At 57.4% G+C, this 57671-nt stretch carries 42 protein-coding genes and 8 pseudogenes (1 of these 50 running past the window's edge); 21 read left to right on the forward strand and 29 right to left on the reverse strand.

All coding sequences use genetic code 11. From position 1 onward, the window contains the following. Positions 1-238 precede the first annotated feature (238 nt). The gene (locus tag DJ81_RS19390) at positions 239-430 is read right to left on the reverse strand and encodes a hypothetical protein (RefSeq protein WP_141212012.1); all 192 of its coding nucleotides are present in this window, start codon (positions 428-430) and stop codon (positions 239-241) included. A gap of 150 nt (positions 431-580) precedes the next feature. Here DJ81_RS19390 and DJ81_RS16555 point away from each other — a divergent pair, with 150 nt between their 5' ends. Continuing rightward, positions 581-871: a hypothetical protein gene (locus DJ81_RS16555; protein WP_094590649.1), complete on the forward strand. Its 291-nt coding sequence runs from the start codon at positions 581-583 to the stop codon at positions 869-871. A 519-nt stretch (positions 872-1390) separates the two neighbouring features. On the opposite strand, the gene DJ81_RS16560 is transcribed toward DJ81_RS16555, so the two are convergent. Then, entirely contained in the window at positions 1391-4588 is a 3198-nt protein-coding gene (locus tag DJ81_RS16560; protein ID WP_094590651.1) for a PAS domain S-box protein, read from the reverse strand. 679 nt (positions 4589-5267) lie between these two features. Between DJ81_RS16560 and DJ81_RS16565 the strand changes: the two genes are divergently transcribed. From DJ81_RS16565 to DJ81_RS16580, 4 genes are all read left to right on the forward strand, one after another. Then, a complete protein-coding gene (locus DJ81_RS16565; protein WP_094524422.1) occupies positions 5268-5537 on the forward strand; it encodes an AbrB/MazE/SpoVT family DNA-binding domain-containing protein in 270 nt (89 codons plus the stop codon). Between the two features lie 11 nt (positions 5538-5548). After that, the gene (locus DJ81_RS16570; protein ID WP_094590653.1) at positions 5549-6022 is read left to right on the forward strand and encodes a PIN domain-containing protein; all 474 of its coding nucleotides are present in this window, start codon (positions 5549-5551) and stop codon (positions 6020-6022) included. Between the two features lie 422 nt (positions 6023-6444). Next, entirely contained in the window at positions 6445-6741 is a 297-nt protein-coding gene (locus tag DJ81_RS16575; protein ID WP_094590655.1) for a ribbon-helix-helix domain-containing protein, read from the forward strand. Further along, on the forward strand, positions 6731-7018 hold the full coding sequence (locus tag DJ81_RS16580; RefSeq protein WP_094524419.1) for a type II toxin-antitoxin system RelE/ParE family toxin: 288 nt from the start codon (positions 6731-6733) through the stop codon (positions 7016-7018). The genes DJ81_RS16575 and DJ81_RS16580 overlap by 11 nt, the downstream gene beginning before the upstream one ends. A 728-nt stretch (positions 7019-7746) precedes the next feature. Here the strand turns inward: DJ81_RS16580 and DJ81_RS16585 are convergent. Next, entirely contained in the window at positions 7747-8520 is a 774-nt protein-coding gene (locus tag DJ81_RS16585; RefSeq protein ID WP_094524411.1) for a hypothetical protein, read from the reverse strand. A 232-nt stretch (positions 8521-8752) separates the two neighbouring features. Here DJ81_RS16585 and DJ81_RS18920 point away from each other — a divergent pair, with 232 nt between their 5' ends. Further along, positions 8753-9301 carry a DUF6498-containing protein gene (locus tag DJ81_RS18920; protein WP_141212604.1) on the forward strand — a complete coding sequence of 183 codons (549 nt, stop codon included), beginning with the start codon at positions 8753-8755 and terminating at the stop codon, positions 9299-9301. Here DJ81_RS18920 and DJ81_RS19720 read toward each other — a convergent pair. Continuing rightward, positions 9288-9502: pseudogene (locus tag DJ81_RS19720) on the reverse strand (hypothetical protein). The gene DJ81_RS18920 and the pseudogene DJ81_RS19720 overlap by 14 nt on opposite strands. Before the next feature lie 437 nt (positions 9503-9939). On the opposite strand from DJ81_RS19720, the gene DJ81_RS16595 reads away from it, so the two are divergent. Next, on the forward strand, positions 9940-12660 hold the full coding sequence (locus tag DJ81_RS16595) for a type IV pilin N-terminal domain-containing protein (protein ID WP_094590694.1): 2721 nt from the start codon (positions 9940-9942) through the stop codon (positions 12658-12660). Between the two features lie 419 nt (positions 12661-13079). Then, a pseudogene (locus DJ81_RS16600) lies at positions 13080-13343 on the forward strand (PadR family transcriptional regulator); the annotation flags it as partial. Positions 13344-13589: 246 nt separating this feature from the next. On the opposite strand, the pseudogene DJ81_RS16605 reads toward DJ81_RS16600, so the two are convergent. Beyond that, positions 13590-14590: pseudogene (locus tag DJ81_RS16605) on the reverse strand (IS630 family transposase). 148 nt (positions 14591-14738) lie between these two features. Here DJ81_RS16605 and DJ81_RS16610 point away from each other — a divergent pair. Continuing rightward, positions 14739-15902 carry an XdhC family protein gene (locus DJ81_RS16610; RefSeq protein WP_094590657.1) on the forward strand — a complete coding sequence of 388 codons (1164 nt, stop codon included), beginning with the start codon at positions 14739-14741 and terminating at the stop codon, positions 15900-15902. Positions 15903-16051: 149 nt separating this feature from the next. Here DJ81_RS16610 and DJ81_RS16615 read toward each other — a convergent pair whose 3' ends face one another. Together DJ81_RS16615 and DJ81_RS16620 are read right to left on the reverse strand one after the other, a co-directional pair. Beyond that, entirely contained in the window at positions 16052-16882 is an 831-nt protein-coding gene (locus DJ81_RS16615) for an IS5 family transposase (protein ID WP_094590658.1), read from the reverse strand. Positions 16883-17100: 218 nt separating this feature from the next. Next, positions 17101-18519 carry an amidohydrolase family protein gene (locus tag DJ81_RS16620; protein WP_094590660.1) on the reverse strand — a complete coding sequence of 473 codons (1419 nt, stop codon included), beginning with the start codon at positions 18517-18519 and terminating at the stop codon, positions 17101-17103. A 489-nt stretch (positions 18520-19008) separates the two neighbouring features. Here DJ81_RS16620 and DJ81_RS16625 point away from each other — a divergent pair, with 489 nt between their 5' ends. After that, on the forward strand, positions 19009-19557 hold the full coding sequence (locus DJ81_RS16625) for a (2Fe-2S)-binding protein (RefSeq protein WP_170938354.1): 549 nt from the start codon (positions 19009-19011) through the stop codon (positions 19555-19557). Further along, entirely contained in the window at positions 19554-21995 is a 2442-nt protein-coding gene (locus DJ81_RS16630) for a xanthine dehydrogenase family protein molybdopterin-binding subunit (protein WP_094590662.1), read from the forward strand. The genes DJ81_RS16625 and DJ81_RS16630 overlap by 4 nt, the downstream gene beginning before the upstream one ends. 145 nt (positions 21996-22140) lie before the next feature. Here the strand turns inward: DJ81_RS16630 and DJ81_RS16635 are convergent, their stop codons facing one another. The 8 genes from DJ81_RS16635 to uraD form a co-directional block, all read right to left on the reverse strand. Continuing rightward, positions 22141-23805, reverse strand: coding sequence for an adenine deaminase (locus DJ81_RS16635; protein ID WP_094590696.1), 1665 nt, complete (start codon positions 23803-23805; stop codon positions 22141-22143). Positions 23806-23977: 172 nt separating this feature from the next. Beyond that, positions 23978-25207: an MFS transporter gene (locus DJ81_RS16640; protein ID WP_094524402.1), complete on the reverse strand. Its 1230-nt coding sequence runs from the start codon at positions 25205-25207 to the stop codon at positions 23978-23980. A gap of 177 nt (positions 25208-25384) precedes the next feature. Then, entirely contained in the window at positions 25385-26776 is a 1392-nt protein-coding gene (locus tag DJ81_RS16645; RefSeq protein WP_094528051.1) for an NCS2 family permease, read from the reverse strand. A gap of 150 nt (positions 26777-26926) precedes the next feature. Then, complete coding sequence (locus tag DJ81_RS16650) at positions 26927-28261, reverse strand: 5'-deoxyadenosine deaminase (RefSeq protein ID WP_094524400.1); 1335 nt, start codon at positions 28259-28261, stop codon at positions 26927-26929. A gap of 200 nt (positions 28262-28461) precedes the next feature. Next, on the reverse strand, positions 28462-29832 hold the full coding sequence (locus tag DJ81_RS16655; protein ID WP_094590664.1) for a uracil-xanthine permease family protein: 1371 nt from the start codon (positions 29830-29832) through the stop codon (positions 28462-28464). A gap of 261 nt (positions 29833-30093) precedes the next feature. Further along, positions 30094-30441, reverse strand: a complete 348-nt coding sequence (gene uraH, locus DJ81_RS16660; protein WP_094528053.1) for a hydroxyisourate hydrolase — start codon at positions 30439-30441, stop codon at positions 30094-30096. Next, positions 30438-31373 (reverse strand): factor-independent urate hydroxylase, encoded by a 936-nt coding sequence (gene pucL, locus DJ81_RS16665; protein WP_094590698.1) that lies wholly within the window; start codon positions 31371-31373, stop codon positions 30438-30440. Before pucL ends, uraH (DJ81_RS16660) begins: the two co-directional genes overlap by 4 nt. Positions 31374-31586: 213 nt before the next feature. Then, positions 31587-32090, reverse strand: a complete 504-nt coding sequence (gene uraD, locus DJ81_RS16670; RefSeq protein WP_094524397.1) for a 2-oxo-4-hydroxy-4-carboxy-5-ureidoimidazoline decarboxylase — start codon at positions 32088-32090, stop codon at positions 31587-31589. 222 nt (positions 32091-32312) lie between these two features. Here uraD and DJ81_RS16675 point away from each other — a divergent pair, with 222 nt between their 5' ends. The 3 genes from DJ81_RS16675 to DJ81_RS16685 all read left to right on the forward strand — a co-directional run bounded on the left by DJ81_RS16675 (position 32313) and on the right by DJ81_RS16685 (position 35533). Next, the gene (locus DJ81_RS16675; RefSeq protein ID WP_094590700.1) at positions 32313-33683 is read left to right on the forward strand and encodes a dihydroorotase family protein; all 1371 of its coding nucleotides are present in this window, start codon (positions 32313-32315) and stop codon (positions 33681-33683) included. Between the two features lie 44 nt (positions 33684-33727). Further along, positions 33728-34144, forward strand: coding sequence for a DUF3830 family protein (locus DJ81_RS16680; protein ID WP_094524395.1), 417 nt, complete (start codon positions 33728-33730; stop codon positions 34142-34144). Positions 34145-34270: 126 nt separating this feature from the next. Continuing rightward, the gene (locus DJ81_RS16685) at positions 34271-35533 is read left to right on the forward strand and encodes a Zn-dependent hydrolase (protein ID WP_094527340.1); all 1263 of its coding nucleotides are present in this window, start codon (positions 34271-34273) and stop codon (positions 35531-35533) included. Between the two features lie 71 nt (positions 35534-35604). Here DJ81_RS16685 and DJ81_RS16690 read toward each other — a convergent pair. Next, positions 35605-36416, reverse strand: a pseudogene (locus DJ81_RS16690) (IclR family transcriptional regulator). 276 nt (positions 36417-36692) lie between these two features. After that, positions 36693-37250 (reverse strand): annotated as a pseudogene (locus DJ81_RS20025) (M20/M25/M40 family metallo-hydrolase); the annotation flags it as partial. Between the two features lie 796 nt (positions 37251-38046). Between DJ81_RS20025 and DJ81_RS16705 the strand changes: the two are divergent. The 4 genes and pseudogenes from DJ81_RS16705 to uraH (DJ81_RS16715) all read left to right on the forward strand — a co-directional run. Next, positions 38047-39378 carry a glycerate kinase gene (locus DJ81_RS16705; RefSeq protein ID WP_094590671.1) on the forward strand — a complete coding sequence of 444 codons (1332 nt, stop codon included), beginning with the start codon at positions 38047-38049 and terminating at the stop codon, positions 39376-39378. Between the two features lie 413 nt (positions 39379-39791). Continuing rightward, positions 39792-40859: an isocitrate/isopropylmalate dehydrogenase family protein gene (locus tag DJ81_RS16710; RefSeq protein WP_094526436.1), complete on the forward strand. Its 1068-nt coding sequence runs from the start codon at positions 39792-39794 to the stop codon at positions 40857-40859. 163 nt (positions 40860-41022) lie between these two features. After that, positions 41023-41130: pseudogene (locus DJ81_RS19725) on the forward strand (IS6 family transposase); the annotation flags it as partial. Then, positions 41127-41384, forward strand: a pseudogene (uraH, locus tag DJ81_RS16715) (hydroxyisourate hydrolase); the annotation flags it as partial. The pseudogenes DJ81_RS19725 and uraH (DJ81_RS16715), both read left to right, overlap by 4 nt. 159 nt (positions 41385-41543) lie before the next feature. On the opposite strand, the gene ddh reads toward uraH (DJ81_RS16715), so the two are convergent. After that, positions 41544-42482 carry a D-2-hydroxyacid dehydrogenase gene (gene ddh, locus DJ81_RS16720; RefSeq protein WP_094590675.1) on the reverse strand — a complete coding sequence of 313 codons (939 nt, stop codon included), beginning with the start codon at positions 42480-42482 and terminating at the stop codon, positions 41544-41546. Between the two features lie 165 nt (positions 42483-42647). Between ddh and DJ81_RS16725 the strand changes: the two genes are divergently transcribed. After that, the gene (locus tag DJ81_RS16725; RefSeq protein WP_094557105.1) at positions 42648-44258 is read left to right on the forward strand and encodes a thiamine pyrophosphate-requiring protein; all 1611 of its coding nucleotides are present in this window, start codon (positions 42648-42650) and stop codon (positions 44256-44258) included. A gap of 274 nt (positions 44259-44532) precedes the next feature. Here the strand turns inward: DJ81_RS16725 and DJ81_RS20030 are convergent, their stop codons facing one another. Both DJ81_RS20030 and DJ81_RS16735 read right to left on the reverse strand, forming a co-directional pair. Further along, the gene (locus DJ81_RS20030) at positions 44533-44709 is read right to left on the reverse strand and encodes a DUF3830 family protein (protein ID WP_094524387.1); all 177 of its coding nucleotides are present in this window, start codon (positions 44707-44709) and stop codon (positions 44533-44535) included. A gap of 762 nt (positions 44710-45471) precedes the next feature. After that, complete coding sequence (locus tag DJ81_RS16735; protein ID WP_094526438.1) at positions 45472-46284, reverse strand: IclR family transcriptional regulator; 813 nt, start codon at positions 46282-46284, stop codon at positions 45472-45474. A 335-nt stretch (positions 46285-46619) separates the two neighbouring features. Here DJ81_RS16735 and DJ81_RS16740 point away from each other — a divergent pair, with 335 nt between their 5' ends. Beyond that, positions 46620-48563, forward strand: a complete 1944-nt coding sequence (locus tag DJ81_RS16740; RefSeq protein ID WP_094590677.1) for an archaea-specific SMC-related protein — start codon at positions 46620-46622, stop codon at positions 48561-48563. Positions 48564-48580: 17 nt separating this feature from the next. On the opposite strand, the gene rdfA is transcribed toward DJ81_RS16740, so the two are convergent. Continuing rightward, entirely contained in the window at positions 48581-49210 is a 630-nt protein-coding gene (gene rdfA, locus DJ81_RS16745) for a rod-determining factor RdfA (RefSeq protein WP_094590679.1), read from the reverse strand. Positions 49211-49576: 366 nt separating this feature from the next. Between rdfA and DJ81_RS16750 the strand changes: the two genes are divergently transcribed. Continuing rightward, positions 49577-50308 carry an IS6 family transposase gene (locus DJ81_RS16750; protein WP_094590681.1) on the forward strand — a complete coding sequence of 244 codons (732 nt, stop codon included), beginning with the start codon at positions 49577-49579 and terminating at the stop codon, positions 50306-50308. An 11-nt stretch (positions 50309-50319) separates the two neighbouring features. Here the strand turns inward: DJ81_RS16750 and DJ81_RS16755 are convergent. The 8 genes and pseudogenes from DJ81_RS16755 to DJ81_RS16790 all read right to left on the reverse strand — a co-directional run. Then, positions 50320-51123 (reverse strand): annotated as a pseudogene (locus DJ81_RS16755) (DUF6036 family nucleotidyltransferase). Continuing rightward, on the reverse strand, positions 51120-52046 hold the full coding sequence (locus DJ81_RS16760) for a MarR family transcriptional regulator (RefSeq protein ID WP_094590683.1): 927 nt from the start codon (positions 52044-52046) through the stop codon (positions 51120-51122). Before DJ81_RS16760 ends, DJ81_RS16755 begins: the two are co-directional and overlap by 4 nt. 497 nt (positions 52047-52543) lie before the next feature. Continuing rightward, complete coding sequence (locus DJ81_RS16765; protein WP_094524383.1) at positions 52544-52963, reverse strand: metal-dependent transcriptional regulator; 420 nt, start codon at positions 52961-52963, stop codon at positions 52544-52546. Between the two features lie 155 nt (positions 52964-53118). Then, a complete protein-coding gene (locus tag DJ81_RS16770; protein WP_094590685.1) occupies positions 53119-53910 on the reverse strand; it encodes a hypothetical protein in 792 nt (263 codons plus the stop codon). Between the two features lies 1 nt (position 53911). After that, positions 53912-54829, reverse strand: a complete 918-nt coding sequence (locus DJ81_RS16775) for a hypothetical protein (protein WP_094590687.1) — start codon at positions 54827-54829, stop codon at positions 53912-53914. A gap of 93 nt (positions 54830-54922) precedes the next feature. Further along, the gene (locus tag DJ81_RS16780; protein ID WP_141212010.1) at positions 54923-55864 is read right to left on the reverse strand and encodes an FAD-dependent oxidoreductase; all 942 of its coding nucleotides are present in this window, start codon (positions 55862-55864) and stop codon (positions 54923-54925) included. Positions 55865-55867: 3 nt separating this feature from the next. Next, entirely contained in the window at positions 55868-57112 is a 1245-nt protein-coding gene (locus DJ81_RS16785; protein WP_094590689.1) for an ABC transporter substrate-binding protein, read from the reverse strand. 71 nt (positions 57113-57183) lie between these two features. Then, positions 57184-57671, reverse strand: partial view of an FAD-binding protein gene (locus tag DJ81_RS16790; RefSeq protein WP_094590691.1) — the 3' portion only. 271 nt of this gene lie beyond the right edge of the window; 488 of the gene's 759 nt are visible here — the last part of the coding sequence; its start codon lies beyond the right edge, outside the window; its stop codon occupies positions 57184-57186.

The raw sequence follows: 57671 nt of genomic DNA on the forward strand, positions 1-57671 counted from the left end.
CCGTACTACCTCGCTGGTTGAATAGCCGGCCGTCTTCGACGCCCGCAGATTGCGGGGAGGAAGGCCCCATTGACAGGGCTACACGCGCTGAAAAGCACACCGTTGGTCACAACTCGGTGGCGACCGTTGACGGTCCACGCGAAAGCGTACTTGAGGCCCGAGGAAACGCGCAACCTGAATATCCCCTTCGGGGAATCCTCGCGCTTTAGCGCGGGGAGGATGTCAATGTGCTTCGTGATCAGTCCTTTCTCTCCCGGTACGCGGCTGCATAGAGCCCAAGCGCGGAGAGAATCGTCACCATCGCTGCGACGAACATCACACCTGAAAACAGCCCTTCGGTCGTTCCTGCAGCAGCAAACATAATTGCAGCACTGCCTGCGACAACACCACCCTGCTGTGTCCTGTTCGAATTCTCTGTCTGGAGGGCCATACTCTCCATTATCTGAGGCTGCATAATAAATTTAGTAACCGTGTTCCACTGCTGGCAAATAGATCCCCGGAAGACGCAAATGAAAGAGAGAGTACAGGCCGGTTTTCAGTTATCCGCACGCTTTACACGGCCGAACTCTTGCTGGTACATATGGAGTTACTTCCACAGATGGTGTTCCGTGAGCCAGATGGACGAAGGAAGGGGCTCATCATGCTGTTCTTATCGTTCATCAGCCTCCTTATTTGGGTATACATTGGTGTCGTGCTCAACGCTTCTGACTTTTTCATCTTTTTTGCTATCGGGCTTGGATTCTCCGGAGTCGCCGAGTCGCTGCCACCGGACCGACGACGTTCAGCAGGAACACTTCGAATGCTAGCCGTCGGTACCTTCGTTGTCTTCCTCGGTGTCCTTGCATCGGTCCCTGAATTACTATTAGCGTAGGGGATGGCACCCGGTTCTGATATATCTCTGATATTTCTCGGTGGCAATCCGGAACGGTCGGTCGGTAACTACGCAAGCGTGTTCTATCGGCTGATTCAGGATTCAGATAAAAAGTAACTTACCCCCGTGCTGACTTGAGCCTCTGTATCGGTCATCCGCCATCTAACGTAATATTGATATATCGATTCAGAGATGCAAGATAGAGAGCGCGAACCGGGCACAAACAGGGGTCAGTTTGTAAAGAAAGAGTGATCGGTCAGTACAGGGTACACATATACCGCGACGAATAAAGATCTATCTGATATCCATTAGAAATCTGGTGAAATATGTGGGTTACAATCAGCACAAATAATTGAACATCGGCAGCGTCCCGATAAGATATCCCAGCCACCGTTTCACTCTCAACCGTGTTCTCGCATGAACCAACACTCATTCAATTTGACGCAGATTGTCTCTGACGATAACTACGCCGCCACAGAGTTCTCTTCACGGCGTACGCTGTTGGCTCACAGCAACAATTTATGAACTTCTCATAGCCGGCACCCGCAAATTAACCTCCGTCCCGTCGGTTGTCGCTACGGACACATCACCGCCGGCTTGCGTGACGATCATTCGAACCATCCACAGACCGAGCCCTCCGCCGTGATTGAGCGGCGTCTCTTCTCCCGTTTCGAGGATATCCGCCTCCATTTCCGGCATTCCGGGGCCGTCATCTCGCACGTGGACCTCAATCCACTCGTTTTCCAACTCGACGAGTTCGATCTCGACTGTAGCGTTATCGTTCAGCTTCACGGCATTTTCTACCAACTCACGGATAGCCTCTCCGAGCGTCGTCTGTAGCTGCACCGACCCATCGCCAGATATCTCAGTCAGGATCGTTGCGTCCTCGTGTTCCTCTCGGATTTCATTAACGACCTCTCCGATCAGTGGGCCAGCCTCTGTCGTGGCTGCCCCACCACCTTCCGGATTGAGGACTTGTTTTATCTGTTTCATTTTCTCTATCATCTGCCCCCACTTGTCAAGAATCGGTTTGACGGTCTCGAACTGTTCCGCCCGTTTTTCTGCGTCCGTCTCTCTGCTCATCAGCTCTGTCCAGCCTCGGACTTTTGTCAAATCGTTCCGCATGTTGTGTCGCATCACGCGCTGCATGACGTTCAAGTGGCGACCATACCGCTGCTGGGCTGTGATATCGCGCCCCTCAGCAACGAGTAGGGTAATCTCGTCGTCTTCATCTGTCACGGGTTTTATCGAGAAGTCGATTGTTGCGAAGCCGTTAGCGCCCCGCACTTCCGTTTCGTAGCGGACGAAATCCCCGCCTGAGGCTCGCTCAATTGCGTCCTGAACCCGATCGTAGACTGTCTCGGAGTGTGTCCACCACTGGGCTTCATAAAAGGGGTTCCCGACGACGTCGCTGCGCTCGAACCCGCCGAACTCGAGGGCGGCGTCGTTGACCTCGATGACCGTCCCGTCGGTGTCCAACAAGCCCGTGAACTGGAACGTCTGGTTGAAAATGCTCTCGAACCGCCGAGCACGGTCTTTGGCTTCGGTCACATCCCTGAGGTAGACGATCACTCCGTCGATGGCGTCGTCGTCAAGCATGTTCCGGTATCGACTTTCGATATTGAACCACCCGCCATCCGGAGATCTGAGTCGACACTCTGCGGTGACGCTTTCGGTTTCCTCAACCGAGCTAAAGAACGCCTCCATCGCGTGCTCGCGTCCGTCTGGATGAACGTAATCGAAGAGGTTCTCGCCAACGAGGGCGTCGGGGTCGTAGCCGAACACCCGCGTCACCGACCCGCTGGTGTAGGTGATTGTCCCGTCGGGATCGAGGACTGTAACGACGTCCTCGGACTCTTCGACGAATCGCTCGGTTCGGCGCCGTTGGCGACGGCGTTCGGTCATGTCGCGGACGATCACCGCATACCCGCGAAACACCCCATCGTCGGATTCGAGCGGCGCGTACCGGACGTCGGCGTAGAACTCCGACCCGTCGGCGCGAACTCGCCAGCCCTCGTGGGCGCTCTCGCCGGCGAGACGCGCCTGTTGTATCAACCGCTCTGGGAGGCCGGACTCGCGGTCGGACTCAGGATGGAGTTCAGCCATCGACATTCCGACCGCCGCGTCACCGTCGTACCCAAAGAGGTCCTCAGCACCGGTGTTCCACGTTTGAACGGTTCCGTCCTCGTCGACGATGAGAAAGGCGTACTCGTCGACGCTCTCGGTTAGCAGGCGGAACTGTTCGCGTTCCTCATACAACCGCTGTTTGCGGCGCACTTCATCGGTTACGTCTTGCTGGACACCGATGTGGTTGACCAATTCGCCGTCATCGTACACCGGCGTCACCGACAACCGATTCCAGAACTGCTCGCCGTTTTTGCGGTAGTTCCGCAGGTCGACAGTCACCGGTTCCTCGGCGGCAATCGCCTCACGGAGTTCGTCAAGCGCCTCCTGATCTCTATCGTCTTCTTGGAGAAATCGACAGTTCCGTCCGAGTGTTTCCTCTCTGGTGTAGCCGGTCTGTTCGACAAACCCGTCGTTAGCGTATATCAGCGGATTGTCCTCGCGGTCGGGATCGCTGATCGTGATCCCGACGATAGCCTCGTCCATCGCTCGCTCTTTCAGTTCGAGCTCTCTCTTCCGCTCCTCGAGTTCGCGCTTTCGCGCTCGCCGCTCGGTAATGTCCCGAACGGTTGCGACCGTCCCGACAAGTTCAGCTCCGGTAGCCATCCGGTTCGTTATTACCTCGAAGTATCGGGTGGAGCCATAAACTTCCACAGGGACAGGATCCGTATCCTCAAGCTCGGTATTCGGACTGAACGACCGCTCGAACGCCTCAATAGTCGTAAGGTCTTTGTCGGTCGCTGAGTGTAACTCCTGTCCCTGCGTGTTCGTTTCGACGAGTTCACCGTCAGTATCGTACACGAACGTCGCGTCGTCGGCTTCCTCGAAGAATCGTGAGCGGGCAGACTGCTCGATCTGTCGGAAGGGTTTCCCAACGAACACTAACACTCCCGCGAGAAACGCGGTCACACCGACCGGTTCGAAGCTCAATCCCAGCATAATAGGCGGTAGTAGCTCGGTCGGTAGCGTGCTGACAGCCAACCGCGGTATGATCGGTGACAGCGCGAGGACTCCGAGCGCCCCGAGACTCCCAGTTGGAAACGCCGATTCACGCAGCGTCGTGAGCAACCAATAGAAACTGAGTGCCACGAGTGCGTACGTGAGCGAGAACGAGACCCAGTAGAACAACTGCGGTTCAACCACGAGGTGTAGATACGGGCTTTGCTGTAGTTCCGTCGAGACGTACAGTCCGTACAGCGGGTTCGTGAGCTTAACGATGAGGAGCCCGAGATAGGTGCCGACAGCGAGTCCACGGTAACGTCGGTCGCGATGGTATGACCGACCGGTGTACGCGGAGATAAAATACATCCATGCACCCACGCCCGTGAGCCCCCAGATGAGTCCCCCAATGTAGAGCGCGTTGCTAAGCGACTCGCTGGTGGTAACCAGCCCAAGCGCTTGGAACCCCAGCCACAATCCGTTGGTAAGGAGGACCGCTCTGAGCCCGAGCTGCGTATCTCGTCGCCGCAGCCGTGAGCCGTACGCAGCACCCACGAAGCAACTGACCGCAATCCCGGTGAAAATGAGAAAAAGCCCCCAGCGACCCGTACTTGGGTCCCCTGAGATGGTTAAGAGTGTGTAAAAAGTTTGCATACTATCTAAAATAGATGAGTTGTTTTATCAATTGCGGAATGCGAGACCGTGAGCGCAAGATTCGCAAGCGCATTCTATCAGGTGGTTCAGGATTTAGATGGAGAAATAAGCAGTTCCATTGCTGACTACATCCTCTGTATCGGTCACGCCGACCGTGTCAGTTTCAATATACAACGGTGCTAGTGACCTCTGTGGTGCTTATAACTATCGCGCAAACCGACGGACAGCACAGGGATTAAACGGATTCTTTGAAGCAGCGTAACGGATTCCCGGCGAGTCCACTTCTACCTTATCCGCCATTTTCAGTCGATTCGACCCCTCTACTGTCTTCTGAGTATGTGGTTGCTGAACTCGGCGAGAATTCGTTACGAGTCCTGTCGGAATCCGTCTTGACCTCGTTTGGTGCTCCGGGGCTCGAAGACACGAGAGATAATCGATCGGTCGATGACGCTGTGACGGTGTGTTTGGTTCTTCCCGAAGGCAGTGACATAGTGGTGTGTATGAAATTTCGTAGGTAGAGTAGCGCAAGACTCAGAGCGTGTAGTCAGCACAGCGCCTTCATTTGCTCCAGATACCTCGATCTGAACCAACTGCTCACTGTGGATGCGGACGTATCGATACTCTGTGGGGCACAACAGTTTTATCTATCAGTATAGTAGTGGGTATTAGGTAAAGAAAAATGGGAAAGACGTCGATCGATGGAAACCACGAGGAAGAGCTGACACTCACCGTAGACGATAGGGGTCGAGTCACTCTCCCGAAAGAAGTCAGAGATCGGTTGGGAATCGAATCGAACGACGAGCTCCCGGCGACACTCGTCGGCTCCGTGCTTGAACTCAACCCGAAGCCGAGTTCGAAGCTTGAGCTAGCAACAGCCGGGCGGGATGACTGGGATGAGACGACACCAACCGATGCGGGAGACGCACTCTTTGGGCCGATGGATCAGTGATCGGAGAACCGATGACTGATTCACTCCCGACCGAGGTAACCGTCCTCACTGATGTGAATATTCTTGCCATCGGTCTGACTGACGATCATCCGGCGCATGACGATGTGTATCCGTGGATCCAGAACGCTCTTGATGGGCCAAATGTCTTGCTCGTCTTCGACTACTATCCGCTCCGGACACAGTATCTCATGACGAATAATTTCGGAGTTGACGAAATTGCTGCTCGAAACGCAATCCAATCGCTCGTTCGGAGTCCGGCACGAATCGTTGGTGCGACCGCGACCACGCTTCTGGAGGCATACGAGATCAGCGCCGAGAAAAATCACGATGTCTACGATTCGTTTATCCTGGCGCTCGCACGGGCATATGATGCTGACTACCTGATTACGACTGACGATGATTTCGAGGAACTGTGCGATGGTGAGGACGTTACATACACCAATCCCATTCCGCCCGACAAGCGTAGCAAATTAACATTCATCTAGGGTTAGCGGTCCGTGGACGCTCTTTCCTGACGAGTCTGCTGATTTGCCCTGATCACAGGGCATGCGAGATATGCGCTGTATGTCTTATACGGTAACCAGTGAAAATATCATTACATCGATAGCTATTCCACAAAGAGGCTTTTGAGAATCGTTCACACGCGGTGGTGAAACGCACGAATACACCAGAATCGCCGATCCGACCATTCGACGGACAGCGCCGGGACTAAACGGATTCTTTGAAGCAGTGCAACGAAACCCCCGCGAGTCTACTTCTATCTCAACTGCCGTTTTCAGACGTTTCAGTGGCTCTATTGTCCGCTAACAGAAGCAATACTGGATTCGGGCAGAATTCGTTACGAGTCGTGCCGACATCCACACGGCGACGATACAACTTAGTATATACGGACGCAAAGCATCTGTATATGTCTGATGCGGATACCGCAAATGGTGACGATGGGCCCGAGATGGTCCAGATCAATCTCCGACTCAGCAAAGCGTTCCTCGAAGACATCGATACGACGTGGCAGGAACAGGGGTTCAACTCCCGGAGCGAGTTCCTCCGTTACGCTGCCCGAGACGCGGTGAAACATCCAGAATTTTCCCGCGAGGGGTGGAAACAGATCGCGGCGAGCGAGCACGATCTCCGTTCGGGCGACGCCGAGCTGGTCTCTCGTGATGAAGTCGTCGAGATGATGGATCGAGACGAAAATGACGAGTGAGGACGACTGGACCTGGAAATTCACGCCGCGAGCTGCGGATCAGTTCGACTCACTCGACCCACACGTGCAGGACCGCATCGTCTCGAAACTCGACGAGGTGGTCGAGTCGGAGTGGCGCGACCCCGACGAGTACCTCGAACCGCTGACCGGCGGTCCGTTCGCGAAACTCCGCGTCGGTCAGTATCGGCTCGCCTGCATTCTCGACCGGGGTGAGTCGGTGCTGGAGGTCCATCGGATCGAACACCGAAGCGGTGCCTACACCGCTGACGACGACTGACGGAATCCGATCTGCAACCGAACGACAGACGGGGATTAAACGGATTCTTTGAAGCAGCGTAACGAAACCCCCGCGTTTTCATTTCGGTGGAAAAATCGACTCGCGTCACAGCTTCGATCTCCGCCAGGTCGGGCTTTAGATACGGCTGACCGACCGACGAAAGGTCCAGTTCGTCTGCAATAAGCGCGTACTCATCGAGGCTATGTGGACTCAAACAACCACTGTTGAGGTCGGAACTGCGGAAGCGCCGGGCAGTTAGAGGGCGCGGCGGCGGGCACAATACATGTCCGGGCAAAAATACAATCCTCTAAACAGATTCTTCGTGGTTGATGTCTACACCCCATCGACGGGCGGACATGGGAACTTCCTCGAGACGTTTGTCTCTGTCCACTGTGGGCATCTTATCGAAACGAGTTGGCATATATTTATCATATTTGAATGCAGAGCCCCGGAAATCAGCAGGACGGCCCTGTTCAGTACGGATTTCATTACCCACAGTGGAACAGCTTTCGAGTTCTGAACCTCCAGTGCGTACAAATTAGTGAGAGATTTAATATATCTCTCAGCTGGCGGTCATGTTGCGAAATGAGAGTGAACTGTTATTTTCGTGAAAGTCCTCGTTTGACTGCTGAGCGAATTATCCGGTATCACGTGAAGATACTGTGGTGACCGTACCCGCACAGGGATATATTGCGTACCGAGGGTTTCAGCAGGGGTGAGCGAACCGACTAGAGTTCAGGTACCTGTGACGCGTCGATGGGCTCTGTTGTCGACCGGTTGGAAACGTCTCGGTCGTCACGCAGTTGGAGGTACGCCGACGCGATGATCGCATAGTACGGCAGGAAAAATACTGTCGTGAGAACGACCGTTACGACATCAGCGGCGACCGGCACACCAGCGAGATCCAACAGCGGTGCGACACCACCGATAACCCCGCCGAACAGGGCGGACACAACGACAAGGACGCCGAGTTTAAGCCGGGAACCGCGAGCCAGCCCCCAACTCCGTTTGAGACTACTGATGATGCCGCGATCTTCGACGGCAACGGCGAAGATGAAAAACAGGAACGAGGCCGCAAAGAACAGCCCCGGGATGAACAGGAGGAAGAAGCCAATCATCACCGTGATGCTCACGATCAGTCCACCGACCAGCGCGATTGCCGTGGCTCGCCCGAGTCGCTGCGTCGCCGGCGCGGGAAACGTCGACATCTCGCTCAGTGGTTGAGCAAACGTTCGAGAGAGAATCACAAAGTACACCGAGCTCAGAATGATGAGCACACCAAACAAGGCAAGTCCGACATTTCCAGACATCGGAAGCGCGAGCCCAGCGTTGCGGCTAAACTGCGCCGCGGCTTGGGGCGGGAGATACCCGAGAACAGTACTGTTGACAGCTGTTTGAATCCCGAACTGAATCACGAGGAACCCAACGAAGAGGATTCCACCAGTTCGGGTGAGTGTACGCCGAATACCGTCGCTAACCGCATGGCTGAGTTGGAGGGCCATTCGAGTAGTATCTCTTAGTCCCCTCCAATAAAATGCCCGAAATAAGAGCGATATTCTCACTCTGAGGGGGTATCGGTACGGAATCGTCCCTGTTTCGCTGTCTCAAGAGCGCAGTGTACACACTCTCTTCTCTAATTCGGTGCTGTCGCGTCAGAAACTTTGCCATCGGTGATGTACGAACCATCTTATATATTCAAGAGTCGACTCAATCGGTCAATACCCGTACCGAAGTATGCACGCATCGCCCTCCACCTCGCCACTCCGCTCGCTCGAAAGCCTCGTCCTCATCGGTGCAAATCTCGTGCCGCTTATCGGGGTTATTGTTTTGGGATGGGACCCCTGGGCACTCCTCGTTATATATTGGATTGAAGCGTTCAGCACGGTGCTGTTGGGAGTCAGAAAAATACTCTTTGATGAGCGTGACTCCCCCGACGTTGTCGGTCAGATCGAACCGTTACACGAACTCCGCGAGAAACGAGGCGGGTGGTGTCCTCGACCCGGATGGCCGCCGATCTATCCGCGAAACGTCCCGTTTGGACTCTCAATGCTTGGCACATGGGCGCTCTCAGTCGTCCCACCAAGCGCGTTGTACTGGCTGTCAGTTGATCGCTCAATAGTGCTGTCTATCAACCTTCTACTCGGAATTGGCGCGTTGGTGTTCGCACACGGTGCCGAGTTCATGATCGGGTATCTCGGACGGCGAGAGTACACCAACGTCTCTGCGCGAGAACTACTCCGAACGCCCGCTCAGTTGACGCTCATTGTCATTATCGGTCTCTGAAATCTACCGTGTAGCCGTTGTTGCGGAGTGCTTCAACAAGCTCGCCTCCAGGTACAATTTTGAATTCGTGGAACGAGTTGATGTGGCATTCTGCCGAATACAGCTCTGAGTCGATATTGTCTGGTATCTCGTTCTGATGGGTACCTCCTGAACAACAACCGGTTGACTGGCAACGTGGTTGGAACTGCTATCTCCTGTCATTCGAACATCTCTCATTACAACTATTCAGCTCTGGTGAGCTATTATACTTCAGATACAACGCCGCATAAAAATGCTATTCGTTGAACTATCTGAACTGAGCGATCAGTCTCACACGCAAATAGCGAAGCTGGCGGTCAGCGATGGCATAACGGGAGCAGCCGATGCTTGAAGACTACAATAACGATTTGTATTATCGGCCGTTTTTATGTGCGGTGTCGGTATCTCTGCGTATGGTACGACCCTCCCGTCGGGGCTTCCTCGGAGGAAGCGCCCTGACGCTCGCAGCGCTGACAGGTGTTCTCGCCTCTGAAACCGACGTGAACGTTTCTGGCCGACCGGCCGGGACACCGACCGCCCTTGACATCGATATTTCGGCACCATTCGCCGACGCCTTCCTCCCTGTTCCGGCGGGCGACGCGCTGTCGACGACGTACGCGATAGTCATTGCGGAGCGCATCGACGCCGACGCGGCAGAGGAACTGAGCCACCGCGCCCGTTCCGCGACTGAGCGGCTCGACATTGACGCCGACGAGTTGTCTGCGACGGTCGCGGTCACTTCGGCCGAACGTGGGTTCCAGCTGGTGACGGCAGCTGGCGGCTTCGACCGACTCGACCGCGGTGAGACGATTGCGGTCGGCGAGGGAGGCGGTGATACCGGCGGTGAGTCGGACGACGAGGTCCCCGCGGAGGCCGAGACGACGGACGAACTCCCTGCCGACTGGCGACTCGCCGATGACGGTGAGACCGCGTTCCTCACCGGTGACGGCGTGGCGGCCACTGCGACCGGCAGTGGGGATTCGCCAAGTCCTCGCAGTCGTTCGGACTCGGCGGAAGACGACAGGAGCGATCGGCGGATCGAAGTCGCTCGCGCCGCCGGCCGTGCGGCCGCCGACGATGTCGATCGCCTTGCGGAATCGCCGCTGGGCGCGGCCGCCCTCCCTCGACTTGGTGGATTCGAGACGGTGCTTTTGATTCCGGACGCTGCCGATGGTCCGTTTCCGCCCGCGGTCCCCGAGGACGTAGACGCGTTCGCCGCCGGCTTCGAGACCGATCCTGACGACCTCAGAGACCTCGACGGAACGGCGGAGAACGCGTATGTGATCCGCCCGGCTGATGACGCCGACGGGCTCGACGACGAGACCATCGAGCGACTCGTGCGTACCGTCGACCCCGCCGTCCCGGTCGAGATGGACATCACCCGAACCGACGGACTCGTACTCGTCGACACCGTTGTCGAGGCCCCGCCGGAATTTGACCGTGAGGCGTCACCGGATGCCCACATCCGGTCGCAATACGACCGCGCTGCCGGCACCGTGACGTTCGAGCATGTTGAAGGCGAGGCGGTGCCGGCCGACGAGCTGGAAGTGTGGCACGACGGCGATGAGGTGAGCGACACGGTCTTCGACGGCGAGGAATTCACGGCCGGCGATGAGATCGCTGTCGAGACTGGACTGATCGCAACCGTGATGCTGCGGTGGTTCGACCCGGACGCGAATGTCTACGACACGTACGCTCGCGAACAGGTCGACCGCGAGGCGTTCGACGTCGAGTACGAGATGAATGCCGAAACGTTGAAACTCAGCTACGAGGCCGAGCGCCCCGCCGACGCAAGTAGCCTTCAGCTGGTCCACCGCGGCGAGGGAGGCGTCCAAACAGTCGGCGAGGAATTCACCGACGGAACCCTCGAACCTGGCGATACAGTCACCGTCACGGACGTGTCGATTGGCGACAGTGTACAGCTAGAGTTCGACGTTGAGAAACCGATGGGTGGCAGGTCGCTCATCCATTACCGTGCCCGCCCCCCGCGTGTTTGGATCCACTCACATGCCGAGGACGGGACCACAGTCAGGTACGACGGAGAGGAGTCTCGCCCTGCTGACGCGTTCGTGACGCTGGTCGACGGAGAGACAGCTGACACGCAGTTTGCTGACGAACACGATACACTCTCGGGCGACGAGGAGATGATTCTCGGCGAACTTCCCCTGAGAAGTACAGTCGCAGTCGAGTGGCAGGAGCCAGACGAACCGGTTGTCATTGCCGAACATGAGGTCGTTCCGAACACGCGCGCATCGATCGAATACGACCCGGACGCCGGCGAGATTACGGTCCAACACCGAGGCGGTCGGGCGCTTCCAGCGTCAGAGTTAGCGCTCCAGGTCGGTCGCACCCCGGCCGATGTCCAGCCCGCGGACAAACTCGACGAGTTTGGTCCGGATGACTCATTCACTGCTCCAGTACCCCCACTCCTGCGGGTCCGACTCGTGTGGACCGGCGGCGACCGCGAACACCATATTGGCGGCACAACCACGGCACGCGACGCACTCGCGGCGACCTACGATATTGACTCCGAGGAGATGACGATCGAGTACGTCGGCGAACAGCCTGCCGACCCCGAACGACTGCGCGTGTCGGTGAACAGTGCTGGTGACTTCCAGGGACGAGAAGACGATCAGGAGTCGGCGTTTGCGTCCGAGCACGACAAACTAACGACGGGAGACACGATCACGGTCGACGACGTCGGGCTCGACGACACCGTTGTCGTCAGCGTCCACACCGAGTTTGAGAACGGGTCGGCGACCAGCTCCGTCGCTCACTTCTCGGCGGCACCCCGCCGCGGATTCGTCGTTGACGAAGGAGACGGGGGCGACAACGAAGCGTCGGGGACGACGCTCCGCTACGTCGGCGAGGTTCGTCGCAACGCCGATGTCTTCCAGGTTCTGATCGATGGTGAGCCCACAACAGACCAGCCCGCCGATGAGACGGACCGACTGACCGGTGGGGAGACGCTGTCGCTTGGTGATCTGTCCGCCGGCACAACGATCACTGTCGAGTGGACTGCTGGCGAGGAGACCCGAACCGTAACCGAGCACGTGATCTCCCCGCAGGCGACGTTCGAGGTCGTGTATGAACCGGCTGAGGATGGCGACGGGGGCGTCGTGACGTTCACGCACGCCGGCGGTGACGCGCTAGACGCTGACCAGGTTGACGTGGTCGTGGAACCCGCGACCGACGGATTGCGCTCTTGGGATTCCGACGCCGACGAGGTGACCGCCGGCGACGAGACTAGCGTTACGATCGACTCGGAGCCTGAGATGGCCATTGTCGTCTTCAATGAGAGCGAGGTACTCCACCGCGAACCGCTTAACCAAGACAGGTAGAGGACTGTAACTCTCCATTCGAACACAACTCCAATACACTACAGATGCAGAAACAGAACGCATCTGTGTAAGTAACTAAAGTATCCGTATTTTCTAAACATCTATTTTATGCTCTCCCGTTCAAACCGCATACATGGACGGGAGAGCATATCTGTCTGCAACAAGCGTGACTGTAGCATCTGCCCCCGGGGAGTTGTTCGGCATTGAAAAGAGGCTCTGATGATGTCCGTGTCGATGACACGACACAACGAGATCAGACGTATGAATTAGACCTACATAAGGGTGATACGGTGAAAATTATCGCCGGAATACAGAATGGGTCCGGTGGAGAAGTTGCTCTCTCATGGACCCCGAGATGTTCTCTCAAAAGAGTTCGAAATTGAGCGTACAATCAGAGGTGACAGTGTTCACGAACTCTTAGTGTGAGCGATGCGACCGTCGACAAGCACATCCAGAAGCCGACCGATGAGGGCATCGTGAAGGAGGTCGCCCTGGACGACGACCAGCGCCGACAGGGCTACCCCTGGAAGTTCTACGGTCTCACCGAAGAGGGTCAGGAGTTCCTGGAGGCGCACAACCTGCTCGCCGCTGAAGAGACACTCCAACAGATCTACGACACCATCAGCGATAAATCCGAGAAGATGGTCAAGTACGAGAACGCGCCCCGTCCCGACGACATCTAATGGGGCGTTCTATTCCCGAATAGTTTGCTATTCATACTCTTCAACCCGTGAAGAGACGATATCTGATTAACCAACAAATCTATGCCGATACCCGCTCTGTTGGTTAACACGGGGCGACCGCTGATGTCCTACGAGTCACCGACCCCGCCGGCAGACCTCTCGGCAGAGATGGTCGACACCCTCAATGGGTACTCGCCTGAGCAGCTCCGCTACATCGCACGCTACGCTGAAGCATTATAGTAAATACTAGAAGTAATTACTCACGTCTGGTATCGAGAGTTGAAGGAGAGCGGTGTCGATTGCTGCTGTAAATTCGTCGAGCGAGTCGAAGAACTGATTGCTAAGGGTTGTTTGAAGATGTCTACAGCATTCCTCGACCGGGTTCAACTCCGACGAGTACGAGGGGAGCGTCACAAACGCGAGGTCGTCACGGGCCGCGAGGTCCGTGACGGCCGACGCCTGAAAGTATGGTGCTCCATCGAGAACGATGATTAGATCATCTTCAAATTCTTCACATAGTGTCAAAATGAAATGTTTCGCGTGATCGGCGGTGATGTACTCTGTGAATCGAGAGAAGAAGCGATCACCGTCCTCGGTGATCGCGCCCAGCAGACACGTCCAGTCTCATTGGCCTGAAAGTTCAACAGAAAGCCGCGTGCCCCGCGGAAACCACGCGGCACGCGGCTCAGCTTGGACAGATTTCTTGGTTTGATCGATACACACTACTGCGGCGTCCATTTCCCGCCGCTTTTTTTAATCTCGTCGTAGAACTCGTCTTGCTCGTCATCGTCGGATTCAGCGGCTGAACGACGTGGTTTTTGATAACTCAATCCAACCTCTTTCAATAACCGCCGACAGCTCGGGACTGAATACTCAACGCCGTACGTTTCTTGAAGATATTCTTGTACGAGCGCCGGCGTCCACGCCGGCGCGTCAAAGCCGATCTCTTGGGGTGATTCGTGGACCGTTTGCTCAAACTCTTGTTGCTGTTTTTCTGAAAGTTTTCGCTTTCGTCCAGATCGGTGAGCATCTGAAACAGCCTGTTCAAGTGGGTCGTCCGTATCGAGCCGCTTGAGCCAGTTATAGATCGTTTTTCGTTCTGTATCGTACCACTCGGCAAGTTCGGTTTGCGCGACATCATTTTTGTACGCGATCGCGGCTAACAACCGCTGTGTGGGTTTGTTTCCGTCAACTTTGTCAAGCGCCTCTTGGAGTTCTTCGACAGAGATCTCATTGAGGTGTTCCATTATAGACAACGTCACTTTCTGAGTAAAAAGCTCTACCGGCTACTATAGTGCGAACTCTCCTCATCCCGAGCGCTTAACGAAAGTAAGGCGGTCCATCCTGTACCGGTTCAAGGAGCAAGTAAATAAACAAGCACACGAATATGCGACTATGAGTAATCCCAGTGACCCAGATCCATGGAGCATCTCAGAACCGGAACTCTTCCGAGAGCTACGACGTAGCTTGAGAAACGACAAACCCGCAGTACTTGTGACCATTACCGATGTCGAGGGGTCTGCCTATCGCCGCCCGGGCGCAAAAATGCTCGTCCCTGCCGACGAGGAAAGCCTCGGCGCGGTGACGGCTGGCTGTCTTGAGGGGCCGGTCGTCGATTTGGCGGTGTCAATCAGAGATACTGGTCGTCCTCAGATCGAGACGTTCGATCTGATGGACGACGATGAGTGGGGGCTCGGGTTGGGGTGTAACGGGGTCATCGACCTCCTGTTGGAACCCGTAGACAACTCGGTGGAGCCCATGCTTTCGGTGCTGGAAAATAGGGAACCGATGACAGTCCTGACCTCCGTCGAATCCACCGACCCAGCGGTCTCGATAGGAGATCGCACGGTCGTCGACGCGAACGGTAACCCCACACCTTCCAGTGAACGTGAATCGCTTCCAGAGGTGGTCGTTGACGAAATCGTGTCTGTCACCAAGAAATTCCGTACTGAGGGGAAGTCCGCAACGGTCGAGGTCTCATCAAGGAATGGCGAGGTTAGGGTCTTCGTTGATAGCATCAAACCGGCGCCTCAACTGCTCCTGTTTGGAAACCAGAACGACGTTCAACCGGTCTCTCGCCTCGGTCGCACGGTTGGATTCGAAGTTGTGGTCGCATCTGCCCGCGGCGCTATGGCGGCTGACGAAGACTTTCCCCACGCCCATGAGGTTGTGGCGACGCGTCCCACCGATCTCGCAAAACTGGCCGACGAGACGACCTACGCAGTCCTGATGTCGCATAACTTTCTCGACGACCGCCTTGCCCTTGAGGCGCTTCTGGAGTCATCCGAAATCCCTTATATTGGACTTATGGGGCCGCGAAAGCGTTTTGAACAGATTCAAGACGAACTCGCCAAGGATGGGGCGACGTTCACAGAGGACCAGCTCGAACGGGTATCGACACCGGTTGGACTTGACCTTGGGGGCGGTGAACCAGTCCAAATTGCCCTCAGCATCGTGAGCGAGACACTCGCGATTCACAATGGCCGGTCGGGCGGTCGTTTGCGAGACGAGGAGGGACCAATCCACGATCGTGTCTCTGTTACCATCCAGAATTCCTAATCATACCCACGAGAGTGTCAAGGTTAGATGATGACATTGTGGAGAGCTGCGAAGGCTTTGACCCAGCGATCTACTGATCTCCAGGAGCTATGGTGGGGGAATCGGCTATAGAAGAGTCTGCTTTATTGAATCCGAGGACGGCGTGGGGATCACTGTTTGAGAGCCTGTTCGAGGTTGTAGACTGTGGCGGTCACCACGAACTCGCGGAACTCGCGGTACCACGCGCGAGGGTGGACAGCGGTGCCGAATCGACGCTTGATGGCCGAAAAGGCGGTCTCGGCCATCCAGCGCTGGCCGTATAATTCGCTGTCCAACCGTGCGTTGTGGGCGTAATCGTACGCAGCGAACAACGGGTGGCGCAGCAAGGGCCAGACGCCCTCTGAACGGAGGGCGTCCCGGAGAGATTGGTCGTCATAGCCTTTGTTGCCGGCGAGACTCTCGATTTTCTCGGTGTTACGCAGGGCGACTCGACGGCCAGTTTGCGTATCGTGAGGCCAGTGTGCCGAGCAGTGAAGATCGAGGATGGCACACGAGTTCGTATCGACTATGGCCGTCGTTTTCAGCGTGCGTATGTGGCGATCCGAGCGGTGTTGGTAGTGTCTCGATGCCGTTTCTCGATCGAAATAGGTGGCATCGATGGCTCCGTGCGAGCCCGGATCGCAGATGTTCGCGGACTCACGAAGGAAGCCGCGCCACACGGACATGGGCACCCTCTCAAACGACCGGTACATCGTTGAGGGTACGGGAAATGCCGTTCGAGCGAGCTGTAACAGCCCACGAACCCGATCCATTTCACTCGCCCAATCCACGATTTCGCGGTACGTCGCATCCATGTGAACCCGCAAAAAGTGGAGCGTGACATGCTTCCACCCGGGAAATCCGTTGCCAGTCGGATCACTCACCGCTGTTGGACTGGCGGCACAGCGCTTTTGAGCCAGCGACGCGGCTTGCTTAACGAAGCGGAAGAGTAGTTTAGCCACATTCGGCTCTTCCGCTTCGCTTCCACCTTCAGAGCGACGCTATCTCTCCGTCTTCTGTGGATTCAACAGAGCACTCTAAACATAATTCGCCTGTTCTCGGCGACGGTCGACTTTACCTCACCAAGCCTGCCGAATGCGATATCGAAGCTAGAGTTCCTCACGAACTCACGTACAACCGCGGGTCAATCTCCACTCCGGGGGCTATCGGTCGAAGTCGTTCATTCGATGTTAGCCCGTCGAACGATGTCGGCGGCCGTACGTTCGGCCGTTGAAAGAAGTTCGGAGAGAGGTTCTTTCAGCGTGAGCAGCTCTCGATTATCCATTACAACCTCGCCGGCACAGAGGACCGTCTCGACCTCTCCCCCTTGGAGGCCGTAGACGAGGGTGTGTATTGGATCCGGAGTTGGCGTGAGATGCGGTCGATCGAGGTCGATCACCACAAGGTCGGCCTGCGTGCCGGGTTCGAGTGATCCGAGTTCATCACCGCGTCCAATGGCCTGAGCAGCGTCCCGCGTCACCATATCAAACGCTGTCCCTGCGGGGACGACTCCGGAATCGCGATGGTACCCCTTGTGTGCAGTCGCAACGGCTCGAGCGTCGGAAAGGGGATTAACCGTGTCGTTCAGAATCGTGTTGTCGGTCCCGAGGCAGACGGTGACGCCGCGGCCGAGCATATCGACAATGGGCGCGAAACCGGTCGCAAGCTGCATGTTCGCCCGATAATTGTGCACGACCGGCGTATTCGACTTCGCGAGCAGGCGGACGTCTCGATCGTTCGTCTGGACACAGTGGCCGAGCAGTGCGCGCTCGCCTAAATAGCCGACATTGCGAAGATATTCGATACTCGATATCGCCCCTCGCTCTCTCACCTCCGCTTCTGCCTCCGCGACGTGGGCTGTCGTCATCACATCGTATTCTTCGGCGAGCCGATACGCTCCCCGGAGCATATCTGACGTTGTAGTCGCGAGCGTCGCTGGGGCCGGCCAGACCGACTGTCGCTCCTCAGGCTCGTGATACGCCTCAATGAGTGATTCGACATCCGCCAACCCATCCTCGGTTTCGACAATGAGTGCGTCGGGTCCCGGATGAACGGATCCACCCCCGGAGCCTGTAATCTCCTCGAACAGACGTCTGAAATCCTCGTCCGGGGAGCGGTCCCTGAGTCCAGCGCCGTAGACGTTTCGAATTCCGAGCTGTTCGTAGACGTCGAGTTTCCGTCGTGTCGGCTTGAGATCGGTCCAGTCGAGGGCCGTTGCGTTCTCGACGAACGTGGTCGTTCCCGACTGGATGGCTTCGACGCAATACAGTCGCGCCGCGAGAGCGTGCTCATCGGCGTCCATCACTGCGAGGGCAGGCTGTTTCACGTTGAACAGCCAATCGTACAACCCTCGATCGCCTTCGAATGCTCCGCGGAGGAAGATATCGGAGACGTGGGTATGTGCGTTTACCAATCCGGGAATTACCGCCCCGCCCTCGGCGTCGATGATCCGGTCCGGACTCGTCTCGTCTTCGAGACGCTCGGCCGGACCGACCGCTGATATCTTGTCATCCTCAACGGCGACGGCACCGTTGTCGATGATTTCACGGCTCCCGTTCTGCGTGACGACCGTTCCGTTGGTAACCAGTACGTCTGTCATTCTCCTCGCCTACCCTTACTCGCCCAGCAGTCAGCAGGGTCACTGTTACACGTCGGCATTCCGTCACTTCGTCGGCGTGGTTGTACGAGTCCCATGAGTAGCGGATTGAATCCGTCGTGTAATAAATGTCCACGACCCCCAAGCGTCTAACGCCGCACCTGCAGTACCGACCCTCGTGCAGTTCGAATCGGAGCCACCGGAGTGATGACGGTCGGTGCGAAGAGACCGCAGAGCCCTGGCGAATTCGAATCGAGTCGGCTACGGCCTGTCGAGAAAAGTACTCGTCGTAGGGGGATAGGTCACGTCTACCCGAAATCGAGGTACCCGATGAAAAATTTTAAGTATTATTCCCTGTGACAAGTTAGCATCCCGGGCATTGGGAATCAATACTCGACCCGTCGCCCGGACACCCCATCACGGGCGTTTGTAGCCCGGCATCTCGCCCGAGGATGTTTACTGCTCTCGGGATAACGATCAACAGTGATCCATATGGAAATAGATATTACACTGAACGGCGACGACGTAACGTTTGAGATCGCACGCTCTGACACACTGCTCGATGTCCTTCGAGACAACGGATATACGGGTGCGAAACGGGGCTGTGACACCGGAAACTGCGGGTTCTGTACGGTGATCGTCGACGGCGATCCAGTCAAGTCCTGTATCCGACCGGTGAGCCAACTCGCCGGCACAGAGGTCGAGACTATCGAGAACCTGGGAACGCAAGACGATCTGGGACCGGTACAGTCGGCGTTCGTCGATAACTCCGCACTCCAGTGTGGGTTCTGTATTCCGGGCATGATCATGCGTTCGAAGGCGTTACTGGAAGAGAACCCAGATCCCGACGAGGCTGACATCCGTGACGCCCTCTCGGAGAACCTCTGTCGGTGTACGGGCTACGAAAAGATCATCGATGCGGTCCAAGACGCGTCGACCCGGATGTCCGGCGAAGCAGACGTAGCGGCCGACGGCGGCCGTGTTTCCACCGACGCCACATGTCACGGTTGTGATTGTCTCGAAGGAGGGAGCGACAAATGAGCAGAACTGACGATCCAGATTCGGAAGACAAGACAACCGACACTGAAAAAATAGCGGAATCCAACCCGATCCACTGGGACGAGGCGCCGAATAACCGGAAGGCACCGAATGAGCGCCGAACGGTTTCACACAGTGAGGAGAAGGACGACGCAAAAAAGATCGTGACCGGTGAGGCGAAGTACACTGCCGACTACGCCCGGGAGTTCCCGGACCTGGCTGAGGCCGAGGTCGTTCGATCGGACATCGCACACGGCGTCGTGACGGACATCGACACGAGTGCAGCGGAGGCGATGGACGACGTCTACGCCGTCGTCACGCCTGACTCCCCCGAAGTTCCTGAGAAACCCTACACCTCTGCCGGGCAGTCCTATCCCGAGCCGTCCCCGTGGGACCTCCGGGTACTCCGGCGGACGGTCCGCTTCGTCGGTGACCCCATCGCCGCCGTCGTCGCCGAAGACAAGGACACCGCAAGCAAGGCCGCACGGAAACTCGACGTCACGTACGACGAGTACGACGCGGTCTTTGATACCGCCGAAGCGATGGAGCCTGACGCGCCCCAACTCCACAGCGCCGACGACGTGGAGAACCTCCAGCCGGGCGCGGATTACGAGCGGAACATCGAGGCGCAGATGTCGGGCGAAATCGGTGACGTGGACGCCGCCTTCTCAAAGGCAGAGGAGAGCGAGGATTTGACGGTGATCGAGACTGAGTGGGAGACACCGTACCAGTCCCACTGCGTGCCCGAACCCCACACCACGATTGCCCACCGTGACGAAGACAACCGGTATCACTTAATTTCCAGCACGCAGGTGCCGTACCATACGCGCCGACAGCTCTCCCACCTCTTCGACGTGCCGATTCGAGATATTCAGGTGTCGAAGCCGCGTATCGGGGCCGGATTTGGCTCGAAACAAGGAATGATTACCGAGCCGCTAACGATGGCGCTCACGGATGCCGCTGACCGGCCGGTAAAAGTCGAGACGACGCGGCGTGAACAGTTCCATGCACTCCGCAACCGCCGCCCTGCCCGCGTCGAACTACGGAGCGTCGTGGCCGATGACGGCGAACTCGAAGCCATAGATATGGAAGCCGTCACGAACTCTGGCGCGTACGGTCCCCACGGAATGACCGTTGCCAGCGCCGTCGGCAAAAAGCCGTTACCCCTGTACACGCACACACCGAACATCCGCTACGAGATGACTGCCGTCCACACGAATCTGCCTATCGCAGGTGCTTTCCGTGGCTACGGTGCCCCGCAAGGTCACCTCGCCGTCGAGGGTCACATGGACGAGATCGCCCGCGAACTCGATATCGACCCAATCGATCTCCGTTCGCGGAACGTGATCTCGGAGGGCGACCTAGAGGTGGCCTCCGGCATCCTCAAAGACAAGGAGTACGGCCGACGCATCCGCTCGTGTGGGCTGGACGAGTGTATCGCTGAGGGGCGCGCGGCGATCGGCTGGGACGATGTCGACCAACCCGAAGCGGACCATCTCCACCGGGCCTGCGGCATGGCGTTGACAATCCAAGGCAGCGGCGTCCCCGGCGAGGAACTAGGCGCAGCGCATATCAAAATGAACGAGGACGCCTCGTTCATCCTCCAGACCGGTGCCGTCGACATCGGACCGGGAGCCGATACCGTGATGGCGCAAATCGCGGCGGAGGTGCTGAGCGTACCCCCGGAAGACGTGCTCGTACAGCCGTCGGACACGGATATCTCTCCATTCGACCACGGGGCTTACGCCTCGTCGACGACGTACATCACCGGGCAGGCGGTCAAGAAAGCCGCCGAGGAGGCTCGCGGAATGCTGTTTGAGTTCGCCTCGCGGATGCTTGGCGAACCCGAGTCGGCGTTCACCGTCGACGACGGCGCTGTCATCTCGGAGATCACCGGCGAGTCGGTCTCGATCGAAGAGATCGGGTACGAGTCGATGTACGGTGACGAGGTGCGCGCCCAAGTTATGGGTGACGCGAGCCACTGCACCGAAGAATCGCCGCCACCGTTCGGCGCGCAGTTCGTCGACGTGACGGTAAACGAGGAGACCGGGGAGTTCGAGATCCACGATATGGTGTACGCCGTCGACTGCGGCGTGGCGCTCAACCCTGCCCTCGTCGAAGGGCAGATCGAGGGCGCGATGCACATGAGCTATGAGCTGGCGACCGGAGACGGTATCACATTCGACGAGGACGGCCAGCCGCAGACGCTTGGGTTCCGCGACTACGACATGCCAACCACGGCCGATCAGCCTCCGCTGACCTCCCTCATCGTCGAAACCCACGAGCCGACTGGCCCCTTCGGCGCGAAGTCGGTCGCCGAGATTCCGGTCAACGGGGTCCCGCCGGCGCTAAGCAACGCCGTCCGTCGCGCCGTTGGAGTCAGGATCGGCGACATGCCGATCACCCCGGAGAAGATCGCGGCCGCACTGGACGACGACTGAGGCGGTTCGCCGCTCTCGGAGCTCTGTATACATCGTCGACGCCGAGGGCGCTGCCGGTACACGCACGGCCTCGTCGGAGAGCGGACAGGGCGACAGTGACACGAAAGCACCGACGGCCCCAAACGGATCGCCATCGAGATCTTAATCAGGACCGGAGCACGTCGACGTATTCGCCCGACGGTACGTCGACCAACCCGTTGTTCGTCAGGCGGTAGGTCGGAATGACCTCCAGCGCGAGGAAGGACAGCTCCATGAGACCGCTGTCGACGAGGCCGAGGTCGGTCGCGAACGCCTCGACCCGCTCGTACTCCTCGTACACCGTTTCGATCGGGGCGTCGGACATAAGCCCCGCGACCGGTAGCGCGAGCGAGACAGTCTGGTCAGTAGCCGGGTCGAAAGCAGCGATACCGCCGTCAATATCACGGAGGTGGTTTGCCACAATGGCCATCGCGTCGGGGTCCGCGCCGGCGACCACGCAGTTGTGGGCGTCGTGGGCGACGGTGGAGCCGATAGCGCCGCGGTGCAGGCCGAGACCGTGGACGAATCCCCGTCCGATACCGCCGCCGCGACCGTGACGCTCGATGACGGCAAGCGAAGCGATGCCCTCGTCCTCGGGGGGGACCAGCACGCCCGAGTCGATTGGAACGGTGGCGTCCATGGGTTCGGTCTGTAGCCCGCCGACAGCGTCGATGACGCGGACGGAGGCCGTCTCCGCGGCGTCGGCGGGGGCCTCGATAGCGAGGTCCGTCCCCGCGACAGGGTCGAACTGGACGGTGTCCGTCGCCAGATTCGTGACCCCGGTCCGCCCCGACGCTGCGGGGTCCAGTTCGCCGTCGACCATCACGTGGGAAACGTCCCACGACTCCAGATCGTCGAGCAACACGAGGTCGGCGGGCGCTCCGGGCGCGATCCGTCCGAACGGCAGGTCGTAGCTCTCGGCGGTGTTGAGCGTCGCCATCTGGACGACCTCGACGGGGTCTGCACCCTTGTCAATCGCCTTTCGGACCGCGAAGTCGACGCCACCGTGGTCGACGATGTCGACGACTTCCCTGTCGTCGGTACAGAGCGAGAGCCGCCGAGCGTCGACCGCGTCAGTCAGCGGGAGGAGATCGGCGAGGTTTTTGCTCGAAGAGCCCTCGCGCAGATAGACCCGGATCCCGAGGTCCGCTCGCGTTCGCGCTTCGCTGAGCGTGATGCTCTCGTGGTCTGTGTCGAGATACCGGGCGGCTTCGTGGAGAGCCGCGCCGTCGACGCCGGGCATGTGACCGTCGACCGTGAGGCCGCGCTCCCGTGCCGACGCTATTTTCGCGTGTACCTCCTCGTCGCCCGCGAGCAGTCCCGGGATATCCATCACCTCGCCCAGGGCGACGACGGGATTGAGGTCGAGCAGCGAGTCCACGGCCGCCGCGGAGAGCGTCGCACCGGCGTCTTGCAGCGAAGAGGCCGGAACGCTCGAAGGGACGGTAAACCGGGCCTTCAGCGGCGTGTACGCCGCGTCCTCGACGACAGCGCGAACGCCGGGCTCTCCCAGCACGTTCGCTATCTCGTGCGGATCGTGAATGACGGTTGTCACGCCCCGGGGCAGGACCGCGTTGCCGTACTCCGGCAGCGTCACCATGCTCGACTCGACGTGCATGTGGGCGTCGATGAGTCCGGGGGCGACGTAGCCGGCGTCGAGAGTGCGCTCGGCCGGACGCTCCGCGAGCGCGACGATTTCACCGTCGTCGATGGCGACGGCACCGTCTTCAAGCGATCCTGTGTTGACATTTACCACTGTGCCGCGGACGAGGGTGTCGACCGCGTCAGTCATCGGCCCCACGACTCGGACACCGTTCAGCACACGTGACAGCGCTCCGTTCGAATACCGTGCTAACGTAACGCATACTGAGTGACTGTCACCACGGACAAAAAGTGGTTCGGCTTAGCCGAGACGGACCGGAACACGAACACCCACACGCGACTCGCTGGCCGCGGGTGCCCCCTCACGACGTCTCGGCGTGGTGAGTCGCCGCTCTAGCCGTGAGCGTCAAGTAGGCGAACACGCTCAAACCGCCGACGACCGCGCTTGCTCCCCAGAATACCAACAGGAATCGGTAGCCTGCGACGGCATCACCAAACGCGTTCTGGGCGACACTGGTGAACACGATGGGACCCACGGTCTGTCCCAGCCAGAGCATGCTCGTCAACACGCCAAGCATGCTCGCCCGAAGCTGGCCCGAGACGAGTCCGGCGGTCGTGGTGTCGAGCGACGGCATCACGACCCCGAATCCGAGACCGAAACAGACGAGCATCGCGCCGATTGCGATCGGTGTCCCGGCGGCCCAGACGCCGAGCAGGCTGACCCCGAAGCCGACGAATCCGAGTGCAACCAGTTGTTTTGCCGGGAGGAGCTGTGACACCCGTCCGTACTGTGATGCCATCGTGGCGTTGGCTATCGAGACCATACTGAACAGTACCCCGATCTCCCCGGCAGCGAGGCCGTACACGTCGCTAAACAGCAAGGAGACGGTCGTGAGAACGCCCCCGTAGAAGAGAAAAAATGTGAAAAAGGCGGCGACCCAGAGCCCGAGGGCCTGTGGCATGAGTGCTGCAGCGGTGAGCCGATCGGCGTACGTGCGAAACGACGGCGGCGAATCGATCGACGGCTCCGTCAGCGAAAACAGCGCGACGACGCCAACGACGAGGCTGACGCCGAAGAACGCGAACGGGACGTTCCATCCGATCGACGCGAGTGCACCACCGATCAGCGGATACGTCGCTGCGCCGATGCCGATCGCGCTGCCGTTGACGCCGATGACCGCGTGACGCTGTTCGTCGTCGTAGAAATCACCGATAAGGGTGATCGCGAGAACCATCAGCCCACTCGCGCCGACTCCCTGTAGAAGTCGGAGGAGTAACACGATCTCGAAAGGCGGAGCGAAGCCGATGGCTGCGCCGGTCAGGCCGAAAAGGAACAGGAGCGGTAAGACGACGGGTCGCCGGCCGAAGTGATCCGAGAGAAATCCGATAAACGGCGTGAGAAGTACGCCCGGGAGGGTGTAAGCCGTAATAATGAGCCCGGCCTGCGTGTCGGAGATGCCGAACACCCCACGGAGTTCGGGCAGGATGGGACTGATGAGCGGGACTCCCATGACGCCGATGAGCGAACAGGCGATCACCGTCTGGAAGGCGGCAGACGACCAAGGGATTTCGATACGCTCCTCTGAAGACATTCGAACTCGTATCGGAGATGCAGCGCCGTGACCAAAAAATCCCCTCATCAGAGATGGGAGACATCCGACGGAGTTTCCCAGTACAGCGCATCGAGAGCCAAAGATGTGTACTCAACCGGAAAAAGCGGTCTGTAATTCCGAGATGTCGACGATCAAACGCTGGGCGGAGGCCGCGTGTCAGCTCATTACACCGCCGGTGGTGACGTAGAAGTAGAGGACAAACGCCGCCGCCAGTATCCATTGCCCCACGTGGATAGAACGGTAGTCGCCCCGTGCAGTCTTGACGATGGGATAGCTGATGATCCCCGCGGCGATCCCGTTCGCGATCGAGGCCGTCAACGGCATCATGATGATGGTTAGACCGGCCGGGATGAGCCAATCAACCGTGTCCCACTGGATGTCGGTGACCCCCTGAAGCATAATGAGGCCGACGAGGATGAGCCCGATATATGACGCGTACGTTGGGATCGCGGCGACCACCGGGACGGCGACGAGTGACACGACGAACAACAGCGCGACCACGAGGGCAGTGAGCCCGGTCCGACCGCCCTCTTCGACGCCGGTAGAGCTCTCGACGTAGGTTGTCACCGTTGTCGTACCGATGATCGCACCGAAGGTGGTTGCGATGGCATCAGCCATCAACGGCCGTTCCATGTTGGGGAGATTCCCGTCCTCGTCGAGAAAGTCGCCGAACTGCGAGACCCCGATCAGCGTGCCGGCGGTGTCGAAGAAATCGACGAAAAAGAACGTGAACACGACTATGACGAAGGAGATCGGCTCGATGTTCTGGAAGCCGTCGAGGAACGCCCCGACCAGCGGCGTGATGTCGTACTGGATCGGAGGAACGCTTTCTGGCGTGAGGATACCACCGTCGACAACACCGGCGAAGGTCAGTCCCCATCCGGCGGCCGCCGTCGTCAGGATGCCGAGGATTATCGAGCCGGTGACCCCCTTGGCGTAGAAGAAAACTGTGAACCCGATCCCGGCGAGTGCGAGTAGGGCGACCGGGTCGGACGCGACGTTGCCGAGCGAAACGAGCGTTGCGTCGTCCGCAACGGCGATGTTGGTCTCGATAAGGCCCAGCAATAGCAGGAACAGGCCGATACCGGCACCGATAGCGAACTTCACTGGTTCGGGGAAGAATTCAATGATGTATCGTCTCGCACCGACCGACGACATCGCGATGAAGATGAGACCCTCGACGAACACCGCGGCCAGTGCGGTCTGCCACGGAATCCCGAGCGCGATTACGACGGTGAATGCGAAGTACGCGTTCAACCCCATCCCGGGTGCGAGCCCGAACGGCAGGTTCGCGTACAGCGCCATTACGGTGGTACCGACGGCGGCGGCCAGAATCGTCGTGATAGCGAGCATCTGGAACACTTGGCCGTCGGAATACCCCTCGATGGAGATCGCCGCAGACAGGATGGCGGGGTTCACGACGATGATGTACGACATCGTCAGGAACGTCGTGACCCCGGCGACGAGTTCCGTTTTCACATCGGTGTCATGTTTTTCGAACTCGAAGAACGACGCTAGGCGTGACCGGTTCTTGCTAGTGTCTGTCATCCATGAACCCGTTATCTACCGGACTTAAATAAATGTGGGGCCACATGATTACTGCCAGCGGCCCAGATCACTCTGAAACAGGGCTGTAGGGACATATGAACTGCGTGTTCGTCCCTGAGGTGATGGAGGGCGCGCGCCATGCGCGCTGACTCAGGGTTTCTGTTTCCGAGCGGACTCACGCGCCTCCTCTAGGTCCATATCGAGGCCGATCTCCGATGCTTCCCGACGGACTGACTCGGCGTCGATGGCGGTCACTACTCCGTCATCCTGCAGGACAGTACCGTCTACCATCGTGAACTGAACGTCGTCGCCGTGAGCGGCGAACACCAGATGCGAGAGCACATCGTGCAGTGGCGTCGCCCGCGTGAGATCCGTACTGAGACCAATGATATCAGCTCGCCATCCCTCCCGAATCGCGCCAAGTTCATCGAACCCGGCGGCTTTCGCACCGTTGATCGTCGCCATCTCGAATATCTCGCTCGCCGGGGTCGAGGTCGGATCCAGCCGATCAACCTTCTGGAGGAGGCTGGCCTGACGCATCTCCGTGAACGCGTCGAGCGTGTTGTTACACGGAGGACCGTCGTTGCCGAGGGCGACGTTGATGCCGCGGTCGAGATAGTCCCATATCGGAGCGATGCCGCTGGCGAGTTTCATATTCGAAGACGGACAGTGCGTGACGTGCGTCCCCGTTTCGGCGAGTACCTCGCGCTCGCTTTCGTCAGTCCACACACAGTGGGCCAACACGACATCCTCGCCGGTGAGCCCGACCTCGTCGAGCCAGTGGATGTTTCGCATCCCGGTATCATTTTTCACGGTCTCGATTTCGTTTCGGTTCTCACTGGCGTGGGTGTGGATACGGACCCCGTCGTACGCGTCGGCCAGTTCGCGAGCGCCGCGGAGGCACTCTTCGGTACAGGAAACCGCGAATCGAGGTGTCACGGCGTACCGAATGCGGTCATCGAACGAGCCGTGGTACTCCTGAATGAGCCGCTCGGATTCGTCAAGGGCCTCCTGTGTATCCTCAAGGAGATCGTCGGGCGAGCGCTGATCCATCATCACCTTGCCGAGGACGCCACGGATACCGATCTCACCTGCAGCATCGAAAGCCTCCTCCGCGTGGGCGACCGAGAGGTGATCCACACAGGTTGTCGTCCCGCTTTCGATCATCTCTAGATATCCCAGTTTTGCCGCGATCTCCATCTCTCTGGCCGAAAGTGTGGCCTCCATAGGGAGGATGTAGTCGAACAGCCAGTCCAGTAGTTCGGTATCGTCGGCAATTCCCCGCCCAAGGCTCTGAACGGAGTGGATGTGTCCGCCGACGAGTCCCGGTAGCAGGACGTCGTAGGATTGGTGTTCGTGGTCGGCATATTGTGGCACGATCTCGGATCGTTCGCCCACCGCCTCGATCCGTGACCCCGAGACGACAACCGCTCCGTCTTGGAGTACCGTGTTCGTGTCTGCGACCACTGTTCCGGTCAATAACATACATATACCGTAATCAGTCGCAGGACAAAAAATTTCCCCTGCGGGCGGTGCGGGCGGAGTGGTACCCCGGGTGACCTGCCACGGACCGGCGCGGTTCACTCGTGTCGGTGCTCACGGATCACTCGACGAGGCCTTCCAGCGCGGTGGAGACGAGCGGAACTCGGCACAGGGAAAAATACTTGCTCGACCTCCGTCGGACCTCAATCGTCGTCGACTGGTTCGGAGATCGGCGGGACCGTGTCGGCCCGATCGAACAGCGGACTGGATTCGCCGGGGACGAACGTGTTCAGCGCGAGCGCCACCAGGCCGGTGACGATGACCGGTTCGCCGAAGAACGTTTGTGTACCCGATGGCAGTCCCGAGAGCGCATTCGGCACCGTCGCGACGCCGAGCCCGAGTCCGAGCGCCGTAGCGATGATGACCATGTTTCGACGATTCATCTCGATGTTCAGGAACAACAGCCGCATGCCGCTGGCGGCCACCATGCCGACCATAATGAGCACGGCACCGCCGAAGACGGCGGAGGGGATGGTCGTCACGATGGCTCCGATCTTCGGGACGAGTCCGAGCACGATCAGAATCCCACCGCCGATCCCGACGATGTGACGGCTCATCACGCCGGTGAAGTTGATGATGCCGACGTTCTGGGAGAACGATGTCTGCGGGAAGGACCCGAAGACCGCTCCGAGGGCACTGATGAACCCGTCGGCGAAGATTCCGCCTCGGAATTCCTCTGTGGTGGGGTTGCGTCCCTCGGCGGCGGTGATCCCGGACATGTCGCCGATTGTTTCCATACCCGAGACGAGAAACAGGAACGCGAAGGTCAAAAGCGGGACCAACTCGAAACTGAATCCGAACCGGCCGGGAGTGGGGACCGCGATCCACGCCGCTTCGTAGAAGGGCGTGAAGTCCACGACGCCGAACATGATCGCGACGACGTAGCCGGCGCTGATTCCGATGATGACACTCAACATTCGCCAGACTCCCTTCAAGAGCAGATTGAAGAGAACCGCGATCGTCAAGACCAGTCCTGCAAGCCCGAGGTTCTGCATCGAGCCGAAGTCTTCGGCACCGACCCCGCCAGCGGCGTACTGGATACCGACCGGAACGAGGTACAGACCGATGATGATGACGATGAGTCCCGTGACAAGCGGCGGGAAGAACGACTGGAGTCGTTTGAACTGCCAGCCCAACAGGAACGGAACGACGACTGCCGCGGCCACGATCGAGCCGAACACGACGTCGAGGCCCGAACTCGCGCCGATCGATGACATCGCACCGACGAAGGCGAAACTTGTTCCCATCACGATCGGAAGTTTCGCGCCGACTGGACCCACGGCGTATGCTTGGACGACGGTCGCCACTCCCGCAAAGAGGATCACCATCTGAACCAAAAACGTCGTGTCTGCGGAGCTCAATCCCGCGGCTCCCGCGACGATGAACGCGACTGCAGTCGACGGGACAATCATGACCGATACGTGTTGTAGCGCGAGCAGGAACGATTTCGACAACGGTGGCTTCTCTTCCAGACCGTATGCGAGATCGATTCCTTCGTCTGTGTTTCTAGGCATGTTCCGACATACCAATGAGACTTCTAATAATTAAAATCTTCTATTGATCTACTATATTTCATCCAAGATATCACGGAATATTCTGGTTCGCACATCTATCGGGCGGATAGCGTTCGCTGTATGAGGTTCCGACGAAGCGCCGTTCGAGAACGGGTCGGGAACAGTCACCTCCGAACGGACACGGTCAGCCATCGAATCGCTCCGCGGGGGATGTCGTGTCAACGGGACCGGCGTCTGGACGGCGACGGTTGTACTCGTAGCTCAGCTCCCACGGTACGTCGTGTAACTCCCAGGAGATAGGAGCAATGGCACGTGGTAGTGCTCGCTCGGATCGTCGATCAGGAACCGCACCGGAACCTCGTCGAGAAACGTAGATTCCGTGGGACCCTCGCGGTAATACGTCCCCACGTCGAAGACGAGCTCGAACGTTCCGGCGTCGATCTCCTCGGCGTCGAGTAACGGCTCGTCGACTCGGCCATCGTGGTTCGTCACCGCTGACACGATCTGCTCGCGGTCTCCCTCTTCGAGTCGATACAGCGTCACTTCCACGCCCTCCGCCGGTCCTTCGCGATTTGTATCGAGTACGTGCGTGGTCAGTCCTGCGCTCATACGTTGCTCCCTTCGTCGAGGTCGCTGTGATCCATCGAGAACCGCTGGAATCCGGTCGGCCGAGGCGGTTCTCGAAGCACTTTCGCGTCACCCTCTAGGTCGTCATTCCGCACGCCTAGCCACGTCTGATTCCTGGATTCGAAATTCACTTCGGCCAGCTGCGGGAACCGTTCGAGGATTCGGAGTCCGATCTGATAGACGAGGTCTTGGATCGAGTTGACGTCTTTCTCATCGAAGACCACCTGTGCGATATCTCGCACCTGCTCGGCAGGCACGTACTCTTTTGGATCGTCACCAAGCGCCGCCTTGGGGTCGTCGTACGTCCAGAAGATGTCGAGTCCGATATACAGCGTCCGATTCTCTCGTTCCGGAAGTGTGGTGTACTCGTCCTGAACGTAGCCGACGAAAGAGTTGTCTTTCACCTTCACGAGTTCGATATCGGTGACACCGCTTCGCTGATTCTCGATGACGATGTCGCCGTCCTCCCGCTTGAGGTAGTACTCGCCGTACGCCGACTCGTTGTCGGAAACGCGGAAGACCAGTTCGCTCGGTTCGAAGCCGCCCTCGCCGTCTGGAACGGGTCGTTGGTCGAACTGGAGTTCATCGGCAGACATGCGGACTCCCTCCATCTGATCGTAGGTGTTGAGGAACTCCGAGCCGACGTAATGGAGAAAGCCCTCGACGGTCGCACCGTCGTACTCGCCAGCGTGGTGCAAGATGAAGTTCTTCATCGTGTCCGTTGCCACCACCTTCGTGTTGTCGCCGTCTCGGAACGAGGGGAGGAACTCCTCGCCCTCGACCTGCGCACGCACCTCCATCCCGAGGAGCGTGTTCGGCTTGCCAGTGAATGTCGACTCGGGAATCTCGCGGAGCCCCGTCAGTGGGGTTGCGTACGTCCGGTAGACGTTAACATGTTTTTTCCCGTAGTTCATCGTTCGGTCGTCGGTGTCTTGTGGTGTGTTTATCATGGGCCGTCAGTGGTATCGTCGTCGGTCATCCCTGCTGCGTGCAGCGATCGCTGTGCTCCGGGCTACAAAATCTGGCTTTACGTAGTGCGCTTGTCACCGTCTACCAACGAGGTTCATACGCATAGGTAAACCATTTTTGGTCGCTCGTTGTCATTTTCACCAGGAGGGCACCCGCCGCTACGGTTCCAGTATTTCGTCGAGTCGCAGGCGCGCAATGGTGTGTACCTCATCGATGGCGGTCCGGAACTCCTCGGGTCGTGCGTGTTCGACCCGCTCTTCCATCGCGGCCCTGATCGCGTCGGGCGATTCGTCTCGTACGGCCATGATGAACGGGAAGCCGAAGCTGTCCTGATACCGGTCGTTCAGTCGCTGGAAGGCCTCATACTGCTCCGGAGTCAACTGATCGAGTCCGGCGGAGGCCTGCTCTTCGACGGAGGCGTCTGTCATCTCGGTCTGCTCGCCGAGGTCCGGATGTGCCCGCAGGAGTTCGAGCTGCCGATCGCGATCGGCAGCCTCGACGACGCGCTTCATCGTCTCGTGAAGGTCGTCGACCGACTCGAAGGGTCGGTCGGACCAAGCCCGTTCGGCCACCCAGGGGGAATGTTCGTACACGCCGCCCAAGAGGTCGACAAACCTCTCTCTATCCGATCGGTTCACGTCCGTGATCGTTCGTTTGCTCATCGTCCTCGCTGGTCAGACCGCCCGTCACTTAAATTCTCGTTCGCACTCACAGTCGGCCCGGAGCTGAGGCGGCGACAACGGAACAACCCTTAAGAACAGGTATCGAGTATTCCAGGGTATGGTTAGCACGGTGAACGGAGCGAGACGATACAACTTCGCGGTGACTCTCGAATGTTGTGGATGGAACGCGGTCGATGTCCAAAGTCAGGGTGGACACCGGTGGTGAGTATTGACACCGTCGTCACCGGCGGGACCGTCGTTACCGCCGAGGCGATGTTCGAGGGGGCGGTCGCCATCGACGACGGTACGATCGTAGGCGTAGGCGACGAAGATGCGTTTCCGGACGCGGAAGACCGGATCGACGCGGACGGGAACCTCGTCCTTCCAGGCGTGGTCGACCCACATACCCATCTCGCAGGCTACAACTCAATCGACTCCTACGAGACCGGAACGGCGGCCGCTGCAGTCGGCGGCGTCACCAGTCTTCTGACCTTCGCCTGGCAGGGATGGGACGACGGAGAATGGGACGACCGGGGGACGCTGACCGGAGCCGTCGAACGGCATCGCGATGGCGCGGCACCACTCATCGACTGTGGGGTCCATCCGGTCATCACACAAGAATCTCTCGCGGTGTTCGAGGAACTGGCGACGCTCGTCGACGACGGCATCACGTCGTTCAAACTCTTCACCACAGACGACATCCGACTGTCGAACGGATTCATCGGAGAGGTGTTCCGGCGGCTCGCCGACATCGGTGCCGTCGGGATGGTTCACACCGAAGAGTACTCCGTCTGCGAGCATCGGACGGACGCGGTGAAAAGCGAACCCGGCGGTGAATCACCATCGGCGTATCCGCGGTCCCGCCCGGACTACGCGGAAGCGATGTCGGCCGGCTCCGTCGCCCGACTCGCTGTCGCGGCCGACGCAAAGTATTACGGCGTCCACACCACGTCGGCGGCGGCGGCGGACGCGATCGCGGAGGTGCAGACTGACGGTTCGAACGTCAGGGCGGAGACGTGTACGCACTATACCACGCTCACGGAGGAAACGTACGAACGACTCGGGAACCGGGCGATCATGTCTCCTCCCCTCCGGTCGTCTCAGGATGTGGATACCATTTTCGACCGACTCGGCGACGGGACACTTTCGGTCGTCTCGACCGACCACGTTCCGCTGCCTCGCGAACGGAAAGAGGGCGGGCCGTGGTGGGAAAGCGCCTTCGGGATCAACAGTCTCCAGACGAGCCTCCCCGTGTTCCACGACGTGGCCGTCAACGAACGTGGCCTCTCGTATCCGAATCTTGTCCGACTCATGTGCCGCAATCCGGCACAGACGTTCGGCTTACCGCGGAAGGGGCGGATCGAACCCGGTGCCGACGCCGATATCGTCATCTTCGATCCGGATGAGACGTACACCATCACGGCGGAGCGGAACCACTCGAATGCGGACTACTCTGTGTACGAAGGCCGGACGGTGACAGGTCGAGTGAAACAGAGCTTCGTGCGAGGGACGCTCGTCGCCGACGACGGCGATATCGTCGCGAACCCCGGCCACGGGACCTTCTTGCGGCGTGAGGTGCCGGACTGGGGGTAAGTGGCGACGGAACTTTTATTTCGCGTACTGTCGTTGAAGTCGACGTGACACAACTAGAATTCGATGTCGATGGCCGTGTGTTCACAGCCGACTTGCTCGAGGATGAGGCACCTCGATCGGTCGAAGCACTCCGGGAATTCCTCCCGCTCGAATCGGAACTGATGCACGTCCGCTGGAGCGGACACGCGACGTGGATCAATATCGACGAAATCGAACTCCCGGAGATTCCACGCGAGAATCACACAGTCTACCCGTCTCGGGGCGATATCCTGCTTTATCCAGGGTACCGGAACGAACAGGAAATTCTCATTCCCTGTGGCCCGACGTGTTTCAAGAGCCCCGCAGGAGAGCTCGCCGGCAACCACATCGCATGCCTTGACGCATCCCGAGAGGAACTCCGTGAGATCGAAGAAGAGACGCTACAGACCGGCGCGAAGGACATCGTCGTCAGAGAGCGATAGGCCGATGGCCGCTCAGATTCGCTATGGTCCAGACGCCGAGAGCGGCGCGTATCGGCCTGCAGAAGCACTGATATACTGGTATATTAAGCTTAGAGCATTCTTAAGAGGTGATAGAGCATGGGCAGCATGAAATCGGAACAACACTGTGTAAGCGAGGAGCGTCTCCGCGAGGATATCACAGCCAACGCGGAGTTTGGTGCCATTCAGACAGAGTTGGGGCAGGGACGAACCGTCCTAACCGGCACGGACGCGAACCGGCAGGCACGGGAGTATCTGGTCGATCGATTCGACGACGCCGGTCTCGACGTTCGTGTCGACGCCGTCGGTAATATCACCGGTCGGTGGGTACCCGAAGAGGCCGATCCGGCGGCTCGGTCGGTGGCGTGTGGGAGTCACCTCGATTCCGTGCCCGAAGGGGGCATCTTCGATGGAGTTCTCGGCGTCTACAGCGGATTGGAGGCCGTGCGAGCACTGCAGGCAGCCGACGTTGAGATCAACCGACCGATCGAAATCGTCTGTTTCACCGAGGAAGAGGGTGCGCGGTTCTCCAACGGCGTCCTCGGCTCGTCGGTCGCGAGCGGGAAGCGGAGCGTCGAAGAGGCCCTTGCACTCGAAGACGACGCAGGCGTGAGTCTCGAAGCGGCGCTTTCCGACATCGGCTTCCGAGGCACCGGCCGCATTGACGCGAGCACGTGGGATTCGTGGCTCGAACTCCACGTTGAACAGGGGGAGCGTCTTCAAGAAGCGGACGCGGCCGTCGGCATCGTCTCGGTGATAACGGGCACCATCCGATGTGAAGTCGAAATCGAAGGTGAGGCGAACCACTCCGGATCGACGGCGATGGCCGAACGGACGGACGCGCTGACCGCCGCGAGCGAACTCGTCCTTGAGGTGGAACATGTGACGAACGACGTCGCCGCCGAGGAGGGTGACACCGTCGTCGGGACGGTCGGGAGTCTCGACGTCTGGCCCAACGCCATCAACGTCGTCCCGGGGCGCGCGGAACTGGGAATCGATGTCCGCGACGTCGAGTACGAGAATATGGAACGAATCATCAAACGCGTCCAAAACCATCTCTCGACGCTCGAAAGCGACCGCAGCGTCGAGACGATGCTCGAACGACCATACGACATCGCGCCGAGCACGATGAGCGAGCGGTGTACGGCCGCGCTTCGAGACGCGGCGGCTGTAGCTGATGCGGATTCCCTGTGCATGCACTCCGGTGCAGGCCACGACACGATGCACATCGCGAGTGTCACGGACACGGGACTGCTGTTCGCACCGTCCCGCGGCGGGTTCTCGCATAGCCCCCGCGAATGGACGGACTGGAGCAGTTGTGCGACGGCTACGAGGGTGTTGACGGCCGGATTGGGGGAGCTGGCGCGCTAATGAGATTCGATAGTCAGCGACGACGGTGTTTGACCTATGAAAACGAACGTAGCCAGTAAATATTCAGGCAGTTAGGGCTTCGAACCGGTGCCGTGGGTCGCCATATTGATGTTCACCTCAATGACGTTGGCCGCGCGTTGGACCTGCTCGGGTAGATCCCCGTTGAACGGCGTTCCTTTCAGTCGACTGGTCGGGCCAGCGATGCTCGACGAGCCAAGGACGGTTTCCTCGTGGTCAATAACCGGCGCTCCGACAGCACGAAGACCCTCCACCTCCTCTTCATCGTTGTACGCGTGGCCCCGTTCGCGGATCGTCGCCAGTTCGTCGTGTAGTGCCTCCAGGTCGGTGATGGTGTTTGCCGTCCGTTCCTGGAGCCCGTGCTGTTCGAGGATCTCGTCACGGGGTCTTCGGGAAGAAAGGCTAGAATTGCCTCTCCCGTCGCCATACAGTGGAGTTGGTCTGGTTGGTGGAGTTTGTCCGTCTGGTAGCCGCTCCCGACGGCGTCGCTCCCGCAGACCTTGTACAAGTTGATCCCTTTGCCGTGCTGTTCGGTGAAGAGGTTCGCATACTCGCCGGTCATCTCGGCGAGCTCATCAACTTCCTCCTTGCCGTAGCGACACAAGGTGTTGCGGTTTCGGACGTACTCGCCGGACAGAAGGAATTGCAGACCGATTTCGTACTGATCGTCGTTCTTGACGATCCAGTCTTTCTCCCGAAGCGTCGCCAAGTAGTGGTATGTCGAACTCTTCGACATCCCGACGTGAGCAGCCAGTTCGGTGACACCCGCACCGTCGAGTGTTTCGAGTGCTTTGATTATTTGAGCGGTTCGCTCAACCGTTTTCAACGTACGCGGTGATTTTTTTTTCTTCGATTCTATCGTCATGTTCTGACACAGTACATTCTACCACTTAATCGTTCACATACTCCAAACGTAGACTGTAGTAGATTCTGTGTATCAGCGGGTTATTGGAAGAAAGATCACTCGAAAACTCAAGTTTTGGTGGAATAATGTATGCTTGTCTAATTATTATCTCTACCGCCTGAGATCGATACGTCGGGGCGTTTTTGATATGGAAACAAATGAAACCCATACGCGAAGAAAAATAACAGAGATAACATGCAGTTCGAGCCAGGAGTCCAACTTACTCGCATCCAGTCACTCACTGCCTCGAAATCCAATGTCCTCGAGCGGGGATTCGAGCGTGACTCCTTCGACATCTTCGAGTGTGAGTGCCGCTTCAACAGTCCAATGTTGCTTACGACGGAGGATCCGAGCACGCCGTTCGAGAATCTCGCTCCCTCTTCTGCGGTGAAACAGACAACCTAGATCGGCCGGTCAAATTCGATGCCGGACTCCTGAAGCGCCCGTACGGCTTCGAGCCCGCTGTAGACGCCGAGCACCCCATCGAAGATACCCCCTTCGGGAACGGAGTCGATATGGCTCCCACAGGCGACTGCTGGTGCTGTTGGATCGGCGCTCTCGGGCACCCAGCGGCCGACGATATTGCCCACTTGCGTCAACGCGGACGTCAAGCCCTGCCGCCTCCAGGCGGTCGATGAAATACTCCCGCGCCTTTCTGTTTGCTTCCGTTCCCGTGAGTACAGTTCGACCGTGTCCTTGGTCAGTTACAACCTCTCCGAATTTCCCGGTTTCCGTGATATCGTCTCGGAGTCGGTCTTCGCTGACGCGCTGATGCGCTCCTTTCGCTTTACTCATAACCCATCCCCCTATTAAACGGGCTTTAGTTTGAATATATCGGAGACGATGACCCGGACGATGCGCAAATAACAGCAATCTCGCTCAACAGCATCAGATCGTACTGATTCGATGAGAAGACGTTATGATGATCCCCTCCCTGCTCAGGATTTTCATATGGTGGGCTTTCGGCAGAACGGGATATACGTATAATTCAGAAAGTTCACCAGCTCGTACCTAAATTTCTGTTCGTATTTATCGAATATTCGTGCTGTTTCTCGCTATACCCCTTGATTGGCCCAGGGTACTGGATTATCTCTGCGTTCAACAGGTGCTTGATCGGTTGTTGAACATAGAACACATGTGTATATAACAAGACTAGGTTTGTTATCTAGTAACGTCTTCTATATTTGATCCCGTTCTCTATTTTCGCATATTACGAACGAGCAGAGTTTTTGAAAGGGTGACGGTGAGACAGTAGCTGCCGAAGCAGAACGCGAGGAGGTACGAGTACAAATTACAGATGAAACTTCCCATAATACATCAGATGAGGGCAGAGAATTATCAAGAATACATTAGTTCGAATCCGTTACCTGAACGACGAACCCGTCGTGACTACGTTCGTTCTCCAGCGTAAACGGCCGGTGATAGTCGGGCTCGTACCACTCGTTTATTGCTTGGTGAATTTTCGATCGCCGCCACGAACACATCCATAGGAATGTTTACATGCGTCTATTTGTCACCGTCAAGTTACCATCACTTCCAGCCAGTCTACACCGAGGGATAGTATTTTACAGACACACAAGGGACTCCGAATGTGATCCAGAACAGAAAACAACTCGCAGTAACGCCTGCTCACAAGGTAGTCCTAGACTGTCTTGCAGCCGGGATCGAAGCAAGCCAACCGAAGAACGCCGTCGCAAACACGGTCTCCAAGGAAGACTCTAATCTTATCGTCGGCGACACCACAGTTGATCTCACTCAGTTCGAGCAAGTTGTCGTCCTCGGCGGCGGCAAAGCGGCCGCACAGTCGGCAAAGGCATTAGAAACGATCCTCGAAAACACGATATCGGGAGGCGTAGTCGTCACAAACGACCCACGAGAAACCAAACAAGTCGATGTGATTGAGGGATCTCATCCGGTTCCCAACGAAAGTGGCAAGGCGGGTGCAAAGGCGATATTATCGAGAGCGCAAAAGGCCGATGAAGGCACGCTCATTTTATTCCCACTCTCGGGTGGCGGTAGCTCTCTGCTTCCGCTCCCGGTTTCGGATGTGATGCTAACTGACCTGCAGCAGGTGACTGAGAAACTTTTGACCAGCGGTGCGACTATCACCGAGATAAATACGGTTAGAAAACATATATCCCAGATCAAAGGGGGACAATTCGCCATGGCGGCGGCTCCGGCAACAGTGATCGGGCTCGTTCTCAGTGACGTAGCTGGGAACAATTTAGGTACGATTGCAAGCGGCCCAATCGTGGGAGATAACACTACATACCAAGATGCAATATCGGTGTTGGAGTCATACGATATCGAACCACCGAATACAATTAAGACCCATCTCAGGCATGGTGCCGATAGAAAATTCGAAGAGACACCACAGTCAAATCATCACTGCTTCGATAATGTGTCGACACACATTCTCGCAGACGCGTCGACTGCAATCGACGCTGCAATCGATGAAATCACACATACACCGTTCACACCGTTCGTGCTCTCTACAAGCATCGAAGGCGAAGCCTGTGAGATCGGGAAGGTTCACAGTGCAATCGGAAACGAGATAATTCGGTCCGGTCGACCGATCGAGCCGCCCGCTGTCTTAATATCCGGTGGTGAAGCAACAGTGACGGTCCGAGGCGGTGGACTCGGCGGGCCAAATCAAGAGTTTGTTCTTGAGAGTCTACTTCAAGCAAGTTCAGAAGAGATGGTCGTTGCCAGCGTGGATACAGACGGAGAAGACGGTGCGACAGATGCGGCAGGTGCGCTTGGCACCTCGACGATTGTATCCAATAAGGATATCGCGAGGCAGTCCCTAGACCAGAACGACACGTATCCGTATTTCTCGAGACGAGATGCGCTAGTTTACACCGGACAAACAGGAACTAACGTCAACGACTTGCGAATCATTGCAATACCCGATCCAAAATAAGCATACCCACGTTAACCCATGTGAGGAGACCTATAATGCAGGGAATTATCCAGATAACGAGCCCCACTGTCCATTTATCCTCAAATACTCTAGAAATTGAGGCAGTTAATCCCGCCGCAAGGACTGCACCGCTAATTGCTGATTCACACTCTTTCATCTACCCCCATCGCTTGGGTATCTACTAGCTGAGGAGCGACAGAAGATAGATCTATTATCCATCGAATTCAGAGACGGACATCTACAACTGACTCATAATCAACACCAAGAAATATTGAGTAAGTGGACTAAATGTCGAACATGTCGAGACCAGTCTTGGGGTCGTTGGCTACTGAGTAGTCCATTAATCAATAAACATTTATATAATATTTCTTATCAAAGGAAATATTTAAACAGCCCTGTTGAAATGTTATTTTATGGGCACGTACGATATTGCAGTGATCCCAGGGGATGGTATCGGTCCTGCAGTGACTGATGCAGCGTTAGATGTTCTCAACGCAACGGCCGAAAAGTACGGATTCGAACTCAATCAAACAGAGTACGATTGGAGCACTGAACGGTACCTCGAGACGGGTTCGATGATGCCAAACGACGGGCTCGATCAAATAGAGTCTGCAGACTCTATTTTTCTCGGAGCTGTGGGTCATCCAGATGTTCCCGATCATATCACGTTGAACGGTCTTTTACTGCCGATCCGGAAAGGGTTTGACCAGTACATCTGTAAACGGCCAAACACGCTTTTCGAGGGGATCGATAGTCCTCTAAAAGGATACGAAGCAGGTGAGATCGACCTCGTCGTGTATCGTGAAAATACAGAAGGGGAGTACGCGGACGTCGGTGGACGGGAACATCAAGGCTTCAGTAACGAAATTGCTGTTCAATCGGGTGTATTCACGCGCAAGGGAACCGAACGGATCGTCCGAAGTGCGTTTGAGGCGGCGACCGAGCGGAACGGACACCTAACGAGCATCACAAAGTCCAACGCACAGGCGTACTCAATGGTGTTCTGGGATGATATTGTCGATGAAGTGAGTACAGAGTATCCCGAAGTTGACGTGGAGAGTATCCTCGTGGATCGAGCGTCGATGGATCTTGTTCGCCGACCTGAAGAGTTCGATGTTGTCGTCGCGTCGAATCTCTTCGGAGATATTTCGACAGACATCGCGGCGATCACGACTGGAAGCCTTGGACTTGCCCCGTCTGGCAACATCAATCCGAACAACGAGTATCCAGATATGTTCGAGCCTGTCCACGGAAGCGCACCAGATATCGTAGGGCAAGGCATCGCAAACCCACTTGCAGCTATACTCACGGGCGCGATGATGTTCGAATACTTGGGTGACGGTGAGATAGCGGCTGCCGAAACATTACGCAAGGAGGTACAAGCACAAATCGCCGACGAAACTGCCCCACATACACCGGATCTGGGCGGAGAATCGTCAACAGTTGACGTCACTGAAGATTTGCTCTCTCGTATCTTGTAATTTACTTGAGTGTTTTAGAGGGTGCTACATAGATAACCATAAACAATTGTTCCACCAGGGGTGTCAACCTTAGCGTACAGTAATTTGACGGTAATATGAGTTTGACGGGTACTGTCTAGTTGAAGTGGTTTCAGAAGTAAGCAGATCGTAGTGAGTGGTGCTCATGACACTCGCAGACCTGCTCAAACAGACGTTAGACGTGGATTGTGAAGACGTTTGGGAGAACGAGCGCACTCCGACACCGGTCAGGATGTTCGGGGTGCGGATGAACCAGAAACAATCAGTCAGGGGATAACAAACGACGATGGTCGACTGGATGAGCCTCTCCTGACCGACGAAGAAATGGAAGAAGGGACCTATCAGCTGCTGTTCGATGTCAGTAGCTACTACGAGAGAGCAGAGTCCACCGACACAAGCTTTCTTGATACGGTTCCTGTGCGGTTCAAGACCTCCGATCCCGAGGAGCACCACCACGTTCCGCTCCTCTTCTCTCCCGGCGGGTACACGACCTACCGTTGGAGCTAGCGATGAGTATTTTTTGGACTTCCGTCGTCGTTTCCTGTTAACAGATTGTTTCTTCTACTAGTGCCGACTACCTGATATTGGACCGGCAATATCGACAAAACCCGTCGCCGACAAAGACGATAGTTCGTATCCGTTGCCTGAGCAACGACCCCGTCGTGACTACGCTACCCGATTCCGCAGGTCTTCGTCCGCCAGGTAGTAATCGATATTTTCTTTCACCAGATTCGCAATATCGACGTGATACCGGTTCGTCGCCGACCCCTTGTGCGGTGAGATCATCACCTCGTCGAAGTCCCACAGAGGGGATTCTTCTGGAAGCGGTTCAGTTTCAAAAACATCCAGTCCGGCTCCCGAGATCTCGCCACGTTCGAGTGCGTCGACGAGTGCGGCCTCATCCACAAGGGGACCGCGAGCGACGTTGATCAAGTACGCGTCATCTCGCATCTGCGCGAGTGCCGACTCGTCAATCATGTGCTCAGTAGACGGCGTGTGTGGCACCGTAAGCGCGACGAACCGTGCGTCCGCTATCGCATCATTCAACTCATCGGGCTGGAATACCTTCGAGACCCCCGGAACGGGATCGGTCGAGCGACGTATTCCGATCACATCCATCCCCAGCGCGTCGGCACGCTTCGCGATACCCCTCCCAATCGTTCCCAGTCCGACGACGCAGATCCGTTCGTTCTCCAGCGTAAACGGCCGGTGATAGTCGGGCTCGTACCACTCGTTTGCCGCTTGATGATCGCGGTACACGTGAAGGTTTCTAGCCAACGACAGCATGAATCCCAAGGCGACTTCGCTCACGGTTGTCTCGTGGATCCCAGTACTATTCGTGAGCGGTACGCCAGTAGACCGATATCGCTCTGTATCGAATTCGTCGTATCCGGCGCGGATACAGTGAACCCACCCAGCATCCAGAAACTCATCGTGTGGTACGTAGGTCGCGACCGCATCCATTTCTGTGATAGGTTCCTGATCTCCTATAAGCTCGACGTCGAGTGGTCCATCTTCGAGCGCCGCCACGAACGCTTCCTTGGGAATCACGTTTTCGACCGATTCGTGTACACACAGCCGATCCAAGTCTGTAGACTCCGGCATACTAAGTTATCGAACGATGCCGATAATAAACCTTGGTGTCATGAGAAATATTTGACCTCCAGAGGAGCGGCGAATCCGCCTCAATCAGAATATACGATCATTATGATTATTTTTAAATGATTCCGTACTTTTATGACACATGAGAATCGTTGAGTAATAGACGGTATGAATGTAACAGAGGCAATAGCCGATATATTAGCCCAAGAGGAGGTCAAGCACCTGATCGGATTCCCTAGTAATCCACTGTTTGACGATAACGCTGCGGAGGAAGCCGGAATTCGTCCGATTGTGGTCCGTCAAGAGCGCACAGGCGCGCACATGCTGGATGGTATCGCCCGCATCACATCCGGCAATCAGGTGGGAGCGTTCGCTTGCCAGCACGGTCCTGGGACCGAGAACTCGGTCGGTGGCATCGCACAGGCGTACGCGGAGTCAGCTCCGATCGTCGCGATCCCCGCGGGGTACTCGCGGGCCAAGACGAATACCGATCCCAAGTTCAGCTCGCTCATAAACTACCAGCACGTTACCAAAACCGCCGAGCAGTTGACCGATCCGGACTCCGTCAGTGAGATGTTCCGTCGCGCGTTCCAATCGGCGCGGAACGGCCGTCAACGACCGGCACTCGTCGAGGTCCCCAAAGACGTATTCAGTGAAGAGATTGGCGACGTCGAGTATGCATCAACCTCGTCAACTCGATCTGCTCCTGATCCGGAGGCAATCCCGGAGATCGTCGACGTACTCCTAGAGGCCGATAATCCCGTCATCAACGCCGGCCAGGGTGTCCACTATGCGGAGGCGTGGGACCCGCTGCAGGAACTCGCTGAGCTGCTCGAAGCGCCCGTTGCGACCACGTTGAACGGGAAAAGCGCCTTCCCTGAAGATCACCCGCTTTCCCTCGGTGCCGGGAGTAAAAGTGAACCACGGGCACTGAATCACTTCCTCGAGAAGTCGGACGTCATCTTCGGAATTGGCTGCAGCTTCACGAAGACAGCGTACGGAATTACCGTGCCCGATGGCAAGACGCTGATCCACTCAACCCTTGATGCGGGTGACATCGACAAAGATGTCGAATCTGACTACGGTCTTGTCGGTGACGCGAAGCTGACGCTCGAAGCTCTTGTTGACGAGGTTCAAGACCGGCTCAACGGCGACTCGCGTGGCCGATTCGATACCGTTGCCAACGAGATCGCCGAGGTCGAAGCAGAATGGCGTGAGGATTGGGAAGCCACGTTGACATCAGACGAAGTGCCGATCAATCCCTACCGGGTCGTGTACGAGCTCGATCGGGTCCTCGATAAAGACGAAATCATCGCCACAGCCGACGCCGGGAATGCTCGCGACTTTATGGCGCCCTTCTTTGAGGTGACCGAACCACTATCGTACGTCGGATGGGGTAAGACGACTCAGTTAGGGTACGGTCTCGGGCTGATGATGGGTGCGAAGCTCGCACGGCCAGACAAGACATGCGTTCACGTGATGGGCGACGGTGCCATCGGTATGACCGGAATGGACTTTGAGACGGCCGTTCGAGAGGACATTCCGGTTCTCGAGATCGTCTTAAACAACTTTGAGATGGCGAGCTACGATACGCCTTTCTCGGGCCATTATGCTGACTTTGCGGAATCGATGGGCGGGTACGGTGAACGGATCGAAGACCCCGACAATATTGCAGACGCGATTCGACGTGGCGTCCAGAAAAATAAAGAAGGGACACCGGTGCTACTGGAGTTCCTTACGTCCAAAGAGACCGCGTTATCCCGTCCTGATCTCGAATAACAGCTCATCCACCGGTACGACTGGTGGCGCCAACATACCCGCTGGACTAGCTTTATTCTCGTTGATTGAGGCCTCCCACGATCACACGTTCCAATTCGGACGAACCCGATCGGTGTATTGACTGTATCCCAGTTCGGCGGTTACATTCATCCCGAGTGGTTTGCCTCTCTCTCTCAATCCCGACTGCACATCGGATGGTCCACGTATTCGTCGAGACGACACCGACGGCCGCGCTAGTGTTCACACTGTTCTATGTGGAGTTTGAGTACGAGTCTCACGTGCTCGAGTTGAGGCTTGCGACCCGGTAGCCGGCTATTTTACCTGCGGGCTCTCGAAGCAGATCGGGCCGTAGGTGATAAGTACCTCTTTCGTTCCGATAGATCGGATAGTGGAGGGTGTCGCCACGCGCGGGATAGACTGTGTGGTTCTCGCGAGGAATCTCCGGAAGCATGAGTTCCGATACGAGCGGCAGGAACTCTTAGAGTACCTCGACCGAGCGAGGGCTTCATATTCGAGTAGATCGGAGATAAACACTTGGACATCGATGTCGGACTCTATCTGCGTCACGGGTCCGACGGTGACCCAATGAAGAATGAAAAAGCTGCGTCCACCTTGAGCACGGCGAGTCTCTCAATCGACGTACGCCGGTGGTGTCAGTCTCTTTTGGTGGGTTGAGTGCTCCGCGAGCTGGTCGTTCGGATAACGTGGCGGTTGAAGTTCACCTTCGAGAGCACAGAGTACGCGACGAACGCAGTCGGCAGCCTAATCACCCACGATAGATCGAAGATCGGGAGGCTGACCAAGACGCCGACCACCATACTGAGGAGGCGCGTTGCGGAGCATCCGCCGACAAACCAGAACTCGAGTCGTCAGTGTCGTCGTACTGCGCCTCGACGTCAATAACGACGATAAACGTCTGTCACACGGTGAAACGGGAGATCTTCGTCTCGAGACAAGCCCCAAAACACTCGACCTGCTCCGCCCGTGAAGTATCGATCTTCGACTATCGTTACTATATCACAAATGAGGATAACGTAGTTATCGGCACTATCGGGGGAAAATACGGTTGAGACGGGCTTCTACTGCGGCAATCACTATCTTATCGTGGTTCGTATAATACAAACGCAGTCAACGTAACAAGATACGTGCCACGTGGAGGCCCCTTGCGATACAGAAACCGGTTCAGCGGAGTTTCCGCCGAAGACGAAGTCTATCACTCCAACGACTCATTCTCGTGAGTCGCCATGTTCAGGTTCACTTCGACCACGTTCGCCGCGCTCTGGACCTTCTCTGGAAGTTGGTCTTTGAATTGCTCCCCTTTCAGACGGCTCGTCGGTCCGGCGACACTCAACGAACCCAAGACGTTCTCATTACGGTCGATGACGGGTGCACCGACGGCACGCAGACCCTCAACTTCTTCCTCGTCGTTGTGTGCATATCCTTGCTGACGAACAGTATCGAGTTCGGCGAAGAGTTCGTCGCGATCGGTGATCGTGTTGGCGGTCTGTTTCGGAAGCCCGTGTTGGTCGAGGATTTTGTCGACGCGCTCGCGGGGAAGATATGCTAGGATTGCTTTTCCTGTTGCCGTACAGTGGAGATAGTCCGGGCGCTGAAGCTTGTCGGTCTGATACCCGCTTCCGACAGCGTCACTGCCGCTCACTTTGTACAGATTGATGCCCATCCCATGTTCCTCGGTGAAGAGATTCGCGTACTCACCGGTCGACTCCGCGAGGTCCTCGACCTCGTCTTTTCCGTATCTGTACAGTCGATTTCGATTCCTGACGTACTCGCCAGCGAGGAGGAACTGCAAACTGAGTTCGTACTGCTCACCATTCTTGACGACTAGGTCTTCCTGACGGAGAGTCGCCAAGTAATGATACGCGGAGCTTTTTGAAATTCTGAGATGAGTCGCCAACTCGGTCACTCCCGCACCGTCCAGTGTTTCGAGCGCCTCGATGATCTGAGCTGTACGCTCTACTGTTTTTAGTGTCCGCGGCGACTCCGATTGGTTTGGATCGACAGTCATGTTCTCACAAACCATTCGAATTTACTTAATCGTTTGGCTATATCAAACGGATAGACACTAGCCGAATTTCTCTATCTGAATATACGAAGGAATTATTCCATTATATATGGATGGGACAGTACAACTATTCAATAAAAAAATATATTCTGCCCTGATATCTGAAATAAATTCAAAATAATAAATTAATCACTTTGGAATAATAGTCATAGTGCCTTATCTACATCGCATTAGAATAACAATACTAATTTTGTTATGAGGTTTTGAGATGCTCGATCCTGAAGGTGGAAGTGAGTCAATGCCACAACTCTTTTATTATAAAGATTCTATACAAGGATATGAACCGGGCAAATATACTCGATCAAGCCGCCAAACTTGAGGTAGAAAATATGGGGGGTATCGACAAAGCATCTGTAGACTTTTCTCCCGGGATCACGGTATTGGAGGGGAGAAACGCGACGAATCGAACGTCGCTACTCCGGTCTATCATGGCAGTTATGGGAAGCGATAATGCGTCCCTGAAAGCAGACGCGGATGAAGGACGAGTTGCGCTCGACGTTGATGAGGAAACCTATGTGCGAACGTTCACTCGCACAAATGGCTCCGTCACGACTGGAGGCAACCCCTATCTTGATGAGCCAGAGCTTGCCGACCTGTTCGCATTTCTCTTGGAAACCAACGAAGCCCGTCGATCCGTCATCAGCGGTGCCGATCTTCACGAGCTCATCATGCGACCAGTCGATACCGAATCGATCCAATCAGAAATCCAACAGCTCGAACGGGAACGGTCGCAGATCGACGATGAACTCGATGAACTCAACGAGCTGAAGGGTGAAATGCCAAAGTTGGAAGAGGACCGGAGCCAGCTCAAAGACGAGATCGAAGCGAAAAAAGAGGAACTAGTAGCAAAGGAAGAAGAGATTGAGACCCTCGATGCCGACGTCGACGAAACGCGGGAAGAGAAACAAGAACTCGAGGCCTGCCTCGACGAACTCCGCGAGAAACGCGCCGAATTAGATCGGGTTCGATCCGACATCGAAGTCGAACAAGAGAGCATTGAAGCACTGACAACCGAACGGAGAGACCTCGAGTCGGAGCTCGATGAGCTTCCCGACACACCGATGGGGGAGCATGACGAGCTCAAAAACGAAATTTCCAGACTTCGAGACCGGAAAGAGAGTCTCGAAAGCGAGGTGAGCAACCTCCAGAACGTGATTCAGTTCAATGAAGAACGGCTGGAAGAGAGCGAAGGAACTGTCACCTCCGTTCTGAGCGCTCAAGAGACTGACAGCACAGTGACGGATGCACTTGTCGACGACATGGTTGTCTGTTGGACCTGTGGATCCGAAGTCGAAGAGGAGAATATCACACAGACGCTTGATCAACTTCGGGATATCCGTCAAGAGAAACTGGAAACGGTCCGGGACCTCGAATCGGAATTGTCTCAGCTGAAAGGCAAACAGCAGGAATATCGGGAACAACAGCAGCGAAGAGAGTCGATTGAGAGAAAACTCACTGGCATCGAGAGTGAAATCGTGGAACGCGAAGAGCGATTGGATGACTTGCGAGACGAGCGAGAACATCTCAACGAGGGAGTCGAGGATCTTGAATCGGAGATCGAAACGTTAGAATCTGCAGACTTCAGTGAAATTCTGGATCTTCACAAGGAGGCAAATCAGTTGGAATTCGATCTCGAACGGCTTGAATCTGAGCTGGAGGATGTGACGGAACAGATCGGCTCTATCGAAGAGCGCCTTGCTGAGGAGACACGGTTGAATTCGCAGCGAGAAGAGATCAGTACTGAACTGACGGATCTCCGGACGCGAATCGATCAGATCGAAGAGAACGCTGTCGAGCAATTCAACGAGCATATGGATGCAGTCCTCGAGACTCTCGGCTATGAGAACATCGAGCGCATCTGGATCGAAAGAGTCGAGCGCGAGGTACGAGACGGACGAAGAAAGGTGGAAAAAACTCAGTTCGAACTACACGTCGTCCGGAGTACCGACACCGGAGCGGCGTACGAGGACACCGTCGATCATCTCAGCGAAAGCGAACGAGAAGTCACTGGACTGGTGTTTGCTCTTGCGGGCTATCTCGTTCACGAGGTGTACGAACGGGTTCCGTTCATGATTCTGGACTCCTTGGAGGCCATCGATTCACAGCGAATCGCATCGCTGATCAATTATATGGCCGACTATCCGGAGTTCCTGGTTGTCGCTCTGCTCCCCGAAGACGCACAGGCTCTCGACGACGATTATACCCTCATCACTGAAATATAGGACCCGGCCAGAAGCGGCTATGTTCCGTCCTCGCAATCACAACCGCCACGTTCCAGCAGGTCAATAACGCTGTACTGTTCGCCACAGTCCTCGCAGAGAACGTCAACATCGATAAACAAGCGAAACTCGCCGAGCGTGATTCGCTCTGTTGATCGGAGTCGATCCAAGCTGCCCTCGATGAGTGACCGTAGGCGGGACTGGAGACGTCGGATGGAATCAAGAACGCTCTCCACTTGCTCGCTGTCGGAGGGGGATTCGTAGGAAGCATTCCGATATTTAGTGAGGTACGACCGAATTGCCTGATACGAGACGAAATCGCGTTCGAGTTGCTTGACATCGACGCCATCCCGTTCAAGACGATTTCGAGCCTCGGTTCGCATACCACTACTCACGTCATCAGCGGTGAGGAGACGATAAAGATTGGAGATTTCTCCGTCTACTGTAGAAATTCCTGCAGAGGCCATCGCACTTTCGAGCAATCGCTGATTGAAGAGATCTGCAAGATCTCGGAGACTCTTACGTTGTTGGTCCTCGGCAGTCCAGAGCCGTTCAAGTTTATCGCCGAGAGATTCAGCGAGATGATATTCAGCGATCAGTCTCGCAACCTTATTCGACTTTCTTGATTGTCCACTGGTTTCTTCCGGCATATTCCCAAATAGCGGTGGCAACATATATAATAGCGGTGCTGTTCAATCGAGTATCCTCACGGTCTCCTCTGGGGAATAGTGATACCAGCCGATGCGATAAAACTGAGATCATACAGTCGAAAAATTAAATTATCATAAGATTATTATCATACTAATATTATTTATATGACAATCATAGAGAACGGGTTAACAAACGTTATAAAGACATCAATTCCTGATATATGTCAAATTGTGCGTTCTATTCATATTTAAAAACAGAGTATATTGTATTATTAGCCGGAGTTCTGTTTATAACAGCAATAATGTATCTCATGGCGGTGTTTATATAAGATCGAAAGATAAGGCGGTCAAAAAGTCGAGCGGTCTATGCTCAGTTTCGACCGCCTCAGCGGCGATAGCGGTTGTATCGAGTTAGATTTTCTGAAGCGAGAGGCGACACCCGAGTCGGCGATGAAGCTCGGTATCCGACTCCATTTGGCTGGTCTATCACTTTCGGATACCGTCTCGATTCTTGAGAGGTTGGGTGTCGATCGCCATCGAACTACTGTCCATCGGTGGGTACAAAAAGCCGATCTACAGCCGACAGACGGTGCCGATCCGAATCACGTTGCGGTCGATGAAACCGTGATTCAGCTCAATTCTGAACGATATTGGCTGTACGCTGCTGTCGACCCCGACACGAACCGCCTGCTCCACGTTCGGCTCTATCCAACGAGAACGAACGCGATCTCCTCGATGTTTCTCTCAGAACTGCGTGAGAAACATCAGGTTGACAACGCGATCTTTCTGGTCGACGGTGCTCCATGGTTACAAGCGGCCTGCCATCGCCACGGGCTACGATTCCAACATGTCACACATGGAAATCGGAATGCCGTCGACAAATCGGTGGCCGTCTCGCTGCTCGAAAAGGGTGGCCGCTATGAGGTCCGATCGGCGTCCGATAACTGGTACGAAGTCGACGTGATCAGCGAGTCGTGTACTTGTCCGGATTGGCAGCAGCGAGCGCCCGGGGCCGGCTGTAAACACCTCCGACGAGTCGATTACGAAATCAAGCAGGGGCGGGTCCCACGACCTGATGGGTGCCTTCCCTCCCCGTAGTCGTGACCGGACTACTCCATGGGACGGACTGTGTCGCCAATCCGACGGACCCGGTCGAACGTTGAGAGATACGCGAGCCGGTCGTGAACCTCGTCAGTATCCCGCTCCAGTTCGGCGGCCAGTTCGTCGACGGTCATCGGCTCATCGAGTGCCTGGAGGACTTCGAGCCCCCGGTAGTACCTATTCGTGAGCTCCTAGACGCGGGCCTCAATCGGCGTGGTCACCCCGTACCGCTCCTCAAGTTCAACTAGAGCCTCGTTCGCGAACGTGGCGAACTGATCGTCCCCCAGGCGTTCGATCTGGGCTTCGAGTTCATGCCGGACGACGTCGTAATCGAGGCCGGCCTGCACGAGCATATTCATGTCCTCGATGTCGTCGTCGCGGCCTGCGATCGCCTTGAACAGGAAGATATCCTCGTTGCTAACCAGCCGGACCGTCAGTCGATCCAGGTTGAGGAACCGCTCACTGCGCTCTTGCATACCGTCGGTGAGCACGAGCTTGTTCGCGACCTGCTGGTTGAAGATATCGAGGCGACACCCATCGTCGTTCTCGACGCAGCTCGTCGCCCCCAGCGCCCGGTAATCTGGATCCAGCGATTGAACCTCCGTATACCCGAGGCCCATCAGAACGGCCCACAGCTGGCCGTACACGTCGCCATCTGGGACGACCAGGTCGATATCTTTCGTCGCCCCCTTGAGGTCGCGCAGCGACATCACGCCACCACCGATCAGGTAGACCGTGAGCGGTTCAGATAGCCCGTCCCCGATTCGCTGGAATTCGTTCTCGATGTACTCGCGGCCGAATGTTGGTCTCATTGTGGGAGTGGCACCTCGTAGTCAGCCGCCAACTCCTGGAACTCGTCCCACTCCGGGAGCCGGTCGTCGTCGACCTCGCCGTGCGTCTCGAGGTAGCGCAGCAAGGCGTCGATTTCGTCTTCGAGGCCATACTTCGCCGCCTGCTTTCGGAGATCCTCCTCGTCGACGTCGACGTGGCTGAGCAGGAGGAGACAGTACGAGCGGTGGCGGCTGCCGTCGTCGATTAGCAGCGTGTGACAGCAGAGCTCCGTCGGCGAGACTGCGTCGAGGTCCTCGGAGTAGAGGAAGTAGCGGTGGCCGGTGAGCAGGAATTGGAGGTCGAAGGCCGCGAATCGAGCGAGACCGGTTTCGTGGAACGCCTCCGCGTCGATCTCCGTTTCGGCCTGTGCGAGGAATTCGTCGTAGTCCTCCCAGAGAATCGTGCCCTTCGGGGCGACGGCCTCGAGACGTTGGCGATGTAGATGGTGTGCGAGTTCACGGGCGAACGCGTGTAGGCGGTCGAAGTCGGCGTTGAACTCGTAGCGTCCGTCGGCCGTCCCGACGAGACCACGGTCACGAAACCGCTTGAGGACACGGTTGACCGTGTTGCGGTAGTTGTCGCTCCGGTCGGCGATCTCGGAGACGGTTCGCGGCTGGTCGAGGTAGTACAGCACTTCGAGTGCCTTCCCGGTCAGCAGTTCGGGGAGGTCGGTGTGGGAGTGCTGGCGGACGAGGTTCCGAAAGAGTTGGACGGCGCGAGCATCCGACGGTACGACTCGTTTTCGCCGGCCATCGCGTTCCGCGTAGACGAGCCCCTTCTCGACGAGTTCGGCGACGGCACGAGAGAGGTAACTCTCGCTGTGGTCGAGCTTCGTCGCGAGCTCGGAGATCGTGTCGCCGCGGTCAACCGTGGCGAGGACCTCGAGTTCGATGCGCCGGAGCACGGTGTAACATAGTACGAAACTTATGTATAAAGAAGTTTCGAGTAGTGTTACAGCCAGCAACGCGAGAACCGTCCCCATTGTCTTAACCAACAAAACTATGGACTCGTGGGTCGTGTTGGTTAACACGAGAGTAGCCGATGTCCTACGAACCCCCGACCCCACCGGCGAACCTCCCGACGGAGATCGTCAACACGCTCAACGAGTCGAGCCCGGAGCCTTCTGCGCTCATTACACTCTCACGCTGGAACCATAGTATCATAAATCTTAGTATTACGTGGGACTAAAAATATCTCTTACAGCGCCTTTGTAGCCAAAATTCCGAGACTATGGGTGCATCATTAATGAAATGTATCAATTTTTCGCATCGCCTGAACTTGGGACTGGACCACTGCTGGTCATACGACTTGGTCTCACGCTACCGTACGGCGCCCACTACCGCTTGCTTGTGCTGACCGATATCGGGGTCAGGAAGCATCGCCCATCGATATCGGTTGTAGTCAAGAACTCTCGTAATCGGTCGCTGCCGACGAGTTTGCTCCGTCGGAATGTGATGGGGCGTCCGTCTCAATGGGCAATGTGTTCGCCAGGCGCTCGGCAACGGTCGGACTCACGAGTCCGGCCAGTTCCATCGCCTCCTTCTCGTAGTCGTCTAACTCCAAGAGGCTCCGGAAGAACCACGAGATGGTCACGTAGGTTTCGTGTAGTTCTCCAGCACGCTCGCGCCCTGCGTCTGTTAGAGTCACTCCGTTGTACGCCTCGTACTCAACGAGCCCATCTTCCTCGAGTCGCTGGAACGTTTCAGTGACGGTCGCCGGCGAGCGGTCCAGCGTCTCGGCCACCGCATTCGTCGGGATCGGTGGATCGTCCTGATGACCGAGGATATACACGGCCAGTAGATGCTGTGCGGCTCTACTCATCGTTCGTCCGGCTGGTCTCGTGAGAGAGTGCTGTTCGCCGAATCCTCGCCACAGTCTTCTGTGTCAGCATCAGAACAGTCATCGGGGCCGAACAGTGCAGCGTACACCCACGCCCACGCCTTTGCACGCTGTCGACGAGGTCCCTCACCCATCGGTCATGCCCTCCGGACCAAGTGGTCTCGCACGGTTCGTTGGCAATCTTCACACGTCTCATCGAGCGTCGCGACCGTTGCGAGCACCGGATGGTCGACCGAAAAATCCTGATACAGGTACGGGATGAGGCTTCTGTGACGGATGCCGGCGTCAACACCGTTGTTCGTCGTCTTCTGGAGGAATTCCTGCCGGTCGCGAGCCACCTCCTCACAGTAGTCACGATGGCTGGCCAACGTCTCGTGACGTTGTTGTAGCGCATCGAAGCCGAGGTCAGTCAACGGCGTCTCGTTCGCGTCGACGATCCAGGCGATGATGTCGTCGACCGCTGCATCCGCCTCGTCGAGGTGCGCTTCCTCGCGTTCGAGCGCTTTCTGTAGCGCCGTCGCTTCCGCCCGCCGAGATTGTGCTTCGGCGAGAACCATCCGTTTGAGGTCGGGGGTGAATGAGGCCTCTGTCGTCGGAGCGAGTGCGACTGCGATTGCGTCAGTGAATTCCTCGCGGATCGTTTTCAGCAAAGACTCAGTCTCGTCGATGTCGGCAACGCTGTGAGGGCGAATCGTCTCGGTGAACACCGTTCGGACAGGCCGACAGCCATCGGTACTGGACGCGTCTGCGGAGAGGTGGGTGACCCCACCGGCTGTCGAGAGGCTGGCGACCGATGATGGTGTCTGCTCGGGCTGTATCTTCTGTACCCGACGGATGAACGTGTCGTAGGCGTCCAGCATCTCGTCGATGGGCTCCCGCTCGGATCGAGCGCGCGTTCGCGCTTGCTCGATGTAGGTGTCGACGGTCATCTCACACCTCTCCCTCGATTGGAGCACTCACGAGGCCGTTCTGCTCTCCCGTGTCCGCGAGGCCGAACGTGAGTTGCCAGTCGCCGTCCACGGCGGTCACCTGAACAGACTGTGGGGACTGCTCCGCGTGATGTCGACAGAGTTCAAGCGTCAACGGTAGCACAGGGAGTCGGCCGTCCTGCGCTGAAAGCGCGTAGCCAGAGATCTGTACGACAACGGCTCCTGAACCCCCATCGAGGTCAACGGAGTACGGCGAGCGCGTGTAGCTCTCGATGACACCTCGTTGCTGGAGCGCGGTCAGGCTCCGCTCGAGTGAATCACCGTCTTCGCTGGGTGACTCTAGTCGTGTCGCAGCGTCGGCGAGAACTTCGGCCTGGTCAGCAGGAAACAGGCGCTCGTCGAGTTCGCTGGCCATGCTCCCGAGGAGACACAGACAGAGTTCGTCGGGATCACCGACGGTCTCGGCGAGCTCGAAGTACGTGTCCATGACGGCGCCCTCGACACTGTCGTATCCCGCTTCGGAGAGCGTCTCGAAGACCGCGCCGGCGACGCGGTGACAGAACTCGACGAGGTCGTGCCGCTCGGGCGTGGCGCTGTCGGTGAGATCGGGCTCGGAGAGCCTGTCTGGTGGGCTGTCTGTCTCTGAGTTACGTTCGTGCGCTACTGTCGTGTCTTGGGCCGTCTCCTCACAGACGATTAGGTCGTAGAATGGGACTTGCGGGTCGTAGCGTCGTAGTGCCGAGCGGTACTGCTCGGTGGCGCGAGCGGCAGCTCGCGCGGTGACCCGATCCGGGAACCGGGTACCGGCCGCTGGGACTGGCCGGTCGCCCATCCGCCCACAACGGAGGTAGTACTGACCGTCCTCGGTCGCGAGGGCTTCGATGTGTTCCCTGATGTCGATGAGTGTTGGGCCGACCATGGTGGTTTGGTGTCTTACGCGCTGTGTTGATCGAGTGGGGGAGAGTCAGCGTGGCGACTCCCGAATCCAGCGGTCACAGCCACGAGATGGCGCTCAGTTTCTGTCATCGGTGGTGTCGAGGCTCGCAGCGTATTCGGAGACGACATCGTCGTCCATCGTCTCGAGCAGTGCCCGCTGTCCGTCACGATCCCGACGCGCCCGCTCGTCGGTGCCGATCTGTCGGTCCAGGAACTCGGATTTTAGATGTTCGAGGGCCGCATCTGCCAAACCGGAGTCCACGTCGTCAACGAGAATCTCGTTTTCGAACCACTCGCGGGTGTGGTCGTCCCACGCTTCATCGCCGGCGTATCGCCCGTCGTGGACGACCCAGTCGACGTAGTGGTCCGCAACGGCAGGCCAGTAGCGGGCGGCGATATCGTCCCGGATCAGCGAGAGCGCTGCGTGCGCACCGTGGCCCGCACTGACGATGGCTTGATGTACCGTTTCGGTCGTCATCCATCCGGCCGCGTACAGCCCGTCGACCGGCGTGCGCCCGTTCTCGCTGTCGACCATCCCGAACGCCTCGTCGGTCTCTATCTCCTCGATGAACGGCTCGAACATCTCCCCGTCGTACGCGGTCGCGGCGAGGACGTACCGGACGCGATAGTCGCCGTCGTCACTCTCTATCTCGAACCCATTCGAATCCAGCGGCTCACCGCCTGCATCTGTCGGTGGCTCCTCGATGTCGACCCGCTCGACGCGCTCGACAGTCTCCTCACGGACGGTCCCACCCTCGTACTCGACTTGTGTTCGCCCCAGTTCGAGAAATCGGTCGGGCGTGATACCGACCGGAAATCCAAGGAAATTCTCGAGGACGGCACATTGCTGGATGGCTGACTTCCCACGAGCGAGGACGAGCGTGTTCAGTCCGTAGCGTGCGAGAAACGTCGCTGCGGACAGCCCGGCCGCTCCGCCCCCGACGACCAGTACGTCGTGATCGAGTGTGGAGTCCGGGGAGTCGGCTCCCGTCGGTCCGATAGTGTCTGTGCGTGCCATGCCTCAGATGTCGCCCGCGATAATGTCCTTGACGCGCCCGCGGTCGAAGAGCTGATTCTCCTCAGGGACCTCCGGGAATGACTCCGGGTCGAACGCACCGAACTCGTCGGGATAGAGCTGCTGTGCGACCATCTCGGTTTGCAGGAGGTTCACGATGGGGCCCTGCTCGCCGTACTGGCCCGGAAACACGCGGCCTTGCTGAACGGCCGTCAGTTCCTGTCCCACGGAGTCTTCCTCCATCGGAGTGACGTACTGCTCCCGAAATGCCTCGGCGGAGAAGCTATCCGTGTCGCCGGTGGTACCGATACCCCAGTGGACGACGATAATCTCCGGGTCCACCTCGAGAAGCGTTTCGTAATCGATCTGCCCGCCGTCTTCCATCTCCTGGGGGAACGCACTCGCGACGTTCAGATCCCGATACGGCTTCATCTCGTACCCATCGTCCTGTGTATTCAACGGGAAGAATTTCCCCTTCGAGGGTTCCGAGCCGCCGTTGACGAGGCCGATCGTCGGCTGTTCGTCGGGCGTACGAGAAGCGATCTCTGACTGCACCTCGTCGTGTAGCGTGGCGAACGCTTCGTATCGCTCCTGTTCTTGGAAGGCGTGAGAGAGCTGCTCGAACGCGCCGTAGAGACTGTACAGTTTGTAATCGTGGAACTCGCGTCGGCGGCGGCAGTTGTTCCCGAAGAACGGCGCGACGTTCTCGATGATCTCCTGCGTGTCGTCCTTGCTCCAGGAGTCGTCCCAGCCGGTCCCGTGGAGGTAGTTCGGATCCATCAGGAACACGTCCGGGTCGAGTTCGTAGAAACTCTCCTTGTCCCAACCGCCCTCGGACCACATCGAGGGGAGCGCGTCCCGGTCCGGGACGTCGATGTCGAACGGATCGAAAAAGAACCCCGGAATCATATTGCCCGCGGTGAGGAACCCCTCTCGCTGCCCCAGCGCGAACGCCATGTCGGCCCAGCCGCCGTTGTAGACCGTCCACGTCTCGGGAACGGCATCGAAGTGGACCTCTCCCGCGGGGACGATGGAAGCGGTGTATCCGGTATCGGTCTCGGTCGACTCCGTCTCGGTCTCGCCGGTTTCGGAATCGGTCCCACTCTCGCCGGTGGTCGTTGGCTCCTCTGTGGCCCCGCTACCGTCACCCCCCGTACAGCCAGCCAAGAAACTCGTACCCAGTAGCGTACTCCCGTACTTCAGATAGCCTCTACGTGTCGATCCGGTATCACTGCTGTCGTGAGCAGGCATACGTTTTAGGCCAGCCTAAAAATTAAAAAAACTATCGATGGGGCTCTACTGAGAGACCCTTCGCGTCGCCTCTACCCTCCGTCCGAATGGTTCCCCTCGTTTTCGAGACGCGGGTGCGTTTCTTGTTCGTCCGGGTGGGGCTCGGCAAAACGCTCACCCATTACGTCGAGCGAGCGCGCTTCGCGGTCCGCCCGCTCCGCCTCGTCGATCTCCTCACAACCGGGCGGCAAGTCCCGCCCACGGTCTGTAAAGTAGCCCTCGGGCGCGACCCAGTCGTGGTAGAACGGCCGCTCGTCGTCTTCGAGGATCGTCACGCCGACCTCGGCGCCGTGGCCGGCACAGACCGCTGCTTGGTGTGGCTTCTCGGCGAGCCGACCGGCCGAGTAGAGGCCGTCGACGCCGGTGCGCCCGCGCTCGTCCGTGTCGAGGAACGCTTTCCCGCGGTCGCTGATGCCGACGCCGTCGACGTCGGCCAGATAGCCGACCGCGTTCTTCGTCGCCGCGACGACGTACTCCGTACGGTAGCGGTCGACGGCGTCGGTCTCGACGGCGAATCCCT

Source organism: Halorubrum sp. Hd13 (assembly GCF_002252755.1).
Classification (GTDB): domain Archaea; phylum Halobacteriota; class Halobacteria; order Halobacteriales; family Haloferacaceae; genus Halorubrum.

Excerpts from the sequence above, each read along its gene's own strand:
- ddh (WP_094590675.1), bottom strand. The coding sequence starts at position 42,482 with ATGCCGGAGTCTACAGACTTGGATCGGCTGTGTGTACACGAATCGGTC.
- DJ81_RS16575 (WP_094590655.1), top strand. The coding sequence starts at position 6,445 with ATGTCTGATGCGGATACCGCAAATGGTGACGATGGGCCCGAGATGGTC.
- DJ81_RS16625 (WP_170938354.1), top strand. The coding sequence starts at position 19,009 with ATGGAAATAGATATTACACTGAACGGCGACGACGTAACGTTTGAGATC.
- DJ81_RS16650 (WP_094524400.1), bottom strand. The coding sequence starts at position 28,261 with ATGTTATTGACCGGAACAGTGGTCGCAGACACGAACACGGTACTCCAA.
- DJ81_RS16570 (WP_094590653.1), top strand. The coding sequence starts at position 5,549 with ATGACTGATTCACTCCCGACCGAGGTAACCGTCCTCACTGATGTGAAT.
- rdfA (WP_094590679.1), bottom strand. The coding sequence starts at position 49,210 with ATGCCGGAAGAAACCAGTGGACAATCAAGAAAGTCGAATAAGGTTGCG.
- DJ81_RS16580 (WP_094524419.1), top strand. The coding sequence starts at position 6,731 with ATGACGAGTGAGGACGACTGGACCTGGAAATTCACGCCGCGAGCTGCG.
- DJ81_RS16735 (WP_094526438.1), bottom strand. The coding sequence starts at position 46,284 with ATGACTGTCGATCCAAACCAATCGGAGTCGCCGCGGACACTAAAAACA.
- pucL (WP_094590698.1), bottom strand. The coding sequence starts at position 31,373 with ATGAACTACGGGAAAAAACATGTTAACGTCTACCGGACGTACGCAACC.
- DJ81_RS16725 (WP_094557105.1), top strand. The coding sequence starts at position 42,648 with ATGAATGTAACAGAGGCAATAGCCGATATATTAGCCCAAGAGGAGGTC.
- DJ81_RS19390 (WP_141212012.1), bottom strand. The coding sequence starts at position 430 with ATGGCCCTCCAGACAGAGAATTCGAACAGGACACAGCAGGGTGGTGTT.
- DJ81_RS16710 (WP_094526436.1), top strand. The coding sequence starts at position 39,792 with ATGGGCACGTACGATATTGCAGTGATCCCAGGGGATGGTATCGGTCCT.
- DJ81_RS16635 (WP_094590696.1), bottom strand. The coding sequence starts at position 23,805 with ATGACTGACGCGGTCGACACCCTCGTCCGCGGCACAGTGGTAAATGTC.
- DJ81_RS16685 (WP_094527340.1), top strand. The coding sequence starts at position 34,271 with ATGAAATCGGAACAACACTGTGTAAGCGAGGAGCGTCTCCGCGAGGAT.
- DJ81_RS16565 (WP_094524422.1), top strand. The coding sequence starts at position 5,268 with ATGGGAAAGACGTCGATCGATGGAAACCACGAGGAAGAGCTGACACTC.
- DJ81_RS16640 (WP_094524402.1), bottom strand. The coding sequence starts at position 25,207 with ATGTCTTCAGAGGAGCGTATCGAAATCCCTTGGTCGTCTGCCGCCTTC.
- DJ81_RS18920 (WP_141212604.1), top strand. The coding sequence starts at position 8,753 with ATGCACGCATCGCCCTCCACCTCGCCACTCCGCTCGCTCGAAAGCCTC.
- uraD (WP_094524397.1), bottom strand. The coding sequence starts at position 32,090 with ATGAGCAAACGAACGATCACGGACGTGAACCGATCGGATAGAGAGAGG.
- DJ81_RS16765 (WP_094524383.1), bottom strand. The coding sequence starts at position 52,963 with ATGAGTAGAGCCGCACAGCATCTACTGGCCGTGTATATCCTCGGTCAT.
- DJ81_RS16775 (WP_094590687.1), bottom strand. The coding sequence starts at position 54,829 with ATGGTCGGCCCAACACTCATCGACATCAGGGAACACATCGAAGCCCTC.
- DJ81_RS16780 (WP_141212010.1), bottom strand. The coding sequence starts at position 55,864 with ATGGCACGCACAGACACTATCGGACCGACGGGAGCCGACTCCCCGGAC.
- DJ81_RS16620 (WP_094590660.1), bottom strand. The coding sequence starts at position 18,519 with ATGACAGACGTACTGGTTACCAACGGAACGGTCGTCACGCAGAACGGG.
- DJ81_RS16740 (WP_094590677.1), top strand. The coding sequence starts at position 46,620 with ATGAACCGGGCAAATATACTCGATCAAGCCGCCAAACTTGAGGTAGAA.
- uraH (WP_094528053.1), bottom strand. The coding sequence starts at position 30,441 with ATGAGCGCAGGACTGACCACGCACGTACTCGATACAAATCGCGAAGGA.
- DJ81_RS16555 (WP_094590649.1), top strand. The coding sequence starts at position 581 with ATGGAGTTACTTCCACAGATGGTGTTCCGTGAGCCAGATGGACGAAGG.
- DJ81_RS16630 (WP_094590662.1), top strand. The coding sequence starts at position 19,554 with ATGAGCAGAACTGACGATCCAGATTCGGAAGACAAGACAACCGACACT.
- DJ81_RS16655 (WP_094590664.1), bottom strand. The coding sequence starts at position 29,832 with ATGCCTAGAAACACAGACGAAGGAATCGATCTCGCATACGGTCTGGAA.
- DJ81_RS16750 (WP_094590681.1), top strand. The coding sequence starts at position 49,577 with ATGCTCAGTTTCGACCGCCTCAGCGGCGATAGCGGTTGTATCGAGTTA.
- DJ81_RS16585 (WP_094524411.1), bottom strand. The coding sequence starts at position 8,520 with ATGGCCCTCCAACTCAGCCATGCGGTTAGCGACGGTATTCGGCGTACA.
- DJ81_RS16645 (WP_094528051.1), bottom strand. The coding sequence starts at position 26,776 with ATGACAGACACTAGCAAGAACCGGTCACGCCTAGCGTCGTTCTTCGAG.
- DJ81_RS16610 (WP_094590657.1), top strand. The coding sequence starts at position 14,739 with ATGAGTAATCCCAGTGACCCAGATCCATGGAGCATCTCAGAACCGGAA.
- DJ81_RS16560 (WP_094590651.1), bottom strand. The coding sequence starts at position 4,588 with ATGCAAACTTTTTACACACTCTTAACCATCTCAGGGGACCCAAGTACG.
- DJ81_RS16785 (WP_094590689.1), bottom strand. The coding sequence starts at position 57,112 with ATGCCTGCTCACGACAGCAGTGATACCGGATCGACACGTAGAGGCTAT.
- DJ81_RS20030 (WP_094524387.1), bottom strand. The coding sequence starts at position 44,709 with ATGCTTCCGGAGATTCCTCGCGAGAACCACACAGTCTATCCCGCGCGT.
- DJ81_RS16770 (WP_094590685.1), bottom strand. The coding sequence starts at position 53,910 with ATGACCGTCGACACCTACATCGAGCAAGCGCGAACGCGCGCTCGATCC.